General features: G+C 61.4%; 54 protein-coding genes and 1 riboswitch (1 of these 55 only partly in view). Of the genes, 31 read left to right on the forward strand and 23 right to left on the reverse strand.

What is annotated here, in order from left to right; all coding sequences use genetic code 11:
* Positions 1-109: 109 nt before the first annotated feature.
* The 10 genes from AX760_RS05540 to AX760_RS05585 all read left to right on the forward strand — a co-directional run bounded on the left by AX760_RS05540 (position 110) and on the right by AX760_RS05585 (position 8,161).
* Positions 110-1,108, forward strand: a complete 999-nt coding sequence (locus tag AX760_RS05540; RefSeq protein WP_071831990.1) for an ABC transporter ATP-binding protein — start codon at positions 110-112, stop codon at positions 1,106-1,108.
* Entirely contained in the window at positions 1,105-2,070 is a 966-nt protein-coding gene (locus AX760_RS05545; protein WP_071831991.1) for an ABC transporter permease, read from the forward strand. The genes AX760_RS05540 and AX760_RS05545 overlap by 4 nt, the downstream gene beginning before the upstream one ends.
* Positions 2,060-2,674, forward strand: a complete 615-nt coding sequence (locus AX760_RS05550) for a hypothetical protein (protein WP_139276135.1) — start codon at positions 2,060-2,062, stop codon at positions 2,672-2,674. The genes AX760_RS05545 and AX760_RS05550 overlap by 11 nt, the downstream gene beginning before the upstream one ends.
* Entirely contained in the window at positions 2,664-3,479 is an 816-nt protein-coding gene (locus tag AX760_RS05555; RefSeq protein ID WP_071831993.1) for an ABC transporter permease, read from the forward strand. Before AX760_RS05550 ends, AX760_RS05555 begins: the two co-directional genes overlap by 11 nt.
* Before the next feature lie 25 nt (positions 3,480-3,504).
* Complete coding sequence (locus AX760_RS05560; RefSeq protein ID WP_071831994.1) at positions 3,505-4,932, forward strand: gamma-aminobutyraldehyde dehydrogenase; 1,428 nt, start codon at positions 3,505-3,507, stop codon at positions 4,930-4,932.
* A gap of 90 nt (positions 4,933-5,022) precedes the next feature.
* On the forward strand, positions 5,023-5,196 hold the full coding sequence (locus AX760_RS05565) for a DUF1328 domain-containing protein (protein WP_071831995.1): 174 nt from the start codon (positions 5,023-5,025) through the stop codon (positions 5,194-5,196).
* Positions 5,197-5,375: 179 nt separating this feature from the next.
* On the forward strand, positions 5,376-5,894 hold the full coding sequence (locus AX760_RS05570; RefSeq protein WP_071831996.1) for a hypothetical protein: 519 nt from the start codon (positions 5,376-5,378) through the stop codon (positions 5,892-5,894).
* A gap of 84 nt (positions 5,895-5,978) precedes the next feature.
* Positions 5,979-6,353, forward strand: coding sequence for a YciI family protein (locus AX760_RS05575; RefSeq protein ID WP_071831997.1), 375 nt, complete (start codon positions 5,979-5,981; stop codon positions 6,351-6,353).
* The gene (locus AX760_RS05580) at positions 6,350-7,672 is read left to right on the forward strand and encodes an RNA polymerase sigma factor (RefSeq protein ID WP_071831998.1); all 1,323 of its coding nucleotides are present in this window, start codon (positions 6,350-6,352) and stop codon (positions 7,670-7,672) included. The genes AX760_RS05575 and AX760_RS05580 overlap by 4 nt, the downstream gene beginning before the upstream one ends.
* A gap of 12 nt (positions 7,673-7,684) precedes the next feature.
* A complete protein-coding gene (locus AX760_RS05585) occupies positions 7,685-8,161 on the forward strand; it encodes an SRPBCC family protein (protein WP_071831999.1) in 477 nt (158 codons plus the stop codon).
* Between the two features lie 39 nt (positions 8,162-8,200).
* On the opposite strand, the gene AX760_RS05590 is transcribed toward AX760_RS05585, so the two are convergent.
* The 3 genes from AX760_RS05590 to AX760_RS05600 all read right to left on the reverse strand — a co-directional run bounded on the left by AX760_RS05590 (position 8,201) and on the right by AX760_RS05600 (position 14,534).
* Positions 8,201-9,427: an aromatic ring-hydroxylating oxygenase subunit alpha gene (locus AX760_RS05590; RefSeq protein ID WP_071832000.1), complete on the reverse strand. Its 1,227-nt coding sequence runs from the start codon at positions 9,425-9,427 to the stop codon at positions 8,201-8,203.
* Between the two features lie 215 nt (positions 9,428-9,642).
* Positions 9,643-12,090 carry a GcvT family protein gene (locus AX760_RS05595; protein WP_071832001.1) on the reverse strand — a complete coding sequence of 816 codons (2,448 nt, stop codon included), beginning with the start codon at positions 12,088-12,090 and terminating at the stop codon, positions 9,643-9,645.
* Positions 12,087-14,534 carry a GcvT family protein gene (locus tag AX760_RS05600; protein WP_071832002.1) on the reverse strand — a complete coding sequence of 816 codons (2,448 nt, stop codon included), beginning with the start codon at positions 14,532-14,534 and terminating at the stop codon, positions 12,087-12,089. Before AX760_RS05600 ends, AX760_RS05595 begins: the two co-directional genes overlap by 4 nt.
* 135 nt (positions 14,535-14,669) lie before the next feature.
* On the opposite strand from AX760_RS05600, the gene AX760_RS05605 reads away from it, so the two are divergent.
* The 3 genes from AX760_RS05605 (at position 14,670) to AX760_RS05615 (ending at position 17,128) form a co-directional block, all read left to right on the forward strand.
* A complete protein-coding gene (locus AX760_RS05605; protein ID WP_071832003.1) occupies positions 14,670-15,518 on the forward strand; it encodes a LysR family transcriptional regulator in 849 nt (282 codons plus the stop codon).
* 158 nt (positions 15,519-15,676) lie between these two features.
* Positions 15,677-15,958, forward strand: a riboswitch (cobalamin riboswitch).
* 48 nt (positions 15,959-16,006) lie between these two features.
* Positions 16,007-16,183 carry a CbtB domain-containing protein gene (locus tag AX760_RS05610; protein WP_071832090.1) on the forward strand — a complete coding sequence of 59 codons (177 nt, stop codon included), beginning with the start codon at positions 16,007-16,009 and terminating at the stop codon, positions 16,181-16,183.
* A gap of 156 nt (positions 16,184-16,339) precedes the next feature.
* Positions 16,340-17,128 (forward strand): CbtA family protein, encoded by a 789-nt coding sequence (locus AX760_RS05615; protein ID WP_071832004.1) that lies wholly within the window; start codon positions 16,340-16,342, stop codon positions 17,126-17,128.
* Between the two features lie 51 nt (positions 17,129-17,179).
* Here AX760_RS05615 and AX760_RS05620 read toward each other — a convergent pair whose 3' ends face one another.
* Positions 17,180-18,061, reverse strand: a complete 882-nt coding sequence (locus AX760_RS05620) for a ferric iron reductase (RefSeq protein WP_083531080.1) — start codon at positions 18,059-18,061, stop codon at positions 17,180-17,182.
* 38 nt (positions 18,062-18,099) lie between these two features.
* Positions 18,100-19,389 carry a glucoamylase family protein gene (locus tag AX760_RS05625; protein WP_071832005.1) on the reverse strand — a complete coding sequence of 430 codons (1,290 nt, stop codon included), beginning with the start codon at positions 19,387-19,389 and terminating at the stop codon, positions 18,100-18,102.
* Positions 19,390-19,544: 155 nt separating this feature from the next.
* On the opposite strand from AX760_RS05625, the gene AX760_RS05630 reads away from it, so the two are divergent.
* From AX760_RS05630 to AX760_RS05640, 3 genes are all read left to right on the forward strand, one after another.
* Positions 19,545-20,345, forward strand: a complete 801-nt coding sequence (locus tag AX760_RS05630) for a DUF1194 domain-containing protein (protein WP_071832092.1) — start codon at positions 19,545-19,547, stop codon at positions 20,343-20,345.
* A gap of 174 nt (positions 20,346-20,519) precedes the next feature.
* Entirely contained in the window at positions 20,520-21,722 is a 1,203-nt protein-coding gene (locus tag AX760_RS05635) for an aromatic ring-hydroxylating oxygenase subunit alpha (RefSeq protein WP_071832006.1), read from the forward strand.
* Positions 21,723-21,985: 263 nt separating this feature from the next.
* Entirely contained in the window at positions 21,986-22,849 is an 864-nt protein-coding gene (locus tag AX760_RS05640) for an SDR family oxidoreductase (RefSeq protein ID WP_083531081.1), read from the forward strand.
* Between the two features lie 151 nt (positions 22,850-23,000).
* Here AX760_RS05640 and AX760_RS05645 read toward each other — a convergent pair whose 3' ends face one another.
* The 4 genes from AX760_RS05645 to dctP all read right to left on the reverse strand — a co-directional run bounded on the left by AX760_RS05645 (position 23,001) and on the right by dctP (position 26,926).
* Positions 23,001-23,930, reverse strand: coding sequence for a dihydrodipicolinate synthase family protein (locus AX760_RS05645; RefSeq protein ID WP_071832008.1), 930 nt, complete (start codon positions 23,928-23,930; stop codon positions 23,001-23,003).
* Positions 23,931-23,967: 37 nt separating this feature from the next.
* Complete coding sequence (locus AX760_RS05650) at positions 23,968-25,263, reverse strand: TRAP transporter large permease (RefSeq protein WP_071832009.1); 1,296 nt, start codon at positions 25,261-25,263, stop codon at positions 23,968-23,970.
* The gene (locus AX760_RS05655) at positions 25,260-25,823 is read right to left on the reverse strand and encodes a TRAP transporter small permease (RefSeq protein WP_245294937.1); all 564 of its coding nucleotides are present in this window, start codon (positions 25,821-25,823) and stop codon (positions 25,260-25,262) included. Before AX760_RS05655 ends, AX760_RS05650 begins: the two co-directional genes overlap by 4 nt.
* Before the next feature lie 86 nt (positions 25,824-25,909).
* A complete protein-coding gene (dctP, locus tag AX760_RS05660; protein ID WP_071832010.1) occupies positions 25,910-26,926 on the reverse strand; it encodes a TRAP transporter substrate-binding protein DctP in 1,017 nt (338 codons plus the stop codon).
* A 163-nt stretch (positions 26,927-27,089) separates the two neighbouring features.
* Here dctP and AX760_RS05665 point away from each other — a divergent pair, with 163 nt between their 5' ends.
* The gene (locus tag AX760_RS05665; protein ID WP_071832094.1) at positions 27,090-27,812 is read left to right on the forward strand and encodes a GntR family transcriptional regulator; all 723 of its coding nucleotides are present in this window, start codon (positions 27,090-27,092) and stop codon (positions 27,810-27,812) included.
* A 59-nt stretch (positions 27,813-27,871) separates the two neighbouring features.
* Complete coding sequence (locus AX760_RS05670; protein WP_071832011.1) at positions 27,872-28,480, forward strand: J domain-containing protein; 609 nt, start codon at positions 27,872-27,874, stop codon at positions 28,478-28,480.
* Positions 28,481-28,531: 51 nt separating this feature from the next.
* On the opposite strand, the gene AX760_RS05675 is transcribed toward AX760_RS05670, so the two are convergent.
* The 3 genes from AX760_RS05675 to denD are packed head-to-tail and all read right to left on the reverse strand — an operon-like array spanning position 28,532 to position 32,213.
* The gene (locus AX760_RS05675) at positions 28,532-30,316 is read right to left on the reverse strand and encodes an IlvD/Edd family dehydratase (protein WP_071832012.1); all 1,785 of its coding nucleotides are present in this window, start codon (positions 30,314-30,316) and stop codon (positions 28,532-28,534) included.
* Complete coding sequence (locus AX760_RS05680; RefSeq protein WP_071832013.1) at positions 30,313-31,233, reverse strand: NAD(P)-dependent oxidoreductase; 921 nt, start codon at positions 31,231-31,233, stop codon at positions 30,313-30,315. Before AX760_RS05680 ends, AX760_RS05675 begins: the two co-directional genes overlap by 4 nt.
* On the reverse strand, positions 31,230-32,213 hold the full coding sequence (gene denD / locus AX760_RS05685) for a D-erythronate dehydrogenase (protein WP_071832014.1): 984 nt from the start codon (positions 32,211-32,213) through the stop codon (positions 31,230-31,232). Before denD ends, AX760_RS05680 begins: the two co-directional genes overlap by 4 nt.
* A gap of 202 nt (positions 32,214-32,415) precedes the next feature.
* Here denD and AX760_RS05690 point away from each other — a divergent pair, with 202 nt between their 5' ends.
* The 6 genes from AX760_RS05690 (at position 32,416) to AX760_RS05715 (ending at position 38,834) form a co-directional block, all read left to right on the forward strand.
* Positions 32,416-33,861 (forward strand): FAD-binding oxidoreductase, encoded by a 1,446-nt coding sequence (locus AX760_RS05690; protein ID WP_071832015.1) that lies wholly within the window; start codon positions 32,416-32,418, stop codon positions 33,859-33,861.
* A gap of 48 nt (positions 33,862-33,909) precedes the next feature.
* Positions 33,910-34,626 (forward strand): FadR/GntR family transcriptional regulator, encoded by a 717-nt coding sequence (locus AX760_RS05695; protein WP_071832016.1) that lies wholly within the window; start codon positions 33,910-33,912, stop codon positions 34,624-34,626.
* Between the two features lie 172 nt (positions 34,627-34,798).
* Positions 34,799-35,968 (forward strand): fumarylacetoacetate hydrolase family protein, encoded by a 1,170-nt coding sequence (locus AX760_RS05700; protein WP_071832017.1) that lies wholly within the window; start codon positions 34,799-34,801, stop codon positions 35,966-35,968.
* A gap of 3 nt (positions 35,969-35,971) precedes the next feature.
* Positions 35,972-36,508 (forward strand): TRAP transporter small permease, encoded by a 537-nt coding sequence (locus AX760_RS05705; RefSeq protein ID WP_071832018.1) that lies wholly within the window; start codon positions 35,972-35,974, stop codon positions 36,506-36,508.
* Positions 36,505-37,782 carry a TRAP transporter large permease gene (locus AX760_RS05710; RefSeq protein ID WP_071832019.1) on the forward strand — a complete coding sequence of 426 codons (1,278 nt, stop codon included), beginning with the start codon at positions 36,505-36,507 and terminating at the stop codon, positions 37,780-37,782. The genes AX760_RS05705 and AX760_RS05710 overlap by 4 nt, the downstream gene beginning before the upstream one ends.
* Positions 37,783-37,829: 47 nt before the next feature.
* Positions 37,830-38,834: a TRAP transporter substrate-binding protein gene (locus AX760_RS05715; protein WP_071832020.1), complete on the forward strand. Its 1,005-nt coding sequence runs from the start codon at positions 37,830-37,832 to the stop codon at positions 38,832-38,834.
* 95 nt (positions 38,835-38,929) lie between these two features.
* On the opposite strand, the gene AX760_RS05720 is transcribed toward AX760_RS05715, so the two are convergent.
* From AX760_RS05720 to AX760_RS05735, 4 genes are all read right to left on the reverse strand, one after another.
* Positions 38,930-39,850 (reverse strand): DMT family transporter, encoded by a 921-nt coding sequence (locus AX760_RS05720; RefSeq protein WP_071832022.1) that lies wholly within the window; start codon positions 39,848-39,850, stop codon positions 38,930-38,932.
* A gap of 34 nt (positions 39,851-39,884) precedes the next feature.
* Positions 39,885-41,087: a mandelate racemase/muconate lactonizing enzyme family protein gene (locus AX760_RS05725; protein ID WP_071832024.1), complete on the reverse strand. Its 1,203-nt coding sequence runs from the start codon at positions 41,085-41,087 to the stop codon at positions 39,885-39,887.
* Between the two features lie 19 nt (positions 41,088-41,106).
* Positions 41,107-41,820 carry a FadR/GntR family transcriptional regulator gene (locus tag AX760_RS05730; RefSeq protein ID WP_071832026.1) on the reverse strand — a complete coding sequence of 238 codons (714 nt, stop codon included), beginning with the start codon at positions 41,818-41,820 and terminating at the stop codon, positions 41,107-41,109.
* 91 nt (positions 41,821-41,911) lie between these two features.
* The gene (locus tag AX760_RS05735; protein ID WP_071832028.1) at positions 41,912-43,348 is read right to left on the reverse strand and encodes an aminotransferase; all 1,437 of its coding nucleotides are present in this window, start codon (positions 43,346-43,348) and stop codon (positions 41,912-41,914) included.
* Positions 43,349-43,596: 248 nt separating this feature from the next.
* Here AX760_RS05735 and AX760_RS05740 point away from each other — a divergent pair, with 248 nt between their 5' ends.
* The 3 genes from AX760_RS05740 to AX760_RS05750 are packed head-to-tail and all read left to right on the forward strand — an operon-like array spanning position 43,597 to position 46,446.
* Entirely contained in the window at positions 43,597-44,517 is a 921-nt protein-coding gene (locus AX760_RS05740) for an ABC transporter permease (protein ID WP_083531082.1), read from the forward strand.
* A complete protein-coding gene (locus AX760_RS05745) occupies positions 44,514-45,365 on the forward strand; it encodes an ABC transporter permease (protein WP_083531083.1) in 852 nt (283 codons plus the stop codon). The genes AX760_RS05740 and AX760_RS05745 overlap by 4 nt, the downstream gene beginning before the upstream one ends.
* A 7-nt stretch (positions 45,366-45,372) precedes the next feature.
* Positions 45,373-46,446: an ABC transporter ATP-binding protein gene (locus AX760_RS05750; RefSeq protein WP_071832097.1), complete on the forward strand. Its 1,074-nt coding sequence runs from the start codon at positions 45,373-45,375 to the stop codon at positions 46,444-46,446.
* On the opposite strand, the gene AX760_RS05755 is transcribed toward AX760_RS05750, so the two are convergent.
* The 3 genes from AX760_RS05755 to AX760_RS05765 all read right to left on the reverse strand — a co-directional run bounded on the left by AX760_RS05755 (position 46,410) and on the right by AX760_RS05765 (position 48,709).
* The gene (locus tag AX760_RS05755) at positions 46,410-46,829 is read right to left on the reverse strand and encodes an ester cyclase (protein ID WP_071832030.1); all 420 of its coding nucleotides are present in this window, start codon (positions 46,827-46,829) and stop codon (positions 46,410-46,412) included. The two genes, AX760_RS05750 and AX760_RS05755, sit on opposite strands and share 37 nt — an antisense overlap.
* An 85-nt stretch (positions 46,830-46,914) precedes the next feature.
* Entirely contained in the window at positions 46,915-47,976 is a 1,062-nt protein-coding gene (locus tag AX760_RS05760) for an extracellular solute-binding protein (RefSeq protein ID WP_087149176.1), read from the reverse strand.
* Positions 47,977-48,028: 52 nt separating this feature from the next.
* Entirely contained in the window at positions 48,029-48,709 is a 681-nt protein-coding gene (locus AX760_RS05765; protein ID WP_071832098.1) for a TetR family transcriptional regulator C-terminal domain-containing protein, read from the reverse strand.
* Positions 48,710-49,050: 341 nt separating this feature from the next.
* On the opposite strand from AX760_RS05765, the gene AX760_RS05770 reads away from it, so the two are divergent.
* The 4 genes from AX760_RS05770 to AX760_RS05785 are packed head-to-tail and all read left to right on the forward strand — an operon-like array spanning position 49,051 to position 53,672.
* A complete protein-coding gene (locus AX760_RS05770; RefSeq protein ID WP_425348819.1) occupies positions 49,051-50,649 on the forward strand; it encodes a phytoene desaturase family protein in 1,599 nt (532 codons plus the stop codon).
* Entirely contained in the window at positions 50,636-52,207 is a 1,572-nt protein-coding gene (locus tag AX760_RS05775) for a phytoene desaturase family protein (RefSeq protein ID WP_071832036.1), read from the forward strand. The genes AX760_RS05770 and AX760_RS05775 overlap by 14 nt, the downstream gene beginning before the upstream one ends.
* The gene (locus AX760_RS05780) at positions 52,204-53,424 is read left to right on the forward strand and encodes an aminomethyl transferase family protein (RefSeq protein WP_071832038.1); all 1,221 of its coding nucleotides are present in this window, start codon (positions 52,204-52,206) and stop codon (positions 53,422-53,424) included. The genes AX760_RS05775 and AX760_RS05780 overlap by 4 nt, the downstream gene beginning before the upstream one ends.
* Positions 53,421-53,672 carry a hypothetical protein gene (locus AX760_RS05785; protein WP_425348817.1) on the forward strand — a complete coding sequence of 84 codons (252 nt, stop codon included), beginning with the start codon at positions 53,421-53,423 and terminating at the stop codon, positions 53,670-53,672. The genes AX760_RS05780 and AX760_RS05785 overlap by 4 nt, the downstream gene beginning before the upstream one ends.
* Positions 53,673-53,718: 46 nt before the next feature.
* Here the strand turns inward: AX760_RS05785 and AX760_RS05790 are convergent, their stop codons facing one another.
* From AX760_RS05790 to AX760_RS05805, 4 genes are all read right to left on the reverse strand, one after another.
* Entirely contained in the window at positions 53,719-53,937 is a 219-nt protein-coding gene (locus tag AX760_RS05790; protein WP_071832041.1) for a DUF6500 family protein, read from the reverse strand.
* Between the two features lie 318 nt (positions 53,938-54,255).
* Positions 54,256-54,993, reverse strand: a complete 738-nt coding sequence (locus tag AX760_RS05795; protein WP_071832043.1) for an aspartate/glutamate racemase family protein — start codon at positions 54,991-54,993, stop codon at positions 54,256-54,258.
* Between the two features lie 5 nt (positions 54,994-54,998).
* Complete coding sequence (locus AX760_RS05800) at positions 54,999-55,820, reverse strand: ABC transporter permease (protein ID WP_071832045.1); 822 nt, start codon at positions 55,818-55,820, stop codon at positions 54,999-55,001.
* 1 nt (position 55,821) lies between these two features.
* Positions 55,822-56,547: the 3' portion of an ABC transporter permease gene (locus AX760_RS05805; RefSeq protein ID WP_245294940.1), read on the reverse strand. It continues 123 nt past the right edge of the window; only the last 726 of its 849 coding nucleotides appear in the window; its start codon lies off the right edge, out of view; its stop codon occupies positions 55,822-55,824.

Genomic DNA, 56,547 nt, shown 5'->3' on the forward strand with positions numbered 1-56,547 from the left:
CTCCCCAACCCTCCCCACAAGGGGGAGGGTGTTTTCCGAACCAGCCGCCACCGACTTTATGCTCTTCATCTTTGATGAGGAAAGATCGCGTTTACCTTCCGGAGCCCCCATGACCGCCGCCATCCTCTTTCAAAACGTATCCCGCCATTTCGGCGCGGTGAAAGCCGTCGATGCGGTCGATCTTGAGATCGTCGAAGGCGAGTTCTTCGCGATGCTGGGTCCCTCCGGCTCGGGCAAGACCACCTGCCTGCGGCTGATGGCGGGCTTCGAGCAGCCGACCGGCGGTCACATCGAGATCTTTGGCGAAACCGCCGAGGGGGTGCCGCCCTATCGCCGCAACGTCAACACCGTGTTCCAGGACTACGCGCTCTTTCCGCATCTCTCGATCCTCGACAACGTCGCCTATGGCCTGATGGTCAAGGGTGTGGCCAAGGAAGAGCGCCGCAGGGCGGCAGAGGATGCGCTGTCGATGGTCAAGCTTCCCGGCTACGGCCAGCGGCGGCCGGGCCAGCTCTCCGGCGGCCAGCGCCAGCGCGTGGCCCTTGCCCGCGCGCTCGTCAACAAGCCCAAGGTGCTTCTGCTCGACGAGCCGCTCGGCGCTCTTGACCTCAAGCTGCGCGAGCAGATGCAGGAAGAATTGAAAAGCCTGCAGAAATCGCTCGGCATCACCTTCGTCTTCGTCACCCACGATCAGGGCGAAGCCCTGTCCATGGCCGACCGCATCGCCGTGTTCAACGACGGCAGGATCCAGCAGCTCGGCACGCCTGAGGATGTCTACAAGCGACCGCAGACCCGTTTTGTCGCCGATTTCGTCGGCTCGTCCAATGTCCTGTCGAGCGCCACCTGCGCGCGTCTCGGCATTCCCGCAAAGGCGGCCAGCCTGCGGCCGGAGGCGATTGCCATCGGCACGTCCTGGGCCGAACAGCTGACCCTGTCTGGAACCGTCACGGCCCGCAACTTCCTCGGCGCGGTCAACCGCATCAGCGTCGATTGCAGCGGTGAACGCATCGTCGTCGCCAGCCCCGCCGCCCTGCCGGTGCCTGATGTCGGCGCTGCCGTCGAACTCGCCTTCCAGCGCAGCGACGTGCACGCGATGGAGGACGCATGACCGCCGCCGTGACGCAACCCATTGCCGCCCAGTCGATCCTGCCCAGCCGCCCGGGCCTTGGCGGTCGGCTGTCCGATTTCCTCTGGAAAAACCCGCATGTTCTGCTGCTGGTCCTGCTGGGTCCGCCGGTGCTCTGGCTCGGCATCATCTATGTCGGCTCGCTGCTCGCCCTTCTGGTGCAGAGCTTCTTTTCGATCGATGATTTTTCCGGTCTGATCAATTACGAGTTCACCTTCGCCACCTATCGCCAGCTTCTGGCCGACGCCAATCTCGACATCATCGTGCGCACCGTGACGATGGCCGCGGTGGTGACCGTGTTCTCGGCCGTCATCGCCTTCCCGATCGCCTATTATGCGGCGCGTTATGCCAAGGGAAAATGGAAGGCGATCTTCTATCTCGGCATCATGCTGCCGCTCTGGTCGAGCTATCTCGTCAAGATCTATGCCTGGAAGCTGATCCTTGCCAAGGAGGGCATCATCACCTGGGCTTTCGCAAAGCTGCATCTGCTCTGGCTGCTCGATGCCTGGCTGGCGCTGCCGGTCATCGGCGGCAATTCGCTCTCGGTCAGCTACACCGGCACCTTCATCGTCTTCGTCTATGTCTGGATGCCGTTCATGATCCTGCCGATCCAGGCAGCGCTCGAACGCGTCCACGGCAACCTGATCGAGGCCTCGTCCGATCTTGGGGGAACACCGGCCCAGACCTTCCGCCATGTGCTGTTTCCGCTGGCCCTGCCCGGCATCGTCGCCGGCTCGATCTTCACCTTCTCGCTGACTTTGGGCGACTACATCATCCCGCAGATCATCGGCTCGTCGCGCCTGTTCATCGGCCAGGCCGTCTACGCGCAGCAGGGCACCGCCGGCAACATCCCGCTGGCCGCCGCCTTCACCGTCGTGCCGATCGTCATCATGGGGCTCTATCTCTGGGCCGCCAAACGCATGGGAGCCTTCGATGCGCTCTGAGAGACGAAATGCTTTGGTAGCTGAATTTCCAGAATTGGAAGGGGACGAGCTTACGCTGCAAAAAGAAGTCTATGCACACTTTGGACTAGCGTTTTTCAAGTTCGCGCTGATTGAACATTCGCTGATTAACATCATGGTGTTTTCGACCGTCGGGCAATTACTCAGAGAAAGAAAGATCCAAAGCAAAGCCCACTGGAAAAACGCTTTCGACGCAGCTGAAGCAAAGGCGGTCGCGAGTACCTTCGGCAATCTCGTTCGACACACCTCCGGAGTTCAGGAATTCACATCACTTCAAGATCAGCTCAAGCAGGCAAAAAATCTGAGAGATTATTTTGCTCACCATTTTATGCGGGAAGAAGCAGGTTTCTTCTCCAGCGACGACGGTTGCTGGCTACTTTTGGAGAAAATTAGAGATGTGAGAATTAAGGCACTCTCACTAGAGTCTGACCTAAAACTCAAATTCAACGAGATGTGTACTCGATTTAAAATTCCGCTCCCTACGGAAGAAGACACCTCAAAGATGCTTGAAGAATATCGCAAGGAGTACGACCAGACCCTTGCCGACAGTAATCCTAATGTGGGTTGGGAAAAAGATGCGCTCTGACCGTTCAACCTCCGCACCGCTCGGACTGAAGATCGCCGCTGCTGCCGGGCTCGCCTTCCTGCACATCCCGATCCTCTTGATCTTTCTCTACGCCTTCACGACAGAGGAAAAGAGCTACCAGTTTCCGCCGCCCGGCCTGACGCTGCACTGGTTTGCCGTCACCTGGAACCGCCCCGACGTCTGGGAGGCCTTGATGCTCTCGGTCAAGGTCGCAAGCGTCGCGACAGCGGTCGCGCTCGTGCTCGGTACACTTTGCGCTGCCGCCGTCAGCCAGACGCGGTTCTTTGGCCGCGAGACGATCTCGCTGCTGGTCATCCTGCCGATCGCCCTTCCCGGCATCATCACCGGCATTGCGCTGCGCTCCGCCTTCTCGCTAGCCGACATTCCATTTTCCTTCTGGACCATCGTGCTCGGCCACGCGACCTTCTGCATCGTCGTTGTCTACAACAATGCGGTCGCCCGCTTTCGCCGGGTCTCCGGATCGCTGATCGAGGCGTCGATGGACCTCGGTGCCGACGGTTTCCAGACCTTCCGCCACATCATCCTGCCGAACATCGGCACGGCACTTCTGGCCGGCGGCATGCTCGCCTTTGCCTTGTCCTTTGACGAAGTCATTGTCACGACCTTTACCGGCGGCCAGCAGGCGACGCTGCCGATCTGGATGCTGGAAGAACTGATCCGGCCCCGCCAGCGGCCGGTGACCAATGTCGTTGCCATGGTCGTCGTGCTCGTCACCTTCCTGCCGATCCTGGCGGCCTACTACCTCACGCGCGACGGCGACCAGATCGCCGGCGGCGGCAAATAATCCGAAGCAATAAGGGAGAACGCACATGGATACGCAACTTTTGATCGGATCGACATTCGAGGCCGGAACCGAGATCGAGGAACTGATCCTCAATCCGCGCACCGGCGCCAAGATCATCGACCTTGCGGAAGCCTCGCAGTCGCAGATCGAGCGTGCCGTCGATGCGGCCGAAAAGGCCTTTGACAGCTGGTCGATGACGACGCCGGCCGAGCGCTCCGGCTACCTCCTCAAAATCGCCGATGCGATCGAGAAGGACGCGGATGCCTTTGCAGCGCTTGAGGCGCTCAACTGCGGCAAGCCGATCAATGCCGTGCGCAATGACGAGCTGCCGGCGATCATAGATTGCTGGCGCTTCTTTGCCGGTGCGATCCGCTCCATGCATGCGCCCGTTGCCGGCGAATACCTGCCGGGCCATACCTCGATGATCCGCCGCGATCCGGTCGGCATTGTCGGCTCGATCGCGCCCTGGAACTATCCGTTGATGATGATGGCCTGGAAGCTGGCGCCAGCAATCGCCGGCGGCAACACCGTCGTCTTCAAGCCCTCCGAGCAGACGCCGCTGACCGCGCTGAAGATGGCCCGCCTGCTGTCGGGCATCCTGCCGGAAGGCGTCGTCAACGTCGTTCTCGGTCGCGGCGAGACCGTCGGCAACACACTGATCAATCATCCGAAGATCGGCATGGTCTCGATCACAGGCGATATCGCCACCGGCAAGAAAGTGCTCCAGGCCGCCGCCAAGACGGTGAAGCGCACCCATCTCGAACTCGGCGGCAAGGCGCCCGTCATCGTCTATGACGATGCCGATCTCGAGGCCGTCGTCTCGGGCATCCGCACCTTCGGCTTCTACAATGCCGGACAGGATTGCACAGCCGCCTGCCGCATCTACGCGCAGGACGGCATCTACGAAAAACTCGTCGCCGACCTCAGCGCCGCCGTCTCGACCATCAAATACAACCTTGAGGACGACACCGAAAACGAAATCGGCCCACTGATTTCAAGGCGCCAGCGCGACCGTGTCGCCAGTTTCGTCGAACGCGCCACGGAGCAGAAGCATATCGAGATCACCACCGGCGGCGCACTTGGCAGCAAGGACGGCTTCTTTTTCCAACCGACGGTGGTTGCCGGCGCAACCCAGGAAGACGAGATCGTTCGCCGGGAGGTGTTTGGCCCCGTGGTTTCCGTCACCCGCTTCACCGAAAACGACCAGGCCGTCAAATGGGCCAATGACAGCGACTACGGCCTCGCCTCTTCCGTCTGGACCAAGGACATCGGCAAGGCGATGAAAGCTGCGTCCCGCCTGCAATATGGCTGCACCTGGATCAACACGCATTTCATGCTGACCAACGAAATGCCCCATGGTGGCGTCAAGCAATCCGGATACGGCAAGGACATGTCCGTCTATGCGCTGGAAGACTATACCGCCGTGCGCCATGTCATGATCAATCACGGATAGGGAGACGTGCAGCCGCGCAATTCAGCAGCCCCGATGGAACAATAACCGTTCCAGGACGTTTAGGTACGCGATCATCTGCGAGGGTTTTTTATGCTGAAATGGGCCATCATCTTTTTTCTGATCTCACTGGTCACCGGTTTCCTGGGCTTTTCCGGCGTCTCCGCCGCAACCGCCAAGGTATCCAAGATCCTGTTTGCCATTGCGATCATCGTCTTCCTGATCTTCGTGGTCCTCACCTTCATGGCCGGAAGCCTGGTGCTTTAGGACTGCCGAATTCGCCAGACGACGCTGCAAACCCGCTCCCATCGGAGCGGGTTTCTTTCTGACCGAAAACACGACGTTCTCCCCGGGAACGGCAACCAAAGTCGCCCATATTGCGTAAACAGCAGTGACGCGCTTTGAACTTCCACCGGCGCCCGCTATAAGTGCGTCTGGAGGACTGAATGATCTGGATCATACCTGCGTTTGCCGGACTGCTTATCGTCTATCTCGCCGCGCGCTTTTCGCGCTTTCGCCGCTTCGCCGAACCGATCGTCACGCTCGCTGTGGCGGTCGGCCTCATCGCAGCCTTCATCGTCTGGTTGACGGATGATTCGGCAAAGTCCACGGCTGACCAACCTGAGATCGTCGCGACCGAGCCGGTCGTCGCCCCCGGCGCGATCGCGCTGACGGATCTGTCGATTGCCCAGGGCACGCCCGCGACAACCCACAACCTCACCGCGATGATCCGCAATGACAGCACGCTGGGGATCGACTATTTTACCCTTGTTGTCACCATGCAGGATTGCCCCAACGAGGTCTGCACGACGATCGGCGAGGACGAGGCGCTGATCCTTGCACGCCTTGGCCCGGGACAGTCGCAGCAAATCCGCACGACGCTGATCTTTCCCGTCTCGCCGCTGTCCCCGCCGACCGCCATTCGCTGGCAATACCGCTTCGAGAAGATCCGCACAGCACAGTAGGACGAACGCACCGAAAAAAATGGACGTGCGGTGTCGGTATCGGTTTTACTCGTTCGTCCTGTGTCGGATGAACCGGAGCGTCCCATGCTATATGCCATCCTTTGCTATAATGACGAGACAGTCACCACGGCCTGGTCTGACGAGAAAGACCGGGAAACCATGGCGCGGCTTGCTGCCGTCGAGGCCCGCCTTGCGCAGGTCGGACGACTTGGACCGGTCGCCCGCCTCCTGCCCACGACATCTGCGACGACGCTGCGCAAGGGCCGCGACGAACTTGTGATCACCGATGGGCCGTTTGCCGAAACCAAGGAGCAATTGCTCGGGTTTTTCATCATCGATTGCAACGACCTCGAGGAAGCTCTGTCCGCGGCACACGATCTTGCACGCGCCAACCCCGAAGGCGGGGCCTATGAAATCCGGCCGCTGGCCATCTATAAGCCTGGAGAAACGAGGGCATGAGCGACAATCTCGCCTGGATCGGCAGCGCGCTTGACGCCGCGCGTCCCCAGGCAATGGCCGCGTTGTTGCGCTATTTCCGCACTCTCGACACAGCCGAGGAAGCCTTCCAGGAGGCCTGCCTGCGGGCGCTCAAAAGGTGGCCCGAAAAGGGCCCACCGCGTGATCCGGCAGCCTGGCTGATCCTTGTCGGTCGAAACAGCGCCTTGGACACGATCCGCCGAACATCCAAACAGGTGCCGCTGCCGCCGGATGCAGTCCTGTCCAATATCGAGGATACCGAGGCGGACGTGGCCGAGCGGCTGGACGGCGAACATTACCGCGACGATATTCTACGACTGCTGTTCGTCTGCTGCCATCCGCAACTGCCGGCGACCCAGCAGATCGCGCTGGCACTGCGCATCGTCTCCGGCCTGTCCGTCTCACAGATCGCGCGCGCCTTCCTGGTGGGCGAAAGCGCCATGGAGCAGCGCATCACCCGCGCCAAGGCGCGCATCGCCGCAGCCGGCCTGCCCTTCGAAACGCCGGATGCAACGGAGCGGGCCGCGCGTCTTTCTGCCGTCTCCGCGATGATCTATCTCGTCTTTAACGAGGGTTATTCTGCAGACAGCGGCCGCAGCTTGAGCGCCCGCCCCCTCTGCGACGAAGCCATTCGGCTTGCCCGACTGCTTCTGCGCCTTTTTCCGTCGATTCCGGACATCATGGGCCTGGCCGCACTGATGCTGATCCAGCATGCCCGCACACCGGCAAGGTTCGATGTGGACGGCGGGGCCGTCCTGCTGGAGTATCAGGACCGCAGCCTCTGGAACCGACCGATGATTCATGAAGGCCTGTCATTGATCGACAAGGCCATGCGGCATCGCAGGCCCGGACCCTACCAAATCCAAGCGGCCATCGCCGCCCTCCACGCCCGAGCCGAGCGACCAGAGGACACCGACTGGCAGCAGATCGAACGGCTCTATGGCTCGCTCGAGCGGTTGCAGCCCTCCCCTGTGATCAGCCTCAATCGTTCCGTTGCTCTTTCAAAGACAAAGGGACCGGCAGCAGCTCTCGAACTGATCGAGCCGCTTTCCGATCGCTTGTCTGGCTATTTCCATTTTCACGGCGTCCGCGGCAGCTATCTGCTGGCGCTCGGACGATCAGACGAAGCGCGCATTGCCTTTAACCGCGCTATCGCACTTGCCAACACCGTTGCCGAAGCCACCCATATCCGCGCCCATCTTGACCGGATCGCTCACAATGATCCGGCGACGAAAAAAACTGAGGTTGCATTGTCGGGAAAGAGGACGGTCATCCGTCCTTGGGCAAGACAACAGAAGTAAAGGATCTTCACCATGACCGATTCCACAAAGAATGCCGGAAACCGCGAACTCGTTTTGACCCGCCTGCTCGACGCCCCGCGTGAAGCCCTGTTCCGGTGCTGGACCGACGCCGCGCTTCTCAAGCAGTGGTTCGTTCCCGCCCCCTGGACCATCGCCCATGCGGACGTGGATGCGCGCGTGGGTGGCTCGAACTACATCGTCATGGCCGATCCCAACGGCAACGAATTTCCCAATCGCGGCGTCTATCTGGAGATTGTCAAAAACGAGAAGATCGTCTTCACCGACGCCTACACCCACGACTGGCAGCCTTCGGAAAATCCGTTTTTCACCGGCATCATCACCTTTGCCGATGAGGACGGCAAAACCCGCTACACGGCGGTCGCTCGCCACTGGACGGTTGAAAACTGCGAAAACCACGAGAAAATGGGTTTCCACGAGGGCTGGGGCCAATGCGCGACTCAGCTCGAAGCGCTTGCGAAATCGCTCTGAGCCGAACCAACGCCGGATGGACCCTGCCCGCCCGCGCGGTCAGGCCCGGCTGATCTCGTCGAGATACCAGTTGATGTAGCGCAACTCGTTCTGCTCCATCGGGGCGATCGGGCCGGGCACGAAGTAATGGGAACGCACGCCGCGCGACGTGTGCTCGATGATCGACTTGTCCTCGTCCGTTGTCACCGTCCAGAGCCATTTCAGCTTTTCGAGATCATAGTCGACACCCTCCTGCGCTTCGCCGTTGACGAGCCAGATCAGTTCCATCTCGCACGCTTCCGGCCCCTTGGGAACGAAGCGGTAGATCATGCCATGGTCCGGATAGCAGACGAGGAAAGACGTGCCGCCAAGATGGACCGAGGTTACGCCACCGTCGAATTCGGTAAACCTGCCCATCAGGGGGGCCAGAGGCGAACCGTCCTGGCTGCCGGTCTTGACGCCGTCATAGAGCGCATAGCGGAAGGCATGGATGGTTTCCTTGCCCTCGCGCGATGTCTGCCAGTGATCGCCGGCCCCAACCTGAATACCGAGCGCGCAGGTGCGCGCCTCCATCGCCGCATTCAGCGCCTCGATCATGTGCAGCGGCTGTTCCAGCGCATGGGTCTGCGAATATTCCGGATGCGCCGGGCCGCAATGGTAACACTCGACATAGTTTTCCACCGCCAGCTTCCAGTTGGCATCGACCGGATAGCTCTGGCGATAGGCAACCTTGGCCTGCCCCCAGCCATATTGGCCGCAGGTCGCATGCAGGAGGTTCTCGACTTCGGTGAAATCGAGCGGGGTCTCTGCAAAGGAAATGAACACCAGCCCCTCGACGACGCGCACATGCAGTTTTTTCAGCCCATGGTCCTCCCGCTTGAATTCCTTCGGCATCAGCCGGGCGGCCTTCAGCGCCCCGTCATTGCCATAGGTCCAGGCGTGATAGGGACAGACGAAGACGCGGGCATTGCCCTTGTCCTTCGTGCAGACTTCCGCGCCGCGATGGCGGCAGACGTTGAGGATCGCATGAACAGTGCCATCCGCATGCCGCGTCAGGATCACCTGCTCGGATGCCATGCGGAACACCTCGAAATCATTCGGATTGGGGATCACGCTCTCATGCGCGACGCAATGCCAGTGGCGGCGGAAGACACGCTCCAGATCACGCTCGTAAATGTCCGCATCCCGGTAAAAGGGACGCGACAGACCATGGCCCGGTCTATGGGCGGCAACGAGCTGGTCGATGCGGTCGGCGGCAGGCTTGGCAGCAATGTCAGGTGCGAGCATGGTGCCCATCTCCAAAAAGACTAACCGGAAAACCGCGTCCCGGCGCGCGTATTTCAACGCTTGAGAGCAGGCTCCGCTCCCTCTTCTCCCCGGCGGGGAGAAGGTGACCCGAAGGGCCGGATGAGGGGGAGCGGCACAGTTGCCAACAGCCCCCTCATCGCCTCGCTTTGCTCGGCACTTCTCCCCGTTGGGGAGAACAGAGTGACTGGAGCGACCTACCCCCGCACCCGCTCTGCCTTCGGATCATACATTGGCGCCAGCGAGGCTTCCGCCGGCACCCGTATCCCGGCAATCTCGATTTCGTAGGCCGAGCCCAGCACATCCTGAGCACTCTCGCCCTTGCACGGCACATAACCAAGACCGATGGCGCCGCCGAGATGGTGGCCGTAATTGCCCGAGGTGATCGTGCCGACGATCTTGCCGTCGCGCACCACGGCCTCGTTGTGAAACAGGAGCGGCTCGGGGTCGGTCAGCCGGAACTGCACCAGCCGGCGTTCCAGACCCGCATCCTGCTTCTTCAAAACCGCATCCCGGCCGATGAAATCGCCCTTGCCCGGCTTCACCGCGAAACCGAGGCCGGCTTCAAGCACATGATCCTCGTCGGTAATGTCATGGCCGAAATGGCGAAAGGCCTTTTCGATGCGGCAGCTGTCCAGCGTGTGCAATCCGCAGAGCTTCAGGCCGACATCAGAGCCTGCCGCCTCCAGCGCCTCGAACACATGCGCCGTCTGGTCGGTCGAGACGTAAAGCTCCCAGCCGAGTTCGCCGACATAGGTCACACGATGCGCGCGGGCGAGCCCCATGCCGATCTCGATCTCGCGGGCCGTACCGAACGGGTGCGCCACATTGGAAAAATCGTTCGGGCTGACCTTTTGCATCAAGTCACGCGCCTTGGGTCCCATCACGCACAGCACCGATTCCGACGCGGTCACATCGGTGATGACGACGAATTCATCCGTGAGGTGCTTGCGAAGCCAGGCCAGATCGCGCTGCAGCGTGGCGCCGGGCACGACCGCCAGAAAGGCCGTCTCGGACAGCCGCGTCACCGTCAGGTCGCTCTCGATGCCGCCCCGACCATTCAGCATCTGCGTGTAGACGATGCGGCCAGTTTCGACATCCATCTGGTTGGCACAGAGTTTTTGCAGGAAGGCAAGCGCATCGCGACCCTCGATGCGGATCTTGCCGAACGAGGTCATGTCGAACAGGCCGACGCCACCCCGCACCGCCAGATGTTCGTCGCGCTGGTTGTCGAACCAGTTCTGCCGTTTCCAGCTGTAACGGTATTCGCGCGCCTGCCCGTCTCTGGCAAACCAGTTGGCCCGCTCCCAGCCGGCGACTTCGCCGAACACGGCACCCCGCGCCTTCAGATGCTCATGCAGCGGCGAGCGGCGAACACCGCGGGCCGTTGCCATCTGGCGATAGGGAAAATGATCGGCATAGAGCAGCCCGAGCGTCTCGCTGACCCTCTCTTTCAGATAGGTGCGGTTCTTCTGGAACGGCTGCGCCCGGCGGATATCGACTTCCCAGAGATCGAAGGGCGGCTCGCCATCATTCATCCATTGCGCCAGCGCCATGCCGGCACCGCCGGACGAAACGATACCGATCGAGTTGTAGCCGGCAGCCACCCAGTAGCCCTTGAGTTCCGGGGCTTCGCCGAGATAGTAGCGGTCGTCAGGCGTAAAACTTTCCGGGCCGTTGAAGAAGGTATGGATGCCCGCCGTCTCCAGGATCGGCATGCGGCCCACCGCTTTTTCCAGGATCGGCGAGAAATGGTCGAAATCCTCCGGCAGCTGGTCAAAGCAGAAGTCTTCGCGGATACCCTCCATGCCCCAGGGCTTGGCCTTCAACTCGAAGGCCCCGACCAGCATCTTGCCGGCATCCTCCTTGTAATAGGTGCATTCGTCCGGCACGCGCAGCACCGGCAGACGCGGCAGACCGGCGATCGGCTCGGTGACGATGTAGAAATGCTCGCAGGCATGCAGCGGCACGGTGACGCCAGACATGTTGCCGAGTTCGCGGCCCCACATGCCCGCTGCATTGACGACATGCTCGGTCTCGATCGTGAACGTCTCGCCGTTCTGGACGCAGGTCACGCCGGACACCCGGCCATCCTTGCTGGAAACACCGGTAACTTTGACATTCTCCAGAATGGTGGCGCCGTTCTGCCGCGCGCCCTTGGCCAGTGCCATGGCGATGTTGGCAGGATCACACTGGCCATCGAGCGGCAGATGCACGGCGGCGACCACATCCGACACGTTCAGGTGCGGATACATCGCCTTGACTTCATCAGGCGAAATCTCGCGGACATCGACATTGAAGGCGCGCGCCAGCGAGGCCTGCCGGTAGATTTCTTCCTTGCGCTCTTCGGTCAGCGCAACGGTGATCGACCCGCATTGCCGCATGCCGGTGCCGATGCCGGTTTCGGCCTCGAGCTTGGTGTAGAGATCGGCGGAATATTTGGCGAGCCGCGTCATGTTTTGGCTGGCGCGCAGCTGGCCGATCAGGCCCGCCGCATGCCAGGTCGTACCTGACGTCAGTTGCTTGCGCTCAAGCAGCACAACATCCTTCCAGCCGAGCTTGGCCAGATGATAGGCAACCGAACACCCGGAGACCCCGCCGCCGATAATGACGGCGCGTGCTTTGGTGGGAACAGCCTTGCTCATGCGCGCAGTCTTTCATTCTTGGGATCAAACAGCGGCTGGTCTGCCTGGACCACGGCCTTGAAGCGCTCGCCGTAAATCTCGACCTCGATTTCCGTGCCGGGATCGCTGAGGTCGACGCGCAGCATGCCGAGCGCCACAGACTTGCCGATCCGGTAGCCCCAATTGCCCGACGTCGTTTCGCCGACGACGCTGCCCTTGTGCCAGAGCGTCGACATGTACGGCGCATCGCAGTCGCCGGCGTCGACAACCAGCGTCACGAAGCGCTTGGCGACGCCCTGCTGCTTCTCGCGCTCCAGTGCCGCCCTGCCCTTGAAGTCAGGTTTTGTCCAATCGACGAAACGCTCAAGCCCGCCCTGCAAAATCGTGTAGTCGGTTGAAAGATCGCCCTTCCAGGCGCGATAGCCCTTTTCGATGCGAAGACTGTCCAGCGCCTCCATGCCGAAGGGTTTTAGCCCGTGGCTCTGACCGGCCGCCCAGACGGCATCGAAAATGACGGCCGTATCCTCGATCTTGCTATGAATTTCCCAGCCGAGTTCCCCGGCAAAGGACACCCGCACCAGCTGGCACCAGCGCCCGGCGATCTGGCAGCTCTGATGCGTCAGCCAGCCCCTGGACCGATCGGCATCGGAGACTGCGGCCAGAATGTCGCGCGATTTGGGGCCAGACAGGATCTGGCAAGAAAAACCGTCGGTCACGTCATCGACGGTGATCGCGCTGCCCTTCGGCAGATGCTGGGTCAGCCATTCGAAATCGTGCCATTGCGCCGTTGCTGCGGTGATCAGCACGAAGGAATCCTCGTCCAGCGCCATGACAGACATCTCCGTGACGATCCGGCCCTTGTCGTCGGAGAAATAGGCAAGACCGATGCGGCCCGGCTTCGGCACCTTGCCGGTCGTCAGCCCCAGCAGCCAGTCGCGCGCGCCAGCCCCTTGAACCCGGAACCGCGAAAAGCCCGGCAGGTCGAGAACACCGGCCGCCTCGGTGACCGAACGGCATTCTTCCTCGATCCGCTTCTGCCATGGCCCGGCCCGGTTCCAGGTCTGTGTCGAGGCCTCGGACAGGTCGTCGCCCGGCTTTGCATACCAGCTGGCGCGCTCCCAGCCATTGTAGGGCTTGAACTGCGCGCCCAACGCAGCAATCCGGTCATGGATCGGCGAAAGCTTCTTGTCGCGGCCGGCCGGCCAGGCATGTTTCGGAAAGTGCATCGCATATTCATGGCCATAGATTTCCATGCCCTTGGCAATGCAGTAATCCTGATCGGTAAAGCTCGTAAACCGGCGCGGATCGCAGGACCACATGTCCCACTCGGTATGGCCCTCCGTCACCCATTCGGCCAGCACCTTGCCCGCCCCGCCCGCCTGGCAGATGCCGAAGGTGAAGACGCACGCCTCGAAGGCATTCGGCACGCCCGGCATCGGCCCGATCAGCGGGTTACCATCCGGCGCATAGGGGATCGGACCGTTGATCATGCGCGACAGGCCGGCCGTGCCGAGGATCGGCACGCGCTCGACGGCGTCGTTCAGATACCATTCGAGCCGATCGAGATCATCCGGGAACAGCTGGAACGAAAAATCCTCGGGCATCGGATCGTCAGGCGTGATCCAGTGCGCCTTGCAATTCTTCTCGTAGGGACCGAGGTTCATGCCGGTCTTTTCCTGCCGCAGGTAATAGGAGCTGTCCACATCGCGTAAAAGCGGCAGCTTGTGACCGGCCTCCTTCGACCAGGCCGCCAGTTCCGGTATTTCCTCGAACAGAATGTACTGATGGCTCATCACCATCATCGGCACGTCGCGGCCGAACCATTTTCCCACCTCACGAGCATAATAGCCGGCGGCGTTGACGACCTTTTCGCAGCGGATCTCGCCCTGCGGGGTCGAAATCACCCACTCGTCGTTTTCCCGGCGCGCGCCGGTCGCCGGACAGAAGCGGAAGATTTTGGCACCCAGATCGCGCGCGCCCTTGGCCAGCGCCTGGGTCAGCTGCGCCGGATCGATGTCGCCGTCATAGGGATCGTAGAGCGCGCCGGTCAGGTCATGGGTTTCCAGAAACGGATATTTCGACTTGATCTGGTCGGGCGACAGGATGTCGAGATCCATGCCCTGATAGCGCCCCATGCCGACGACGCGCTTGAACTCCTGTAGCCGCTCCTTTGAATGGCCGAGCCGCACCGAGCCGGTGACATGGTAGTTCATGGGGTAATCGACGAGATCGCCGAGTTCGCGGTAGAGCGACGCCGAATAGCGCTGCATGTTCATGATCGACCAGGACGACGAGAATGTCGGCACATTGCCGGCCGCATGCCATGTCGAACCGGCCGTCAGCTCGTTCTTTTCCAGCAGCACGCAATCGCTCCATCCGGCCTTGGCCAGGTGGTAGAGACAGGACGCCCCGATGACACCTCCCCCGATGATCACGACGCGCGCATGAGACGGCAAATTCGACATGTCTGTTCCCTTGTTTGCAACGAGTTTTGGCAATGATGCGGGTCTTCATCAAGCGGTCAGAATTCGCTTTATTGATCGAAGAATTCGATTAGTTTCGAGAAACAACTGCCTCCCCGATCCAGACCGGATACACCCATGCAGATCGACCTCATCGAAACCTTCCTTGACCTCATGGAATCGCGCAGCTTCAACCGCACGGCCGACCGGTTGAACATCACGCAATCCACCGTCTCCCACCGCATCAAGGCGCTGGAAGCACAGTTCAACCGCAAGCTCTTCACCCGCAACAAGGGCGGAACCTCGCCGACGGCGTCGGGTCTACGTTTCCTTGATCATGCCAGGGCACTGCGGCACCAGTGGCACGAGGCGACGCGGGCCGTGGAGAATGCCGGAGCCTATGAGCGTTCGATGCGTCTTGGCATCCAGCATGATCTGGCCGAAGTCTTTGCCGGCCGCTGGCTGTCGGCCGTGCGGGCTGATCTGCCGAAGACCTCGATCTACATGGAGGCCGATTATTCCAGCCAGATGAACCGCGATCTGGCAGCCGGCGATCTCGATCTCGCCATCCTCTACACGCCGCATTATCTCCCGGATCTGCACTATGAGCGGATCGGCGAGATGACCTACAGGCTGGTCAGCACCCGGGTGGCGACGGTCGCCGAACTGCGGCCGGAAACCTATATCCAGGCGGTCTATTCGCCCGCCTTCGATCGGGCGCATCGCCTCGCCTTGCCGCACCTGTCGGCAGCACCGCTCGCCTCCGGCCAGAACATCGCCATAACAGACCTTCTGAAAACGCTGGGCGGGGCCGCCTATGTGACGGCCGCCAGCGCTGAACGGCTCGCCACCGATGGCCTTGCGTTTCCGGTCGCGGATGCCGTGGCGATCCCGCAGGCGGTCTATGCCGTCACCAGCATCCGCACACGCCACGCGCATCAACACCAGCGCATTGTCGGCGCCATGCAGGCCTTGCTGGCCGACTGATCCGTCCCGCCGGACACGCGAGAGACGCTCCATCACCGCAATGTCACCGTCCCTGCGTATGCAGCCGTTTACAGTATGTGCAACAGGCTTATTGGACGAGCACGACATAGGCCTGTCGGCGGGCCGGGACACAATTGACATTGACGAACCGAAACCATAATTATCTTTGATCAATTGGTTCCCCGGTTGCGAGGCGCTTTCGGGGAGTAAATGGGAACGTGACGGGTGGACCCATTCTGGGCACTTTCATCACGGCCGACCCCGCGACTGTAGAGCGGTCAGCGTTTTTCGTTCCGGATGATCGCATCCGGGAAAAGCCACTGAGGCAAGGACACCGCGAGATTGCGGCGATCCGAGACTTGGGAAGGCGAGAGAAACGTCTTGGTGTGCAAGCACCTGACGCCGCGAGCCAGGAAACCTGCCGGTTGATGAGGGGCATTGGTGCCCAATCGGTGGGAGTTCTCCCACGTGCCATCACGGAGGTTGTCATGGCTACGTCTAAAGTTTCGAGTGTTCCGCTTTCTCTCAACGACCGCATCACTGCCGGTATCCTGGCTTTGCTGATCGGTTCTTTCCTTGTGTTTGGTGCAGGCCTGGCCAATTCCGCCGTGCTGCACGACACGGCGCACGACGTGCGCCACTCCCTCGGCTTTCCCTGCCATTGACGATGGATCCGGAGAGGCACCGCCTTTCCGGTCTGCCCGGACGCTGAAGAGCCCGCGCTGCCTTGGCATCGCGGCGTCTTGGCGTGTCCTGTTCATGACATGTCGGTGATCCGGGCTTTTGAGAGCGCATTTTACGCCCACGGAGAGGGACTTCCAATGATTGTCAAAACGCTTCTGGCTGCCGTCGTGGCCGGGTTGATTGCCGGTGTCTTCATGACAGCGGCGCAGCAGGCACGCATCGTGCCGCTGATCCTCCACGCCGAGCAATATGAGGGCAAGGAACCGGCATCTGTCATTCCGGGAACCGATACTCCAGCGGCGGTCCAGAGTGAAAACCACGAGCATTCGTCGCTGGCGCCCCCGTCCTTCCCGACGGATATTCTGGACGCCCTGTCGCCGGTGACGCCGGCCCATGCCCACGAGGGTGAGCACGACGATGGCGGCATCATGTTCGGCATGAGCCGGTTTTCGGGAACGTTGATCGCCAATCTCGTTGCCGGCGCCGGTTTTGGTCTTCTGCTCGCCGGCGTCAGCATGCTGATCGCTCGTCCGGTGACGCTGTCGAATGGTGCACTTTGGGGCGCGTTCGGCTGGCTGGCGATACATCTCCTGCCGGCCATCGGCCTTCCACCGGAACTTCCGGGCTTTCCGGCTGCCGATCTGGGTGACCGGCAAGCCTGGTGGATGGCGACGATCGCTCTGTCGTCTGTCGGGCTCTATCTCCTGGCCCTTCGACCGGAGATTGCCGCCAAGATCATCGGCCTCCTGCTGATCGCCGCGCCGCATGTCTATGGCGCGCCGCAGCCGGCGGACCTGTCCAGCGCCGTCCCTGCTGTCCTCGGCGCGGAATTCGCGGTTGCGGCACTGGCAACGGCGCTGGCCTTCTGGATCGTTCTGGGGATTGTCTCGGGCATCCTGAACGACCGACTGGCCCGGATGGCCTGAACGACGGCCTGCACCGACATTCACCGCGCGTCGAAAGACGCGCGGTGCGCATCATTCCTCTCTGCGCTGCAGGCTGCTGCCGCGCACGAAGTCGCGCAACCGGGACCGCTGACTGTCGGCATCAAGCAGCACGCAATTGTCACAAAACCGGTTCTGGGCCGTTCGATAGAAGAGGCAGCACCCGCCTCTCAGACGGAACGTCTTTTCCACCGGACGACCGTCAACGACCGTCTTGATCGTCTCGAAGCGCAGCGCAGGCGATGCCAGTGGCGACCCCTCCCGCCCGACCAGCGCAAGCGCCATCCCGATCGCCTCGGCTTCGCAGCCCAGCGCTTGTCCGAGATCCAGAAAGGCACCGGCGAGCGAATCCGCCGCCAGCCGCCACTGCGCGGCTGTGGAAAACCCGGTCTTTCGTTTGAGCGCGTCGATGACGGGGCGGAGATGCGCGACAATCTCGTCGTGAAAAACACCAAGGCTATCGTCAGTAGCAGGCAGCACATGGCCGGACGATCGGATATGAAAACGCCAGACATCGAGCGGCAGGGCCATTTCAGAGCGGTCGACCGCTTCGAAACGGATCAGAATCCGTTGCGGGTCCATATCCGGCACCCTGCCCGTCCTCAAGTAAACGCAGACCACAGCAGCGCTGAACTGGTGGCTGTAGAGCGCGATCAGATGGGCGGCCCGGGTTCGCTCGTCCATGCCCTCGGCGAAGCGTGTCTGATAGGCGAGATAGGTGTCGATCTGACCGACATGCACATCAAAGGCTGAGCTTGCCGGCGAAAAGCCGTCTCGCACAGGGCCTTCCTCGCCGAGGGCTTTGTCGACAGGGCCAAGTGAAAAGGCACTCTGCGGAAATGCGTGAGCGAGCCACGCTATGGCTACGGCGAACTCGCCTTGCGCCGGGATGCCTGACTGCCGATCCTTGACCAAGACTGCATCCGCCGTTGTTTCCTCCGGACGCCTCTATCCTAAAGCCAGCCGCCGGAAAAGCCCGCGCGGCTCAGGCCACGGCGAATGAAGCGTGAATCCCGCAGCAAATCCCAGATCAGGCCGCTGCGGTGATTTTCGATCATCATCACCAGCAAGCCCTGGTCGAGGCCGACGCTGCTGCCGCTAACCCAGCCTTCCGGTCCGCTGCCTGCAATGCTCGGATTGAAACTGCCGGTAAAGCGCCCGTCGATCAGAACATCAGGATAAGTTGAGAGAATGGTGCGACATCCGGCCATCGCCGCCTGCGGCTCGAAGGGCAGGCAAGCCAGCGGCGCCCATGGCGCAATCGTGCCGTCATCCGGCCCGAGAGGTGCGCCGCGGGCTGAATAGCCGGTAAATCGCTGCCTCCGGCCATTGACCAGCAGGCGCGACTTTTCCGGACCGTCACACGCTGTCAGCCCCCACATGTCCTGTCCGTAGCCGACGAAGTCTCCCGGATTTCGCGCCGCATAGTCGCGCTGAACGGCGATGGCGCAGCGCGTATTCTCGAAATAATCACTGTCCTTTTCCGCAATCGCCTTGTCGCGAATGCCACGAAAATCGATCCAGGCATGCGAGAACAGATGAATGAACAGCGGTCCGGCATAGAGATACGAACCCTGTGCGCAGGGCATCCAGTCGAATTTTGCTGCAAAGGCGGCATAGCTCTGCTCCGGAATGGGATGGGCCGGAGAGGCCAGAGCCAGGATATAGAGAATGATGGCTTCGCTATAGCCTTCCCAGCGATAGGGCAGAAAACCGCTGCGCGGCTTCCAGCCAAGCGAAAGCGTGTCGGCCCGGTCCAGTGCCCAATGCCAGTTGGCCCGCGCATAGAGCATGTCGGCAATCGACCGGATTTCCGACTCGACGTCATTGTCCCGCGAAAAATAGGCCGCCGCAGTCAAGACACCGGCGAGAAGGAGGGCGCTGTCGATCAGAGACAACTCGCTCTTCCACGTCCGTTGCCCGGTTTTCATATCGAGGAAGTGGTAATAGAGCCCCTTGTAACCGGTCGCATCCTTGTCGCGACTCTGACGGCTCTGCGCAAAAAAACGAAGCGTCGTCAGTGTCCTGTCCGCTGCAGCCGTGCGCTCGATCCACCCGCGCTCGACGCCCACAGGGTAAGCGGAGAGGCCGAATCCGGTCGCCGCTATGCTGGAAGGCGCGCCCGGCAGTGACGTATCGGCGACAAGGCCGGTCGAGGCATCGACATGGTCGAGGAAATAGGAAAATGCGGCCTTCTGCAGGCGATCGACGAGCGCCGCGTCGGTTTCGTATCTCTGAAGCATCACCACCACTACTCCGAACCGCAGGGATCCGCGGCATAAATTCACCGGTTTTCACCGTTTGTTGAACGGCTGAACGCCTGCGCCCGTCGCCAGCGGAAATTCCTGTGTTAATCTTTTTCCTCCCCCACGAGGAAACAGACGGATTGGATGACGCCATGTTCCCAACTCTTGCCCTGCTTCTGGGACTGACCGCTGGAACACCCGTTGAAGCCGCGGCCACAGCCGCGCAGGAGGTGGATGTCGAACTGGTGCTGGCCGTCGACATGTCCGGCTCGATGGATCTCGAGGAAGCGCGCATCCAGCGCTCCGGTTATGTCGAGGCCATCCGGCATCCCGACTTCGCCAATGCCGTCACCGCTGGCCTTCTGGGGCGCGTCGCGATCAGCTATTTCGAATGGGCAGGCAGCGTCAACGAAACATCGCTCGTTGCGTGGCAGGTCATCGAGACTGCCGCCGATGCGGCCGCCTTCGCCGACCGACTGGCCGCACAGCCAGTCGCAACCCGCCGCGGGACATCGATCGCCAACGCCATCTCCTTCGGCGCAACCCTGATCAGGAGCAATGATTTTTCCGGCCTGCGCCGCGTCATCGACGTGTCCGGCGATGGCCCGAACAATATGGGGCCGCCGGTCAGCCCGGCCCGCGACGCCGCGGTGGCACAGGGGCTTGTGGTCAACGGCCTGGCGATCCTCATCAGGCCCTCCGGCTCCACCGGCGGGCTCGACCGCTACTATGCGGACTGCGTCATTGGCGGAGCGGGTTCCTTCGTGCTTCCGGTCCGCACACCTGCAGACTTTGCAACGGCCATCCGCCAGAAACTGGTGATGGAAATCAGCGGCACAGGATCGTCGCCACGCATCGTTCCCGTCCAGATCGCGCCACCCACCGACTGCATGATCGGCGAAAAGCTGCGGCCGTTCTACCTGGACAGGGTCGATCCGCCGTCGGACAAATAGCCTGCGCAGAAAGCGCGCACGCCTTCAGAAAACGAACGTCTCATCGTCCCTGCCTCCGGCAACGCGACCGGATGCCATTTTTGGGAGATCGAAGAAGCGCGCCTTCAACCTATTCCATTTTATCGCAAAATATGCTTTTATTGAATGAACGTTCAGCAAGATATGGGGATAGTCATGAACGAAATGATCCGCGACGTCAGCGTTCCCAACGATTGGGACCGGCGGGGATTGCCGGGATGGTGCTACCACAGTGACGCTTTGCTGGAGCTTGAAAAACAGCATGTTTTCCGAGAACACTGGCAGATCGCCTGCCACATTTCCGATGTGCCTGATGCCGGCGACTACATCACCATGGACGTGGTCGGCGAGCGCGCGCTGATCCTGCGCGATCAGGATGGCGTGGTCCGCGGTTTCCACAATATCTGCCGGCATCGCGGCTCGCGGGTGGTCACCGACGAAAAAGGCACATGCCGCAACGCGCTGGTCTGTCCCTTCCATGGCTGGGTCTACAATCTCGACGGCAGCCTGCGGGGGGCCGCCCGCCCGCGCAGCTTTCCGCCGCTCGACAAGCAGGAATTCGGGCTGAAGCCGCTGGAGCTGGAAATCTGGCTCGGCTTCGTCTTCATCCGCTTTTCCCCCGGCCCGCAACCCCCGGTCGCCGAACTCATGCAGCCCTTTGCGGCAGAACTCTCGCACTATCAAAGCGAGCACATGGTGCCGGCCGCAGGCCTCTGGACACAGAACTCCCCTGTCAACTGGAAATCCGTGCGCGACGTCGACAATGAAGGTTACCACGTCGCCATGGCGCATCCCGCCCTGCAAGATCTCTATGGCTCGACCTATTATGACGAACCCTTTGTCAATGGCCTCTGCCGATCCTTCGCAACCTACAATCCGCATGCCGGTCGACGGTGGAGCGTGCGCAACTATGTCAGCATCGCCCCCGAAGCGACGCATCTGCCGGATCCTCTGCGCAAGGCCTGGATCTACTACGGCATCTTCGCCAATGCCGTCATTGCCGTTACGCCCGAGATCGTCCAGTTCTATCAGGAGTTTCCCCTTACCACCGGAAAGACGATGCTGCGCGGCGGGATCTATCGCCACCGCGAAGAAAGCCGGGCGCAGCGCGCTGCGCGCTATCTTGCCTATCGTATCGACCGCGATACCCAGGCCGAAGACGTGCAGCTGACGGTCTGGTCGAACGAATCCATGACATCGAAAGCCTTCGAAGGCTTTTATCTCTCCGACCTCGAATACGGCGTGCGGACCCATCATGATCACCTGCGCGGGGTCCTACCGGTCATGAGCCTGGACAAGGCCCCGGAAGAGCGGGCGATGGCGGAGGTCAATGAGCAGATGTCACGCCAGCCTCGCTGACGACCCGGCCTACCCTCTGCTCCACGGCCGATATCGTCATCCGGTCAGGACAGACCCGGCATGAGCAAAGGCAGAGCCGCCAGACAATCTCGCAGGCGCACGTCACGAAACTGAACTTGCATGCGGCGGCTTTGCTCACCCGCACGACCGGCGATCGCCTGCTTTTAAGCCTGCAGGCCCGGTCTTTTCGAGCCGCTTGCGTCTGGGAACAATAAGGGGACGCGAAGGTTAATGCTGTTCATTTATCCTCAAGGAGCAGATCCATGACCGAAGGCAATCGTCCGATCCCCCCGCAGCCGAAACAAGAGCAGTCCCCTCCTGGCGAGACCTCACGCATGAAGCCGATCCCCGATCATGGGGAAAAAACCTACAAGGGAAGCGGCAAGCTCAAGGGCAAGGTGGCGCTGATCACGGGCGCCGATTCCGGGATCGGCAGAGCCGTTGCCATCGCCTATGCGCGTGAAGGGGCCGACATCCTGATCTCCTATCTGAACGAAGACGAAGATGCCAAGGACACCGCCCGTCTGGTGGAAGAGGCCGGCCAGAAAGTTGTCGTCGCGCCCGGCGACATCAAGAGCGAGGACCATTGCAACGCCTTGGTGGAACGCGCCGTCACAGAGCTCGGTGGTATCCATATTCTCGTCAACAACGCTGCGTTCCAGCGGACATACGCGACGATTGCCGACATCACTGCCGAGGAATGGGACGAAACATTCCGCACGAACATCTATGCGGCCTTTTATCTGTCGAAAGCCGCCATTCCCCACATGAAGCCGGGCAGCGCGATCATCAACACGACATCGATCCAGTCGCGCCAGCCCTCGTCGCACCTTCTTGCCTACGCATCCACAAAGGGCGCGATCTCCAATTTCACGGCGGGTCTGGCTGAAATGGTCGCCGAGAGCGGGATCCGGGTGAATGCCGTTGCACCTGGCCCGATCTGGACGCCGCTCATTCCATCGACAATGCCAAGCGAAAAATCAGAGACCTTCGGCAAACAAACCCTGCTCGGTCGTGCCGGCCAACCGGCAGAACTCGCCGGCGCCTATGTTCTTCTTGCCTCCGAGGACGGAAGCTACATGACAGGCGCAGTGATCCCCGTGACCGGCGGTGAGATCATGATCTGATCGCCTGACGCGGGATCAAGCCCCCCGGAGACGCATGTGTGTGCACAATCTGGCACGCGTGACGGACTGCGCACATCGTTCGATGTGGCTGCAGAGAGCCAAGCCAAGCGGAGTATCGCCTGCCAGCGACACTCCGCTTTTTCATGCGCGGCTACAGGGCCTGGATGCGCTCCCGAAAGCGCTGTGCGCCATCGATGATATGGTCGAGGACAACCTCGACCGCCCAATGCCGTTCGGCGATGTCATAGGCGACGCTGCGGCTGTGGACGTTCTGGAAGGTGCCGATCCGCCGGTGAAAATGCTTGGCCAGTTTGGGGTAGCCCATGCCTTCAGACATGGCGGACAGGACGAGGAAGGTGTCGAGCTCGGCTGCCAGTTGCGGATGCGAACGGCCATGATCCATCAGCCATCGATAGAGGTCCGGATGGAAATTGTTCATGACGCCGGAAAAGCCGTGCCCGCCGGCCTGAATGGCCGGCCAGGCGATCGCGGCATTGGCATTGTTGATGGCGAGCGGCGTGCCAGCGACCAGAGCCAGCCGTCGCTTCACATGATCGAGATCGCAGGTCACATCCTTGAGAAAGGCAAAGCGCCCGCTGTCGCCGCACCAGCGGACCTCCTCGTCGGTTAGCAGGCGACGATAGGGCGCCGGGCATTCGTAGAGCCCAAGTGCCATGTCGCCCGGCAGCGCGGCCAGCAGGTCATCCATCCGGGCGCGGAAGACACTGCTGTCTTCGTCCGCCGCAGCAAGCCGGTTGGTCACCAGGACGACCGCATCGACGCCGGTTTCCGAAATGGCACGCAGCTCTGCCTTCTGGTCGGACATGGCTGGCGAGATGTGGCCGGATGCCACCACCGGCACGCGACCGGCGACCTGCTTGACGGTGAAGCTTGCGAGATCGCAGCGCTCCTTCAGGGACAGGAACAACATTTCGGACGACTGGCACACGGCAAACAGGCCATGGGAGCCGTTGTCCAGATACCACTCGATCAGTCTGGCATAGCCATCCCAGTCGATCGCATTTTCCGGGGTGAACGGCGTGATGACGACAGGGAAAATGCCCTGCATGGAATGCGACATGGTGTTTGGTCCTTATGAGAAGCCGGTCGAATGAATTTCAGTTGGGGTATCCGAAGGCGCGCGGCAGCATCAGCGTCAGATCGGGGAACAGGATCAGCAGCAGCAGCGCCGCCACCAGCACGCCAAGGAACGGCCAGATCTCCCGGATGATCTCGGCGAGCGGAATGCGCGTCACCGCATTGATGACGAACAGCAGGATGCCGTAGGGCGGCGTGATCAGCCCGATCATGCAGTTGACGATCGCCACCACGCCGAAATGCACGAGATCGATGCCCAGTTCGCGGCAGCTCGGCAGGAAAAGCGGGATGATGACGAGAATGATCGTGGAGGCATCGAGGAAACAACCGAGCAGCAGGAGCAGCAGGTTGACACCGAGCAGAAACACCAGCGGATGCATGTCGAGGCCGACCAGCGCCTTTGCCACCACATCCGGGATATTCTCGGACGCCACGATGTAGTTGAGGATCAGCGCGCCGCCGATCACCAGGCCGACCGATGCCGAAGATCGGGCACTGCCGACCAATATCTCGTAGAAGGTGGAAAATGACAGCGCGCGGTAGAAGACAACGGCCAGGATCAGCGCGTAGAAGGCTGCGAGGGCTGCCGCCTCGGTCGGCGTTGTGACGCCGCCATAGATGCCATAGAGCAGGATGCCCGGCATCAAGAGCGCCGGCCCAGCATTCAGCGTCAGGCGCGGCAGGTCGCGCATCGGCACGGGTTCATCCTTGGCGAAGCCGCGCGCATGCGAAATCCAGGCATTCATGACCATCAGCACGACACCCATCAGCAGGCCCGGAATGATGCCGGCCAGAAACAGGAAGCCGATCGAGGTGTTCGACACCAGCGCATAAAGCACCATAGGGATCGAGGGCGGGATGATCGGCCCGATGGTGGCAGAGGCAGCCGTGATGGCAGCCGCATAACCGCGCGTGTAGTGGCCAGACTTGACCATCATGTCGATGATCAGCTTGCCGATGCCTGCCGCATCCGCCACGGCCGAGCCCGACATGCCGGAAAAAACCAGCGAGGCGAGCACGTTGACATGGCCGAGCCCGCCGCGGAAACGCCCGACGAGCGCAATGCAGAACTGCAGCAGCCGGTCCGACACCGTACCCGCATTCATGATGTTGGCGGCCACGATGAACAGCGGCACGGCCAAAAGGATGAAGCTCTGGTAGAGGCCGTCCATCAGGATCTTGCCGCTGATGCCGATGCTCTGCCCGGCCGCTGCGAGATAGGCGAGCGACGCGATCAGGATCGCATAGGCGATCGGCATGCCCATGGCAGCGAGGCCCATCAACGTCACAAGACACAGGAGAAATTCGAAGCTCATGGCTTTGGCCTGCCTTCCTCGGTCGGTCGCGGTTCCTCGACGCCGTAGCGGAACGCATTCCAGACCAGCCAGAGATAGCGCGCGGCTACCACCAGCAGAAACACGATGTAGATGAGATAGACGTCGCGCATCCGGATCCAGTCGCCAAACAGATCGCCCAGCGTCGCGGTCTTCTTCAGGCGCAGGATCATGAACCGGTCCCAGGTGGGTGCAACCGAAGCCAAGAGCCCGATCGACAAAGCAAGGCCGGTAATGATCGCAAAGGCGCGGCGGACGTGCGGCGGCACCGCCAGATAGAGGATGTCGAAGGTGACGTGGTCTTCGTTCTTGACGACAAAAGCATTGCCCCAGAAGATCAGCCAGACCCAGATCGCCAGGCAGAATTCCAGCGTCCAGCCAAAATTCCCCGACTGCATCCATGGCAGGTTCTCGGTGACCCAGGGGATCCGCGCTGTGTAGCGCACCACGACCTGCAGCACGAAGGTGCCGAACATGGCGGCCATCAGCGCGGCGGAGACGGCATTGGCGAAATTTCGGAAATAGGGCTGGATGGGGGGCAAGAACTGCGCTCCGACAAGCCGCACCCAGGGTGCGTTCACTGCAGTATGTGGCCGGGGGATATCCCCGGCCGGTTCTTCGGTTTCGATCAGTTGCCGAGCGCGTTGATCTTCTCCAGGGCGCCGTCTGGCCATGCCTTGGCGAATTCAGAGCCGATATACTGGGCCTGCACATGGGTGCGGAAGGCGTTCAGGTCCGGCTCATACACCTCGAGCCGCTGCTCCTTCAGGAAGGCAACCAGTTCGCCTTCCTTTTTCAGCTGACCCTTGCGTCCGGCTTCGGCCGCATCGTCGGCAGCCTTCTGCAACGAGGCCTGCTGTTCCGGTGTCAGCTTGTCCCACACGGCCTTGGAGAAGGCGATATAGTTCAGGTCGACAAGGTGGGCGGTCAGGCTGATCTGCTTGGTGACTTCGTAGAATTTCGCATCCACGACCGATGGCAAAGGATTGTCCTGGCCATCAACCGAGCCGGTCTGCAACGCGGTATAAATCTCGGTGAAGGCCATCGGCGTCGGATTGGCACCCAGCGAGCGACCGAGGAATTGCCAGGCGTCGCTACCCGGCATGCGCAGGTTGACACCGGCCAGATCCGCAGGCGTCATGACGTTTTTCTCGGCGCGGGTGAAGCGCAGATTGACGTGGCGCTTGCCCAGATACATCACCGTCAGCAGCTTGACGCCGAGTTCGTCCTCGACCTTCTGCTTGAAGGGATCCATCAGCGGATCGTTGAACACCTTGACCTGGTGCGCGGCGCTCTGATGGACATAGCCGGTCGCAAACAGCGAGAATTCCGGAAAGAAATTGGCCAATTCCTGCGCAGAGGCGATCGACATCTCCAGATCGCCGGCGGAAATCGCTTCCAGTTCCGCGCCCTGTGCGATCAGCGAGGCATTGTAATGTGGCTGATAGGTCGCAAACTCGCTGATTGCCGGTGCGAAAATGCTGGCCAGCGCCACCGAGCGCTGATCGCTTTCGGACGCAGGCGTCGACATCCGGATGGTCGGCTTGTCCTGAGCCATTGCATTCGGCATCGGCAGTCCCGCGGCCAATAGGGCGAAGGCCCCGGTCGTCGCCAGAAGGATCCGGCGCGTCAGTTGATGTGTCATTTGTCTACTCCTCCCAAGGTGATGAATGGCGCAGGTGCAAGGCCGCCCTGCCGCGTGACCCGCTCCTCCAAGCGGTTATTCCAGCCGAACGCTGCAGTTCGGACTTACCAGCGCTGAACTAACATGTTAGCTTAATGTTAGCAATAGAACATTGGGCCTCATCATGTCTGAACCCGTCAATGCGAATCCTGGCCCGCGGGGCCGCTCGGCGACGAACAGCGGCGACACCTCGCTGCGCCAGGTCGCCTATGAACGCATCGAGGACCTTTTGAACTGGGGCGGGATCAAGCCCGGCCAGGTGATCTCGCAGCGCGAACTGGTCGAGATGGCGGGGGTTACCTTGGGTTCCGTTCGCGAGGCAATCCCGCGATTCGAGGCGGAGGGTCTGTTGCAGACCATTCCCCAGCGCGGCCTGATGGTGCCCAGCCTCGACGTTACCTTCGTCCGCGAGGCCTACCAACTGCGGCGTATTCTTGAACTCGGCGCCCTGCCGGACCTGCTCGAGCGGCTGGACCGTGCCGTTGTCAGCCAATGGATCGATTGGCACCTCGCGGCCCGTGCCCGTCTCGACGGTACCGATCAGGGCAGCCTTGAGAGTTTCCTGCGCGAATTCCAGCTGCACGACTGGGACATGCATGCCCGCATGGTTGAAACGATGGGCAACAGCCTGATTTCCAATGTCTATCGCGTCACGGCCATCAAAATCCGCATGTCCGCCCAGGCCAGGGTCCGCGTCACGCGGGAAAACGCAACGCGCGTCATCAGGGAGCATCTCGCCTTCCTGGAGCCGCTGTTGCTGGGCCACGCGGAAGACGCCGCCCGGAGCCTGTCGCACCATATAGACCAGTCCCTGACCCTCGCGCTCGGCGGCGTGCTGAAGGCTTAAGCCATAGATCATGATTTCTCGATCTTGCCGTCTTCACGTTCCGCATTCATACAGATGCTATGACGCATGATTCGAAAATATTCGTGGGCCTTCGATCCCCCCGCAAAAAAACCACGTCCGCCAGCGAGCCCACGGGTCCGAAATGCCAATGGGACGGCTGCGAAAAAACCGGCACGCATCGCGCGCCCGTCGGACCTGGCGGCGAAGGCCTGTATCTTCTGTTCTGTCTCGGGCACGTGACGGAATACAACAAGGGCTACAGCTTTACGACGGCGCCATCCAACGCCGAGGTTGCGCGGTTGCAGACGGAAGCGATTACCGGCAGTCGCCCGACCTTTGGCACGCTGCGCACGGAAGCATCCGAAATACCGATCCCGTCCACCGTGCGTTCCGGCTCTGCAAAGACCTTGAATGCCCGCAAGACCGCTACATTGCGCCAGACGCAGACTGCCGCTCTGCAGAAGCGCAAGCTCAAGGTGCTCGAAGCAAAGGCTTTCGAGACACTCGGCCTGGCACCGGAGGCGACCCCTGAAGACATCAGGAGCCGCTACAAGGAAAAACTCAAACTGCACCACCCCGACGCCAATCAGGGCAACAGAAACTCCGAAGACGAACTTCGTCTGACGATCGAGGCCTACAAGATCCTGAAACTGAACGGATTCTGTTGAGCCCCAGGCGCTGTTGGCGCCTGGTTGCCGTATCGCATCGAGGTCTGCCGGTCAGTGATTATGGCGGGGCAGTTTTTCGGCTAGCTTCTGGAAGTCCGCAGCCCCCTCGATGACAGCGCCATCCGACAGTTGCGTCACGGTGCGGCGGTAGAGCATCTGCCACGGTGTGGCATCGGCTGGCACGGCCGGAATACCGTCCGCCTTGCGCCGCTCGATTTCTTCAGGTTCAACCAGCATGTCGCAGCGGCCGTTGTTGAAATCGATGCGGATGACGTCGCCGCTGCGCACATAGGCCAGACCGCCGCCAGCGGCACTTTCCGGTGACGCATTGAGGATCGACGGGCTATCGGCCGTGCCGGACTGTCGGCCATCGCCAATCGTCGGCAGGCTGAGAATGCCCTGTTTGATCAGGTGATCCGGCGGCTGCATGTTGACCACTTCGGCCGAACCCGGCCAGCCGAGCGGGCCGGCACCGCGGATCACCAGGATCGTGCGTTCGTCGATGTTCAGGTCCGGATCGTTGATGCGCTTGTGGTAATCCTCGGAGCCGTCGAAGACCACCGCCTTGCCGTCGAAAACGCCCTCCTTGCCCGGTTCGCTCAGATAGCGCTCACGAAAACCGGCCGAAATCACGCTCATCTTCATGATCGCGAAATCGAACAGATTGCCCTTCAGCACCAGGAAACCGGCCCGCTCCTTCAGCGGCGCATCGAATGGCAGGATAACCTCCCGGTCGGTGGATTGCCGACCCTCGAGATTTTCGGCCATGGTCTTGCCGGTTACCGAGGGACAATTGCCCTCGAGTTTTCCAGCCTGCAACAGTTCCCACATGATCGCGGGCACGCCGCCGGCCCGGTGGAAGCGCTCGCCGAGATAGGCACCGGCCGGCTGCACATTGGCCAGCAGGGGAATGTCGAAGCCATGGGTCTGCCAGTCGTCGGGATAGAGTTCGACGCCTGCATGTTTGGCCATGGCGGCCAGATGCGGCTGCGCGTTCGTCGACCCGCCAATGGCCGAATTGACGCGGATGGCATTCAAAAACGCTGCGCGTGTCAGAATATCCGACGGCTTGATGTTCTGTTGCACCAGTTCAACGGCCCGTCGTCCGGTGCGATAGGCCATCTGGCCGCGCTCGCGATAGGGCGCCGGAATGGCGGCACAGCCGGTCAGCGAGATGCCGAGCGCTTCGGCCATGGCATTCATCGTCGAGGCCGTGCCCATGGTGTTGCAATGGCCGATCGACGGTGCAGAATCCAGTGCCGACTGGAGGAACTCCTCGCGGCTGATCTCGCCCGCCGCGTATTTCCGGCGCGATCGCCAGATCACCGTGCCGGAGCCGACCAGGTCGCCATCGTGCCAGCCATCCAGCATCGGCCCGCCGGAAAAGACGATGGCCGGAATGTCGACCGTCGAGGCCGCCATCAGCGCCGAGGGCGTGGTCTTGTCGCAGCCGGTGGTCAGGACGACACCATCAAGCGGATAGCCGTAGAGGATCTCGACCAGCCCGAGATAGGCAAGATTGCGGTCGAGCGCCGCGGTCGGCCGCTTGCAGTTTTCAAACAGCGGATGGGTCGGAAATTCGATCGGAATGCCGCCGGCATCGCGAATACCGTCACGGACGCGTTTCGCGAGATCGAGATGATGGCGGTTGCAGGGATTGATATCGCTGCCCGACTGGGCGATGCCGATGATCGGCTTCCCGGAGCGCAGCTCCTCGGGCGTCGTGCCGTAGTTCATGAAGCGTTCGAGATAGAGCGCCGTCATGTCGAGATGATCGGGATTGTCGAACCAGTCCCGCGAGCGCAGACGACGACCGCCCGTGTTGTCCTCAGTCATTCTTTCCCCTCCCCGCCCTTGGCGGCATTCATCGCTTCCAGATGCAGCAGCAAGCCGCTGTGGTCCGTGTCGCCGCCACCGCCGGCCACGAAATCGGAAAACGCGCAGCGCACCTGCTCGGTCAGAGGCAGATCCAATGAAAACAGATCGGCCATGGCCTTTACCGCGTCGAGATCCTTCAGCTGGAACTTCGACGGTCCACCGGGCACAAAATTGCGTGTTACCATGCGCGCACCGTGCAGGTCGAGAATGCGGCTCTCGGCAAAGCCGCCGCGGATCGCCTCGCGGAATTTCTCCCGGCTTGCGCCACCCGCCTCGACGAGCATCATCGCCTCGGCGACAGCGCCGATGGTGATGGCGACGATCTGCTGGTTGGCGAGCTTGCAGATCTGCCCGGCACCGGACGGACCGACATGGGTCACCCGGCCAAGGGCTGCAAATACGTCCAAAAGTCCGTCGACGACATCAGCCTCGCCGCCTGCCATGATCGCCAGCGTGCCGGCCTCGGCGCCGACCACGCCGCCGGAGACCGGCGCATCGAGATGCGCGATGCCGAGCACTTGCAGGCGAGCAGAATGATCACGCGCGACCGGTGGCGAAATCGAGCTGCTGTCGATCACCACGGCGCCCTTCGCCAAAGCCCGGGCCACGCCGCCATCAAACAGCACGGCCTCGACGGCCTTGCCGTCGCTGAGCATGGTGAAGACGAGGTCGCAGTCCTTGACGGCGGAAGCGGCCGTGTCGGCAACCACAGCGCCATCCGAAACCAGAGCTTGCGCCTTGGACATGTCGCGGTTCCAGACAACGACCTGATGACCGGCAGCCAGCAGCCGCCGCGCCATCGGCGCGCCCATCAACCCCGTACCAAGAAAGGCGATGCGGCGTTTCTTGCTTTGGTGCAGGCCCGTCTCGCTCACAGCGTTCCTCCCAGTTCATCGTCGATATGTGCGCGGATGATCTCATCAAAGGAGGTTTCCGCCTTAAAGCCAAGCGCTTTCGCACGTTTGGCCTCAAAGCCCGGAGCCCAGCCGGCGACCATGTTGATGATCATCTCGTCCGGCTCGCGGCGGATCAGCGCAACGGCCTTGTCGCCGGCGACCCGGCGCAGCGCCTCGATCTGTTCGCCGACCGTGGCACTGAGGCCCGGCATGGACAGCGCCCGGCGCGGTCCGACCGTCTCCAGATCGATGGTCGCCCCATGGATCAGGAAGCCGACGGCCGAGCGCGGCGAGGTGTGCCAGTGGCGAACGTCATCCGACACGGGAAGAATGGCTTCCCTGCCGACCAGCGGTTCGCGCAGGATATTGGAAAAGAAACCGGACGCCGCCTTGTTCGGCTTGCCCGGACGAATGCAGATCGTCGGCAAACGGATGGCGATGCCGTCGAAGAAACCGCGCCGGCTGTAGTCGGACAGGAGCAGTTCGCAGATCGCCTTCTGCGTGCCATAGCTGGTCAGCGGCGTCGTGTGGTACTCGTCCGGGATCGGATAGGGCAAGGGTGCGCCAACGACGGCAATCGACGACGTGAAGACAACGCGCGGCCGGTAGCCGTCGACGCCATGGGCCAGACGAATGGCATCGAACAGATAGCGCGTACCATCGAGATTGATCCGGTAGCCCTTCTCGAAATCAAGCTCCGCTTCGCCCGAGACGATCGCCGCCAGATGGAAGATCACGTCGGGTCGGGCTGCGACAAGCGTTTCGGCTTCGCCGGGCGCCGACAGATCGGCCTCCCTGGCGTTGACCTTGCCGGTGAAGCTCGCGGGCGCCTCCGGGGTCACGACATCCACCAGTGTCATTTCTGTAATCGGCTTGCCGTCCAGCTGGCCATCCGCGGTCAGCTTGGCTGCCAGTTTACGGCCAACCATGCCGGCGGCACCGATAATCACGATATGCATCAGGTCTCTCCTCCCTCGAATCCATCGCCTGAAACCGCGTCGATAGACCGCGACGCATGGCGAGAAGTTTTTATTGTAAGGTTGTCTGATAACCCTATATTCTCCGTTTGAAAACACGGGATCTGAACACCCCCTGAAAAATCGCCCGCCCTTCCACGATGGACGGCAGATGTGTTCGCAGCGACGCAGGGAGAGATTACCAATGAGGGCGGACGTCATAACTGCGACCGGGGAGCTCCAGGCATCCCTGCGGGCTGCATTGACCAGCGACATGCTGATCACCGATGCGGATGAAATGCTGCGCTTCTGCCGGGATTGGCATGGCGATGTCTCCAGCAGCGCCGTTGCAGTGCTGCGTCCACGCTCGACGGAAGACGTTGCCGCCGCAGTGTGCACCTGCCGCGATCTGGGGCTCTCCATCGTTCCGCAGGGCGGCAATACCGGGCTGGTGCTCGGCGGCATTCCGGATCAGCCGGGAAGCCAGGTGATTGTCAGCCTCGAGCGCATGAACGCCATCCGCAATATCGATCCGGATGATTTTTCGGCCGTTGTCGAGGCCGGCTGCATCCTGTCGGAGGTCAAGGATGCGGTCGCAAAGATGGACATGTTTTTCCCTCTGGCGCTGGGTGCGCAGGGCTCCTGCCGCATCGGCGGCAACGTCTCGACCAATGCCGGCGGCATCAACGTGCTGCGCTATGGCATGACGCGCGAACTGGTGCTCGGTTTGGAAGTGGTCTTGCCCGACGGCACGATCTTCAATGGCCTGTCGACCCTGCGAAAAGACAATCGCGGCATCGACCTGAAGCAGATTTTCATCGGCGCCGAAGGCACGCTTGGCATCGTGACCGCGGTGTCGATCAAGCTCATGCCGTTCCCGGATCAGGTGGCAACCGCTTTGCTCGGCCTGAATTCGCTCGATGACGCGATCACGCTCTACCGCCGCGCCCGGCGCGATTGCTGCGACCTGATGTCGGCCTTCGAGTTCATGCCGCCCTTGGGCTTCGTTCTCGCGCGGGAAGCGATCCCCGACCTGCCCATGCCGATTGCTGGCGACTATCCTGCCTATGTGCTGATGGAGGTTTCCGGTTCGGGCCTCGTCGATATTCAAGAGCTTATGGAGCGCTTTCTCGGCGGCGTCATGGAAGACGGTCTCGTGGTCGATGGCGTCATTGCCGCATCGCAGACACAGGCTCGCAATCTCTGGCTTATTCGCGAAGGCATGAACGAGGGCCAGGCCCGACGCGGACCGCATATGCGCACCGACATTTCGGTCCCGCTCTCGCGCCTGGCGGACTTCGTGCGCGACGCAGAACAGGCTGTCTCGGAGGCCCTTCCCGATTGCATCAGCGTGTCCTACGGGCATGTCGGCGACGGCAATGTGCATCTCAATGTCCTGCCTCCCGGCGGCACCGCCCCGGAGGAGGCCGCCGCACGCATCTACACGGCCAAATGCGTGGTCAACCGGGTTCTCGATGGCTACAGCGGCAGCATCAGCGCAGAACATGGCATCGGCCGCCTGAAGCGGGCCGATTTCGAACAGCGACTGGAGCCATCGCGGCGCGCCTTGCTGACAGCTCTGAAGCAGGCCATCGACCCATCCCTGATGATGAACCCGGGCTGCCAATTGAATTTCCCCAAACTATCGTAGAATAGTCTGGCGACGCCCGGGGGCGAACAGGGAATGGGGCGGACAGGAATGACGGCGGACTTCAGCGAGATCAGACGGAACGAGCATCTGCCGGCGCGCATTGCCAGCCATATCGGTCGGGAAATTGCCGAAGGCCGGATCTCGCCGGGCGACAGGCTGCCGACCGAGCACCTTCTGGCCAAGACCTTTGGGGTCAGCCGCTCCGTGGTGCGCGAAGCGATCGCCCAGCTGCGCAACGAGGGACTGGTGGAGACGCGCCAGGGTGTCGGCGCCTTCGTCCTGGGACCTCAGGGGCGAGGCTCCATTCGCATCGAGCAGACGGCCCTGCGTGACCCCGAAACCTTCCGCAGCCTATTCCAGCTGCGCATGCCGCTGGAGATAGAGGCGGCCGGCCTTGCCGCCATCCACCACGACGACACCGACCTGAAAAAGCTGGATGATGCGCTTGCCCGCATGACCGGCGCCGAGAAGTGGACGGATCAGGGGATCGTTGCCGATCTCGCCTTTCACCGGGCTCTGGCCACGGCCACGCACAATGAATATTTCCTGCTGTTCATCGGCTTCATAGCCGAGCGTATCAGCCTTGCCATCAATGCGGCGCGCGCTGCCGCCATCCTCGAGGAAATCGTCGAGGCCACGATTGCCGAACATGTCGCCATCCGCGATGCCATGGTGACGCGGGACCCGATGCTCGCCCGCGCCGCCATGCGCAGCCATCTCATCGGCGCCGCCGCCCGACTGGAGCTGACGCTCGACATATTCTGATCGCATGGCCGCCCGATCCGCGACGCGCGAAGGTTTTTGCATCGCTCTCTCTTCCGCTCTGGACAGCTTGGAAAAGTCATACTAAAAAGCATCCGGAGCGTTGTCAGACATCCTGACAATAAGGCAAACACCGCTGGAGGGCGAATTTGCTGGCGATGGTGGAGGACGACATTTGAATTCCGAGCGTAGACTGCGTGCCGAATCCATCCTGCCGGATGATGCGACCGACGCTCTTCTGGTCGGACGTGTCTGGTCGAAGGCAAATGACGGACCCTGCGCAGTGATGATCGCAAACGGTCGCGTTCTGGACCTGACGGGACTGCATGCCACCATGTCGGGCCTTCTGGAAACGGACAATCTTGCCCTTGTCCTGCGCAACGCCTCCGGCCTGCCGGACCTTGGCTCGCTCGACAGCTTCCTGTCCGGAGAAAACGGCACCGTCCTCGCGCCAATCGATCTGCAGGCCGTCAAGGCCGCCGGCGTGACCTTCGCCGACAGCATGCTCGAGCGTGTCATCGAAGAACAGGCCAAGGGCGATCCGCTCCGCGCCCAGGCCATTCGCGGCAAGCTCGCCCCGGTCCTTGGCGACAGCCTTCGCGGGCTCGTGGCCGGTTCGCAACAGGCTGCCAAGGTCAAATCGCTGCTGCAGGATATGGACCTCTGGTCGCAATATCTGGAAGTCGGCATCGGCCCCGACGCGGAAATCTTCACCAAGGCCCAGCCGATGTCCTCGGTCGGCTGTGGCGCCCTCGTCGGCATTCATCCGATCTCGCAATGGAACAATCCGGAACCGGAAGTCGTGCTCGTGCTGCGCTCCGATGGTACGATCGTCGGCGCGAGCCTTGGCAATGATGTCAATCTGCGTGACGTCGAGGGGCGGTCGGCGCTGTTGCTCGGCAAGGCCAAGGACAACAATGCGTCCTGCTCGATCGGTCCGTTCATTCGGCTGTTCGACGACACCTTCACGATGGACGATCTGCGTCGGGTTCGCGTCGCACTTGCGGTTCACGGCGAAGACGGCTTCGAAATGTCTGGCGAAAGCCCGATGGAGGCGATCAGCCGTTCGCCGGAGAACCTGGCCGCGCAGCTTAGAAACCGGAATCACCAGTATCCGGATGGCGCGGTTCTTTTTCTCGGCACCATGTTCGCTCCGGTCAAGGATCGGCGCGGGACGGGACAGGGCTTCACCCATGAAATCGGCGATCGCGTTGAAATCTCGACAAGCAAGCTTGGTCGCCTAGTTAACTGGGTAGAGCGTAGCGATGCCTGTCCGGAATGGACCTTCGGGATCAGCGCACTTATTCGCAATCTGGCCGGTCGCGGTCTTTTGGACAAGGCGTAAGTCATGCAGAGGGCGACAGATCTTTTCTTCCGTTTTCTTGAACTCCTGCTCATCCTGCTTTTGTCGGGCATGGCGATCATGGTGTTCGTCAATGTCGTCCTGCGCTACGGTTTCAATTCAGGCCTCAACATTTCCGACGAGCTGTCCCGCTACTTTTTCGTCTGGGTCACCTTCATCGGCGCCGTTGTTGCGTTTCGCGAGCATGCGCATGTCGGGGTGGAGACACTCGTTGCCCTGTTTGGTCGCAAAGGGCGGATCCTCTGCATGATCCTGTCGAACATCATTATCATCGGCGTTGCCGCGATCTTTTTCTGGGGAACCTGGAAGCAGTATCCGATCAATGCCAGCATGGACGCGCCGGTCACCAAGATTTCGATGATCTGGGTCTACGGGATCGGCTTCTTCACCGGTGCCGGCATTGTCCTCATCGCCCTGGAGCGGCTTATCAGATTGCTGACGGGCAGAGTAACCGAAGATGAAATCGCTGCCTTTGCCGGTGAAAACCTGACGGCCGAAAAGATGGCGGAGCGCAGCCAATGACATTGCTCGTCTTCATCGTCTCGCTGGTCGGCGCCATGGCCATCGGCGTTCCGGTCGCCTTCTCGCTGATGTTCTGCGGCGTCGTGCTCATGTGGTTCATGGGCATGTTCAACACCCAGATCATCGCGCAGAACATGATTGCGGGCGCCGATACCTTCACGCTTCTGGCCATCCCGTTTTTCATTCTCGCTGGTGAATTAATGAACGCCGGCGGCCTGTCGCGGCGCATCATCGAATTCGCCATCGCCTGTGTCGGCCATATCCGCGGTGGCCTCGGCATCGTGGCCATCATGGCCGCCATCATCATGGCCAGCATCTCCGGATCGGCCGCTGCCGACACGGCCGCCCTTGCCGCTATTCTCATCCCGATGATGGCCAAAGCCGGGTACAATGTGCCGCGCTCTGCAGGTCTGATCGCTGCGGGCGGCATTATCGCTCCAGTCATCCCGCCGTCGATGGCCTTCATCGTCTTCGGCGTGGCCGCCAATGTGTCGATCACACAGCTCTTCATGGCGGGCATCGTGCCCGGCCTTTTGATGGGCATAGCCTTGATCGTGACGTGGCTGATCGTCGTGCGAAAGGACAATGTTCAGGCCCTGCCAAAGACGCCGATGAAGGAACGTATGCGGGTTACTGCGCGTGCATTGTGGGCGCTTGGCATGCCCGTCATCATTCTGGGCGGCATCAAGGCCGGTGTCGTCACACCGACGGAAGCCGCCGTGGTCGCTGCCGCCTATGCGCTGTTCGTCGGCGTGGTCATCTATCGCGAACTGAGCCTGCGGGATCTGCCGCGCGTCATCCTCCAGGCTGCCAAAACCACCTCTGTGGTGATGTTCCTGGTCTGCGCAGCACTTGTGTCGGCCTGGCTGATCACGGCAGCCAATATCCCGGCGGAAATCACCGGTTACATCGAGCCGCTGATCGATCGTCCGATCCTGCTGATGTTTGCCATCATGCTGCTCGTTCTTGTCGTCGGCACCGCGCTCGACCTGACGCCGACCATTCTGATCCTGACGCCTGTTCTGATGCCGATCATCAAACAGGCAGGGATCGATCCCGTCTACTTCGGCGTTATGTTCATCATGAACTGCTGCATCGGTCTTTTGACACCCCCGGTCGGGGTTGTCCTCAACGTCGTCAGCGGTGTTGGGCGCGTACCGCTTGGGCAGGTCACCGTCGGCGTGCTGCCATTCCTGGCAGCGCAGGTCTTCGTGCTTTTCATGCTGGTGCTGTTCCCGGACATCGTCATCGTGCCCGCTCAATGGCTGCGTTAACTGCCGGCGAGCCCAACAGTCTCACTCAACCATCCAGGGAGGATATTATGAGAAAACTGCTTCTAGCCACCACCGCGATTGCCTTTGCGCTTTCGTCCGCCGTTCCGGCTTTTGCCGAGTTCAATGATCGCAACATCCGCATTTCCAACGGCATCAATGCAGACCATCCGGTCGGCAATGGCATCAAGGCGATGCAGGCCTGCCTCGACGAAAAGTCTGGCGGCAAGCTGAAGATCACTGCTTTCTGGGGCGGTGCACTCGGTGGCGACCTTCAAGCCACCCAGGCCCTGCGTTCGGGCGTCCAGGAAGGCGTTGTCACCTCGTCTTCGCCGCTGGTCGGCATCATCCCGGCGCTTGGCGTCTTCGACCTGCCCTTCCTGTTCGGCACGCCGCAGGAAGCCTATCAGGTGCTTGACGGCAAGTTCGGCGACATGATGAACGAGAAGCTCGAAGCCGCAGGCCTCGTCAATCTCGCCTATTGGGAAAACGGTTTCCGCAACCTGTCGAACTCCCTTCGTCCGGTTACCAAGTGGGAAGATTTCGAGGGCATGAAGGTTCGCGTCATGCAGAACAACATCTTCCTCGACACCTTCCAGAACCTTGGCGCAAACGCCACACCAATGGCCTTCGGTGAAGTCTTCTCGGCTCTGGAAACCAACGCGATCGACGCCCAGGAAAATCCCTATGTGACGATCGACACCTCGAAGTTCTTCGAGGTCCAGAAATACATCACCGAGACGAACCACGCCTACACACCGTTCCTTTTGCTGTTCTCGAAGGCGATCTTCGATACCTATACGCCGGAAGAACAGGCAGCCCTGCGCGAATGCGCGGTCGTTGGCCGTGACGAGGAGCGCAAGGTCATCCAGGAACTGAACAAGACCTCGCTTGACAAGATCAAGGCTGCCGGCCTGGAAGTGAATGTCCTGTCTGAGGAAGAGCAGGCCCGTATTCGCGAAAAATCGATGGTCGTCTACGAAAAGCACAAGGCAGAAATCGGCGCAGAAGTGGTTGACGCCATCATTGCCGAACTGGCAGCGATCCGTAAGTAAAATGCCACTTTGCCAAGCATAAAAAAGGGGGGCCGGGTGAAAAACCCGGCCCCCCTTTTTCTATAAATGCGACGGTGGTTTGCCAGCGCCTGCCATCATTCGGGAACAGCCGGCAGAACCGTCTCGCGCGTCTTCAACTGGCGCTCGCGGAAGAAGATGAAAAGACCGGAGGCGACGATCAGTGCCGCTCCCGCCATCATGCCAAACCGTGGCACGTCACCGAAGAACATCCAGCCGAATACCACGGCCCACAGCAGAAGCGTGTATTGCAGCGGCGCGACCGTTGCTGCATCGGAGATCTTCAGGGCGCGATTGACAAGCATGTGCGCCGCCATGGCGACGATGCCCAGCAAACCCAGCAGAGCCAGATCGAGACCGGATGAAATCGGCGACCAGTCGAAGGGCGCGAAGGCAAGGCCGGCAAGCCCCGCGCCGGCAACCTGGAAAAAGACCAGCGTCTTGTCCGGCGTGTTGCGCAGGCCGCGGCCCGAGAGCAGCATGAAGGCAAAAGCACCGCTGCCGATGATCGAGATGAGGGCCGGCATGGTGAACATGGCCTTCGAGGGCTCCAGCGTGATGATGACGCCGACAAAGCCGGCGGCGATCGCACACCAGCGCCGCCAACCGACCTTTTCGCCCAGCAGGAACGGAGAGGCGGCCGCGACATAGATCGGTGCCGCCAGCCAATAGGTCATGACATCGGCCAGCGGCAGATACATCACCGCGTAGTAGAAGCAGAAAACCTCCAGTGTGGAGAAAGCTACACGGGCAAACTGCATCCATGGCTGCTCGGCAGACGTGATGGACCTGAGGCCTGCCTGCCAGAGGAACGGCACCAGAATGATCAGCGCCGCCAGACTGCGGATCAGGATCACCTGCCCCAGCCCATAGCTCGCCACCAGCCATTTGCCCATGGCGTCATTGAGCGCAAACATCAGCATGCCGAGCAGCATGATCAGCGGCCCCGCCATCGTCGACGCGCCCCAAGCAGCGCTGCGGGTCTCGATATTTGTCATGGAAAGCCTCCCAATATGTCTTATTCTTCAAGTGCTACAGGCTGGCCGCATCCGAAAGGCGACGGCTGACCGTGAAGGCCCGATCCAGATCCGGGTTGAGGTCCATGCCCAGGCCCGGGCCCGGCGGAACGGTGATCATTCCATTCTTCACCTCCGGCAAAGCGGTCACCAGATCCCGGTACCAGGTGCGATAGAACGCCCGAACGCTTTCCTGCACCAGTGCATTCGGCGCATTCAGCGACAGGTGGGTGGAGGCGCACAGCACCACCGGCCCGGTGCAATCATGGGGCGCGACAGGCAGATGCCAGGCCTCGGCCATCGCAGCGATCTTGCGCGCTTCCGAAAGACCGCCGCACCAGGAAATATCGAGCATCATCACGCCGGCCGCACCGGTTTCCAGAAGATCGCGGAAGGCCCAGCGCGAACCCAGCGTTTCCGATGCCGAAATCGGCGCTGGAGAGGCCGCGGCATAGCGCACAAGGCTAGACAGGCTGTCCATCTTGATCGGATCTTCATGCCAGAATGTCTTGTAGGGCGTCAGCGCCTTGGCGATCTGCATGGCCGGTAAAAGCTGCCACATGGAATGGAATTCGACCATGATGTCCATTTTGTTGCCGACGGCCGCGCGGATTTTTTCGAAGGGCCGCAAGGCCTCGTCGAGGTCCGGCATGGAGATATACTGGCCGCGGGTCTTTTCCGCCGCCGCATCGAACGGCCAGATCTTCATCGCCGTGATGCCCTCTTCCAGCAGCGAATGCGCGAGTTCGTCGGCATGGTTCAGGAAACCGTTGAGGTCGTCATAGTCCCTGCCCGCAGACAGACCGTAATTGGCGGTAGTCTGCCCGGTCGCCTTCTTGATGTATTCCGTCCCGGCGCAGGTGTTGTAGGTCCGGATTTCGCGGCGGGTAAAACCGCCCAGCAGTTGCGCGATCGGCATGCCGGTCGCCTTGCCGAAAATGTCCCAGAGCGCGATGTCGAAGGCCGAATTGCCGCGCACTTCGGCGCCGGACGAGCGAAACCCGAGATAACCGACCAGGTCTGCCGCCAGGAGGTCGATCTGCAGCGGATCGCGGCCAATCACCCGCGGTGCAATATATTCGTGCACATGGGCTTCCACGGTCTGGGCGCCAAAAAAGGTTTCGCCGAGACCGGTAATGCCCTCGTCGGTGTGGACCAGAAGCCAGAGCAGGTTTGCTCTCTCCGCGATGCGCACGGTTTCAAGTCCGGTGATTTTCATGGCTAAAGTCTCCTGCCTGTCAGTTGAGGCCGGCGGCCAGCAATGACTTGATGCTTTGATCAAAATGCCGGCTCATCAAGGCGGCGGCGGCCTGCGGATTGCCGTCAACGATCGCCAGGGCCAGTTCCTCATGCAGGCTGTTCATGGCCGCACGCTCGTCGTCATTGGCTCGACTTTTCCAGCCGATCGGCCATGTCTGGCGGATAACGCCCTGAAATGCGCCGACGAGCAAGGCGAAGACGGGGTTTCGGGAGGCCAGGGCGATCGCCATATGCAGCGCAATATCATGCTCCATGATTTCGCTGGGCGGACCGGAGGACCGCACCATCGCCTGGGCGTGTCCCAGAATGACCTGCGCTTCCGCATCGGTGCGCCTGAGCGCTGCAAGCCCTGCCGTCCGGGCTTCGATCGTGCGTCGCACATCGTATATCTGCAGGATGTCGATCTGGTCGGTCATGACGCCATGCTCGATCATGATGGCAATCGAAGAGTCATCGATTTGCGCAATCGTCGGCCGCTTGCCAATGCCAAGGTCGATGAGGCGGAGCGCCGCAAGAGAGCGCAGCGCCTCCCGTATGACGGTTCGGGACACATGTAGTTGCTCGGAGAGGACGGCCTCCGCCGGCAGATGATCGCCGGGCTTGAGATCATTGTCCCTGATGATCCGCGTGATCGATGCGATCGCAGCGCTGACAAAATCCCCCGGGGCAATCTGCGAACGTGCGAATGTCATAAAGTAATCCTCTACCTTTGTCAAAGGTATAATACAGGTTTCCCTGCACAGGAAGTGCTGATTGGTGGATTGGTGGAAAAAGGCCTATGCCTTAAATGCTGCTTCCGGAGAGCGAATTCCCGTTCCACAGCCCCTCGCGCACCAGTTCGTCCTGCGTGCGCTCGATGCTGGTCCGCAGGATCGAGACCATCTCGTCGATCTGGGAAGGCGTGATGGTCAGCGGCGGCGACATCACGCACATGTTGATCAGCGGGCGCACGAGCAGCCCCAGGTCCTGGCAATGGCCGTCTATGCGTTTTCCGACCGTGAGATCCAGCGTCAGCGGATTGTTGCTGATCCGGTCGGCGACACATTCGATACAGGCCATCAGGCCGAGACCGCGCACCTCGCCGACCAACGGCAGGTCTTCAAGGGTTTTCAGGCTGGCCTGGAAATACCCCGAAATCGCCCGGGCATGATCGAGCAGGCCATCCTCGAGAATGTCGAGGTTTTTCAGCGCCACGGCGCAGCCGATCGGATGACTGGAATAGGTCAGCCCATGGGCGAACATCGCATCCGAATGGTTGGAGCGCCGCAAGTCCTCGAACAGCCGCGACGAGATCATCACGCCGCCAAGCGGAAAATAGCCTGAGGTCACCCCCTTGGCGAAGGTGATCATGTCAGGCGTGATCCCGAACACATCCTGCGATGCGAAGACATGCCCGAGCCGGCCGAAGGCGGTGACCACCTCGTCGGCGATGAACAGGATGTCGTTGTCGGCACACAGCGCCCGCATACGGGGAAGATAGCCCTGCGGCGGAATTATGACCCCGCCCGACGCCATCACCGGCTCGGCAATGAAGGCGCCGATGCGCTCCTTGCCGGTCTTTTCGATCACCGTCCTGAATTCCGCGACGAGAAAATCGCAGAAAACCTGTTCGCTCATGCCCTCCGGACGCCGGAACGGGTTCGGGCAACTGAGCTTGATCACCTGCTCGCTGGCGCTGTCCATCCAGTCATGGTCGCGCGGCCGGCCGTTCAGCGAGGCCGAGAGATAGGTCGAGCCATGATAGCCGCCCTGGCGCGAGATGATCATCTTCTTGTCCGGCCTCCCCTTCACATTGTTGGCAAACTGCATGAAGCGCAGCGCCGTCTCGACCGCCGAGGAACCGCCGGTGGTATAGAAAACATGGTCGAGGTCGCCGGGTGCATAGTCGGCCAGCCGTTGCGACAGTGTCACCGAGGGTTGGTTCATCGTGTACCAGGGCGAATTGTAGGACAGCGCCATCGCCTGCTCGTGGAGCACGTCGGCCAGTTCCTTGCGGCGATGCCCGGCATTGACGCACCACATGCCGGCCGGCCCGTCGATCAGCCTGCGGCCCTCGCTGTCGGTCACATAGATGCCGTCGCCACTCACCATGCCGCCCCTCGCCTCGGCGCCGATGTCGCCAGCCGTCGGCCACGGCTGGACGAGATGCTTTTGTGCCGTGGCGATCATCTCTTTGGCCGTGTCCACAAGGCCGATTGTCTCTTCCCGTTTCGCAGCCATCAGAAAATCTCCCATGTCCCACCATTTACAACAAACAAACAATTGAAACTGATAGTCAATTTTTCAGTTATTGAATGTCCGTTCAATCAGTATTGGCAGAAATAGCGCTTGCGTTCAATGCCGATTTGCGCGCATTCTGCCGTTGGGAACACAAGGGGCAGAAGCCCAGAGACGACAAATGGGACGGAGATCATGACGCGATCCCTGCTTTTTGACTGCTGCAGCCTTGGCCGGCGAGGTCGGGGCTGATGGCCGCGGTCGCGATCCTTCAGGACGGACCGTCGAAATCCGCACACCGCACCGGTCGGCGCTGGCGCGACAGCGACGAAGCGACGGGCCTGGCGCTGATTTCGCCGACCCTGCTCTATGCGCTCGCGCTGCTGTTCCTGCCGGTCCTCATCGTCATCGCCTACAGTTTCTGGACGCAGGACTATCTGACGATCGACCACACCTTCACCCTTGAAAATTACCGCATCGCCCTGACGGAGCCGATCTACCGCGACCTGCTTGCGCGCTCGCTGGTCATTGCGCTCGTCGTCAGCCTCGTGACGGTCGTCTTCTCCTATCCCGTCGCCTGGTTCATTTCCTTCCACGGCGGTGTGCACAAGAACCTCTGGCTGTTCCTGATCACCGTGCCCTGCTGGACGAGCTACCTGCTGCGGGTCATGTCCTGGAAGGTCATTCTCGGCTACCAGGGCGTGCTCAACACCGGACTGATGTCAACCGGCATCATCGAGACACCCATCACCTCCCTGCTCTACAACTCCAATGCCGTGGTCATCACTCTGGTGCACAGCTGGGCGGCCTTCGCCATCCTGCCGATCTTCGTTTCGCTGGAAAAGATCGACCGCTCGCTGATCGAGGCGGCCCATGATCTCGGCGACAACAAGGTCATGAGCTTCCTGCGCGTCACCCTGCCGCTGTCGCTGCCCGGCGTCATTTCCGCCTTCCTGATCGTCATGATTCCGACGGTCGGTGACTATGTCACGCCAAAACTGGTCGGCGGCAAGGACGGCGTGATGATCGCAACCGCCATCCAGGCCCAGTTCGGCAAGGCCGCCAACTGGCCGCTCGGGGCTGCCCTGTCCGTCACCACCATGGTGGTTGTCTCGGCCATGGCCGGCCTCGTCGTCCTGGCGCTGAAACTCTTCGTGCGGTGGATACGATGAGCCCGCCCTTGACCGGTGCAAAATTCACGGGCGGAAGACACGGCATCCGCAAATCGCGCTGGCTGCCGATCTATGTCACGGTCTATCTCGGCTTCCTCTATCTGCCAATCTTGCTCCTGCCGATCTTCTCGTTCAACAACGCCGCCTCCACCACCTTCCCGCTCGCCGGTTTCACGACCAAATGGTACGCAGCGCTCTGGGGCAATGGGGCGATGCTCGATGCCGCGCGCAACAGCCTGTTCGTCGGCCTTTGCGTAGCGATCCTGTCGACCGGCCATGCCATCTGTGCCGCCCGCGCCATCACCCGCTATCGATTCCGCGGACAACGGGCGGCAACCGGCCTGATCATGGCGCCGCTCTTCCTCCCCGAAATCATCGTTGCCGTTTCGCTGCTGATGATCGTCCTGCAGATCGGCATCGAGCTCTCGCTGGCAACCGTCATTCTCGGCCAGACGGTGTTCTGCCTGCCCTATGCCATGTCGGTGCTGATTTCGGGTTTCGAGGGTTTCGACCGGAGCCTTGAAGAAGCCTCGATGGATCTGGGTGAAACCGCGCTCGGAACCTTCCGCCGCGTGACGCTGCCGGTCGTGGCACCGGCAATCGTCTCGAGCCTGCTCGTCTCCTTCACCATTTCGCTCGACGAGTTCATCCTGGCCTTCTTCCTGTCGGGGACCGAGCCGACACTGCCCGTCTATATCTGGGGCCAGCTCCGCTTTGCCGCCAAGCTGCCAAGCGTGCTGGCGCTCGGCAGCCTGATGCTCGTCCTGTCCATCCTTCTCATCACCATTGCCGAATTTTTGCGCCGTCGCTCGCAACGCCGCATCCAGGGGAGGCTCGCCAATGGCTGAGATGCCGATGATCGAGATCAAGGCCGTCAGCCGCTTCTATGGCATCTACAAGGCACTCGACAGCGTGACGCTCGACATTGCCGCCGGTGAGTTCTTCTCGCTGCTGGGGCCCTCCGGCTGCGGCAAGACCACGCTTTTGCGCTCGATTGCCGGCTTCGACACGCCGACCTCCGGCGACATCCGCATCGACGGACAATCGGCCATCGGCGTTCCCCCGAACAGGCGCCCGACCAACATGGTCTTCCAGAACTACGCGATCTTCCCGCATCTGAATGTCGCGGAAAATGTCGCCTACGGTCTGAAGCGGCTGAAACTCGATGCGCAGGACGAACGCCGCCGCGTCGGCGATGCGCTCGATCAGGTGCGGCTCTCGACGCTCGGCAAGCGCGGCGCCCACGAACTGTCCGGCGGCCAGCGCCAGCGGGTGGCACTCGCCCGCGCGCTGGTCATGCGGCCCAAGGTCCTGCTGCTCGATGAACCCTTGTCTGCGCTCGACAAGAAGCTGCGCGAGGAGATGCAGGTGGAGCTGCGCTCCCTGCAAAAGGCCGTCGGCATCACCTTCGTGCTTGTCACCCACGACCAGTACGAGGCCCTCGCAATGTCCGATCGCATCGCCGTCATGTTCGGCGGCAGGATCGCCCAGGTCGCGACGCCGAAGGAAATCTACCAGCGGCCGCTCACCCGCGCGGTCGCAGACTTTCTGGGCGGCATGAATTTCATGAAGGCCAGGATCACCGGCGAGACCGCAACCGATCTTTCCGTCGAGACACAACGCTTTGGCGCCGTCACCTTGACCAAACCGCCGGGCTTTACCTGCGGCACCAGCGAGGCGACCATCGGCATACGGCCGGAACGGTTGCGCGTCCTATGGGACGATGACACGGCACCGCATGCGATCGAGGGTCACGTTGTCGATCGGCATTATTTTGGCGAGATCACCCATCTGATCGTCAATGTTCCGGGGCTGGACGCACCCTTGTCGGTCTCCGAGACCAACAATTTCGGCGCCGACGACATTCCCGTCGGCGCGCCGATCCGGCTGGCCTATGATCCGGACGCCCTGGTGGCGCTGGCCGACTGAAGCTGCGCCTCAATGGCGGCCTTGTCGATCACGGACCACACCTCGAAAATCTTGTCCTCGCGAAAAGCGTAGAAGACATTTTCAGCAAAAGAAATCTTTCTCTCGTTGATATCAAGACCGAAAAATCGGCCTTTCGGGCTGCAGTTGAAGGAGAGCCGACTGGCGATGAGCGGCGGATTGGAAACCAGCATCTGCACATCGAAATACAGGTCGGGAATTTCGGAAAAGTCGTTTTCCAGCATTTTGCGATAACCGGAAAGACCGATCGATTGACCGTTGTGGATGGCATCGTCGGCGACGAATTCACCAAGCGCATCCCAGTTCTGCCTGTTAAGGCAGGCAATATAGGCGCGATAAATATCGGCAAGATCGTCTCTGGTCATGGCGGCAACTCCTGTGTTCCACATCGATATAACAGTTGAACACAGGATAAATGTAGAACTCAGCGATAGCCCACACGCATTCTACCTAATAGCCCGCCTTGATCTTCTCGAACTCTGCAATCATCTTTTGGCGCATCTGCGTCGGCATCGGTGCCTGGAACAGCGTGTTGTCGACGAAGGCGTCGACATCGGCATAACCCTTTTCGGCCAGAAGCTTGGCATCGACGGCGGCCATGCCCTTGCCGTTGGCATGTCCGTAGCCCCAGGCATCGACCAGATAGGTGGAGATGGCAGGATCGGTGACGGCGTTGAGGAAATCGTAGTCCTGCGCTTCCGTGCCTTCGCCACCCTTCAGCCGGACATAGCCGCAGACCCAGGTCGACAGCCCCTCCTTCGTATCCTTCTTGATCGCGGCCGGAACGCCATCCTTCTGCAGCGTTGTCACCGTCTCGTTCCAGGCCCAGGCGAGGTCAATCTCGCCACTCGCCATCGCCTGACTGACGTCCGTATTGTCGGTCCAGTAGAGACGGACATTCTTGTGCACGTCGCGCAGGAAGGCCGACGCTTCGGCAAACTGCGCCTCCGTCATGGTCGTCCAGTCCTTCAGGCCAATCGCAAGACTTGCCAGCGCATAGGCATCATCGACATTGTCGCCGATCGAGACGCGATCCTTGAATTTTGGATCGGCAAAGGCCCGGAGCGAAGCGACGTCTTCGGGCTTGACCGTATCGGTGCGGTAGGTGAGCACCGTGTTGCCCCATTCGAACGGCAGGAACCAGGCCTTGCCCTCCGCCGTCATCAGATCCTTCATGCCGGCAATGCCGGGCAGGATATCGTTCCAGGCGGTCAGCTTGGCTGTGTCGAGCGGCTCGAGCAGCCCGGCCTCGCGCCATTTCGCGATACTCTGCGAGCACGGATGGGCGAGATCGGCCTTGAAGCCCGAGCGCAGTTTCTGGAAGGCCTCCTCCTCGTCGCCGAAGAAACTGAACTCAGGCTCCGTGCCGTGTTTGGCGACATAGGCGGGATGGAAGGCGGGATCCTCATAACCGGCCCAGTCGAAGACGGTGATCGTATCGGCGGCCGCAACGGGCAAGGCGGCGCAGGACAGGAGGCCGGCTAAGGCCAGACGTTCACCCAGGCGCTTCATTCGTCTCAGTCTCGTCATGCCAGTCTCCTCTCCGGTTGCTCCGGTCTTCCGGTTACGCCGGCTTTGCTGTTCCCTCTTTCGGCCCGTCATGGGTCATATGCCCAGGAAAGACCGCCACAAGATATTCGACCGCTGCGGCATGCGCCTTTTCGCGCGTAAACCCGTCGCCGGTCATTAGCCGCCACCACAGTCCCTCCATCAGCGCAGACAGGGCCAGGGCCGTAATTTCGGCGTCATAGGCATAGTGGCCCTCCTGCTTGATCTCGGCGCAGAGCGTCACGAACAGATCCTGATAGGTCAGGTCGCGCGCACCGCAGAGCGCCTGATAGGTGGGCCGCGATTTTGCCTCGCCCCAGAAGGCGCACCAGGCCGCAAGCTTGCGCTTGGTGCATATCTTCCGGTCGAAATCGGCAGCCACCAGCGACCAGAGCTTCGCGGCGGCGGATGGTCCCGCCTTGTCGAGCGCCATCTGCCAATGGGCGGCATATTCGTCCGCCATCGCCTGCAGCGTCGCGACCAAGAGCTTTTCCTTGCTCTCGAAGTGAAAGTTGACGATGCCGCGCGACAGGCCGGCACCATCGGCAACATCGGCGAGCGTTGTTTCCGAATAGCCGCGCTTGGCCAACGAATCGATCGTCGCCTCGATCAACTGCAGGCGTCGCGTTTCCTTGGACGCCTTGCGCCCCTTCCTGTCCGCCTCGCCCGCATCCGCCGTCACCGAAACCGCTTTCATTCTCACTGCCACTTTCTTGCCCCTGAGGCTGAGAATGACGCTCATGACATTCCTCCACCCGGTTTTTCACCGCGGTGATGAGCGGGACAATGCGCGGCACTGTCAAGAACCTTCTGCATGGCGGCCTCGTCCTTGTCCGGCGCCTGCGCCGATGTTTCGATCATCCCGACCTTCCGTCTGTTTGCCGATGCAACACGTGCTGATCAAAATCCTAACGCATAATCAGGAGATTGCAAGATACTTGCTGAATGCTCATTCAATACAACTGGACAACATTCTGCTTTTCATGCCACTTTTTAACAATCGATGGAGAGCTGAGCGTGAAAAAATACGACGTTGTAATGATCGGAGGCGGACATAACGGTCTGGTCGCCGCCTGCTACCTGCAGCGCGCCGGGCTGGATGTGCTCGTGCTGGAAAAGAACGACTGGGTCGGCGGCGCCGCCACCAGCCGCGAGATGACACCGGGCTTCCTCTATTCCAACTGTTCCTATGTCTGCTCGCTGTTCCGGCCGGAAATCATGCGCGACCTGGAATTGCCGAAACACGGCCTGCAGGTGATCGCCTATGAAGGCGGCGCGGTCTTCACCCGCGACGGCGACTACCTCGCCTCCTACCGCGACCATGACAGCCATCGCCGCGAATTTGCGCGCTATTCGAAGCGCGATGCCGAGGCCTATGAGCGCTATGCCCGCGACGTCACCCGCCAGTGCCGCTTCATCCAGCCGCTTCTGATGCGCACGGCGCCCGATCCGTTCTCGTTCAAGCCGCGCGACCTTGCCGAGTTGCTCTATCTCGGCCGGAAATTCGGCGACTTCTCCGCCCATGACATGGCGCAGACCCTGCGCTTCTGGACCATGTCGATCTCCGATTTTCTCGATGAATATTTCGAGACCGACGTGATCAAGGCCTATCTCGCGCTGTCCGGCATCATCGGCACAGCACTCGGGCCCATGTCGCCCGGCACAGCCTATGTTCTGCTGCATCATTACATGGGCGAAGTCGACGGTTCGGTCGGCGCCTGGGGCTATGCGCGCGGCGGCATGGGTGCCGTGACGCAAGCGCTTGCCTCATCCTTCCGCGCCTCCGGTGGCACGATCCGCACCGGTGCCGATGTCGAGAAGGTGATGACCCGAAGCGGCCGGGCGACCGGCGTCAGGCTGGCGGATGGCGAGGAAGTGCACGGCGGTCTCGTGGTATCGAATGCCGACGTCAAGCGCACCTTCCTCAAGCTCGTCGACGAGGATGCGCTGCCGGAAACCTTCGTGCACCGCGTCAAGCACTTCAAGATGCGCGGCTCGTCGGGCAAGCTCAACATTGCGCTCGACAGCCTGCCGGAGTTTCCAGCGCTTCCGACGGGCTCCTCCTGCATCCGCGGCGACATGCACTTCACCGATTCGATGGAGCGCATGGAGCGCGCCTATGACGACTGGAAGGCCGGGCATTTTTCCGCCGACCCCTTTGTCGACATGGTCATCCCGACAACGCTCGATCCGACCATGGCGCCGCCGGGCAAGCATTTCATGAGCTGCTTCGTGCAATATTGTCCGCCCAAGATCGACGGCGAGGACTGGACGGATGCCGACCGCGACGCCTTCGCCGAAACCGTCATCAGCCAGATCGCCGACTATTCCCCCGGTTTCCGCGACCGCATCCTGCATATGGAGGTGCGCACGCCGCGCGAAATCGAGGCAGAGGTCGGCCTCACCGAAGGCAATATCTTCCAGGGCGAACTGACCTTCGACCAGCTTCTCTTCAACCGGCCGGTGCCGGGTTATGCCCAGTACCGCAGCCCCGTGCCCGGCCTCTATCTCTGCGGCTCCTCCACCCATCCGGGCGGCGGCGTCATGGGCGCGCCGGGGCGCAACGCCGCGGCCGAAATCCTGCGCGACCTGAAGCGCAAGCCAAACCAGATGAGCCCCGCCCATGACGTCATCTAGCCCGACCGTGAACAGATATGATGCCATCGTCATCGGCGGTGGCCACAACGGTCTGACGGCCGCCACGCTGCTCGCCCAGAGCGGCCGTCAGGTGATCGTGCTCGAGGCCGCTGATAGCCTCGGCGGCGCCCTGCGCGGCCATGCGTTCCATCCGGGCTTTCGCGCGCCCGGGCTCGTCCATATCCTCAACCGGCTTGATCCGGAGGTGATCAGGCTCCTGAAGCTCGACACGACGGCGCTGTCCGGCCACCCGGCACCGACCGTCGCCCTGTCCGAACTCGGCAATCCCGCCATCCTGCGCGGCGCCTATGGCGAAACACTGGACGGGGTGAGCGCACAGGAGGCTGTGGCCTTTGCCGAGATGCGCCGCAAGCTGGTGTTTCAGGCAGGAATCCTCAGACGCTTCCTCAGGCGCCGTCCGCCGGAGATCGGTCGGATCACGCTGAACGACATGACCAGCTTTGCCGGCGCTGGCCTCAGCCTTCTGCGAAAGGGCCGCGAGGAAGGCCGCGATTTCCTGCGCATGCTGCTGATGAACGTCGCCGATGTCGCCGACGAGTATCTCGATGACGACCGGCTGAAGGGCCTTCTCGCCTTCGATGCGACGCTCGGCATTCATCTCGGTCCGCGTTCGCCCACCTCCCTGCTCGGCCTCTATTATCGGCTGACCGGAGAGATCAATGGCGCGATCGGAAACCAGATCGTCGCCAGAGGCGGACTGGCGCAAGCGTTTGAGAGGGCCGCACGGGCCGCCGGTGTAACGATCCGCACCGGGGCCGCCGTTGCCCGGATTATCGCAGATCGCGGCACAGCAAGCGGCGTCGTGCTGGAGACCGGCGAAACGCTCTCCGCGCCGGTCATCGTCTCGGCCATCCATCCGCAGGCGACATTCCTGAAGCTCACCGATACAGCCGAACTCGGCACCGGCTTCGTGCGCGCGATCGGCAACATCCGGTCCAGGGGCAATGTCGCGAAACTCGATCTCGCGCTCGACCGGCTGCCCGATTTCACCGGCGTGTCCAGAGCTGACCTTTCGGGCCGCCTTGTCCTCGCCCGCTCGATCGATCACGTCGAAACAGCATTCAACCCGGCCAAATACGGCGCATTTTCCTGCGATCCGGTGATGGAGATCACGCTTCCGAGCCTCAGCGATCCGTCCCTGGCGCCCCCAGGCGCAGCAACCCTGTCGGCGCTTGTCCAGTTTGCGCCCTATGCGCTGAAAACCGGTTGGGACAGCGGCCGCGCCGAATTCCTGGCGATCATTCTCGAAAAACTGGAACACTACGCCCCCGGCCTTGGGAACAGCGTGGTCGCCGCCAGCCTGATGACGCCGGTCGATATCGAGGCGCGCTATCACATGCCGGGCGGGCACTGGCACCATGGCGAGTTGCAGGCCGACCAGTTGCTGGTCAATCGCCCCGTCAACCAGGCGGCCGGTTATGCGACGCCGCTGAAGGGGCTTTATCTCGCCAGTGCCGGCGCCCATCCCGGCGGCGGCATTTCCGGCCTGCCCGGCCTGCTGGCCGCACGCCACATCCTTTCGGGAGAAAAGCCATGATACCCGACGTCACCCTGCGCCGGTCCCGGCAGGCCCATATCGCAACGCCCCGGCTGGAAACGCCTTTCCATGCCCGCATTGCAGCCCTGGACGAGACCAACGACTGGTACAGCTGGGCCGGCTACAAGGCAGCCCATTCCGTCTTCGACGAGGAACTCGAATATTTCGCGATCCGCTCGACGGCCGCCCTGTTCGACATCTCGCCGATGGTCAAATACCGCATCAGCGGCCCGGACGCCGAGCGCTACCTCAACCGCCTGACCCTGCGCGATGTCGCAAAGCTCAAAGCCCACCGCGTACAATACACAGCCTGGTGCGACGATCATGGCCATGTGCTGGACGACGGCACGCTGTTCCGGCTTGCGCCCGACACCTTCCGCCTCTGCTGCCAGGAACGCCACCTGCCCTGGCTGCTCGACAGCGCGATCGGCTTCGACGTCGAGATCGCGGAGGAAACGACCGAAATCGCCGGTCTCGCCCTGCAGGGACCGACCTCTTTTGCCGTGCTGGCCAACGCCGGCTTTGACGGCATCGAACAGCTCAAGCCTTTTCAGATCGCCGAATTCAGCCATGACGACACGCGCGTCACGATCTCCCGCACCGGCTTCACCGGCGATCTCGGCTACGAACTCTTTGTGCCCGCCGGAGCTGCCCTCAGCCTCTGGGACCGTCTCTGGATGGCCGGACGGAACCTTGGCATCCGCGCCATCGGTTACGCGGCGCTCAACCGCACCCGCATCGAAGCGGGCTTCATCGTCGCCAATGCCGACTTCATGACGGCGGAGGCAGCGCTGCGTGCCGACCGCGCCCGCTTGCCGGACGAGATCGGGCTCGACTGGCTGGTCGATGCTGAAAAACCGTTTTTCAACGGACGTCATGCAATACTTGAAGCACGGCGGAATCAGTCTCTGAAGTACATCCTCGTTGGCCTTGAAATAGAAGGGAATATTCCCGCCGAAGGCGCCATCGTCTATCACCGGAAAAAGCACGAAGCCGGCCTCGTCAGCGCCGCCATCTGGTCGCCGCTCGCCAAGCGCAACATCGCAATCGCCACACTGGAGCGCCCCTATGGTTCGCGCATCGTGGACGACCTGTGGGTCGAAATCTACGCCTCGCGCGAGTTGCAATACCAGAAGATGATGAAGCGCGCGACGATCGTACCCCGCCCCTTCATCAAGCTCGACCGCCGGACGGCGACACCGCCGGGACTGTTTTGACAGACAAAAAGATGGACGAGGAAAACGCTCGCAACTGGGAACTGATCAATACGCCTCCCGGCGTCGTATGGTCCGGACGCACGCGCTATGCGTCCGCGACATTCTTTTACCATGGAGGCCAGATGAGCGCCGAGGTGCTGGAGGTCTACCGCATCTGTTCGCGGCTGGATGCGGAGGATCCGCTGGATGTCTTGCGGCGGTGGGAGATCGGGAGCGAGTGGGTGGAGCGGATGGTTGGTGGCGCATGACCTCTGGCGCAGGCGGGTTCCGCTTTCGACCCCAAGCGGTAATTGCCTATTGCCCGGATTTGATCATCTCACGAATTTTGACCGCTTTCTCGAAATGGTCTAGCGCTTTGGTTTTGATCCACCACTCGGCAGCTTCCATAAGGAGGTCGGGGTCCTCGTTCTTGTTCGCAAAGAACGCATAGAATGACAGACCCACACCTTCGCCCTTTTTCGCGATTTTGTCCTCGCAGACTGAAATTGCTTTCGCCCGTAAGCTCGGTCTCATGGTGCCCTCTTTTTGTGCGTGACAGGCGAGCTACTATGCCTTGCTCGCTACAGGAATGCTGACAGCCTGGACCCAAACGGGTTGTTTCGAAAGTCAAAATTAAAGCAACACTTGTTTTCCTGACTTTTGCGACAGCCGCAATGTCTGGGGGACCTTGATCGGCCAGGCTGCGTGAGCCTTTATCCCAGTGGGTTGAAGGTGCTGGTGACAAGAGGGCAATGAACGATGACCGCTGTTGGCGCAAAGCGGTCGCCCGCCCTCGATGAAAAGGATACGCCCTCTCCGGCACTTCGTGAAATCGACTTCAACGAGAAACGACTATTTGTCTCTCGGCGCGAACCCCGCCATCGCCCCCAAATAGACTTTCGCCAGCGGCGTTGCATAAGACCCGCGTTTGCTCGTCGTCAGCCGTTGCGCAATCAACGCCTCCGCCTGCTTGACCGCAGCCGAGACGCCGTCGATGACCGGCACGCCGTAGTCTTCCTGCAGCGCGAAGGCGAGATCGGCCATGCCGGCGCAGCCGAGCACGATTGCCTCCGCGCCGTCCTCCTGCAGCGCCAGTTCGATCTGCCGACGCAGCTTGCCGATCGCGCCGGAATGCTCGTCTTCGAGTTCGAGCACCGGAATATCGGCCGCCCGCACCTTCGCCCGGCCGCCGAACCCATAGTGCCGCGTCAGATTTTCGAGAAGCACGCGGGAACGCTCAAGCGTGGTCACGACCGTAAAACGCTGGGCCAGAAAGCCGGCCGTCACCAGCGCGGATTCGCACAGGCCGAGAACCGGGATGCCGGCAAGCGCGCGGGCTGCATCAAGCCCGGTATCGTCGAAACAGGCGATGACGGCGGCCTGGGCACCGGCTTTTTCGCCGGCCCGGATTTCGGCCAAGAGCCCCGGCAGGGCAAGTGCCCCGTCATAATGCCCCTCGATCGAGGCAGGTCCCATCTGCGAGGTCGCAGCCATGATCTGCGTGCCCGCGCCGGCGACAGCGCGAGCCGCTTCCGCCGCCTTGTCCGTCATGGATCGGGTGGTGTTGGGATTGACGACGAGAATGCGCATGGGGATCAGAGCACCTTGGCCTGCCTGCGGCGCATGATCCAGATACCGGCCAGCGCGAGCAGAATGATCGAAAAGGAAAACAACGTCGTGACCGTGCCGAGCGCATAGAGCACCGGCGTCGTCACATTGGTGGTCATGCCGTAGATTTCGAGCGGAAGCGTGTTGTAGGTGCCCGATGTCATCAGCGTGCGCGCAAACTCGTCATAGGAAAGCGTGAAGCCGAACAGGCCGACGCCAACGAGGCTGGGTGCGATCATCGGCAAAAGCACATGCCGGAAGGTTTGCCAGGAGGACGCGCCAAGGTCGCGCGCCGCTTCCTCGTAGGACGGCGAGAAACGGTTGAACACGGCAAACATGATCAGCACGCCAAACGGCAGCGTCCAGGTCAAATGCGCGCCAAAGGCCGAGGAGTACCAGGCCGGGCGAAGTCCGAACTGCTGGAAGACGACGCCAATGCCGAGCGAAATGATGATCGAGGGCACGACGAGGCTGGCGACCGTCAGGTAAAACAGCGTCGTCGATCCCCGGAACTTGTGGCGGAAGGCAAGCCCGGCGAGCAGCGACACCACGACGTTGACGATCATCACCATCACGCCGAGCGAGAAGGAGCGCTTGAACGAAGCCCCGAAATCGCCAACCGCCTGCTGTTCGAACAGGTTGAAGAACCAGTGCACGGAAAAACCGTTGAGCGGGAAGGTCAGGCCGCCGTTCGGTCCCTGGAACGACAGGATGAAGACGGCGGACAGCGGCCCATAGAGAAACAGTACGAAGAGCGTGAAGAAGGCCGCCAGAACGTAGAATTCGAGGGTGCGTTTTTCGTGGCTCATCTCACAGTTCCTTGCGGATATCGACGACGCGCAGGATGGCCGCGACCATCAGCAGCACGATGATCAAAAGCACCACGGCATTGGCGGCAGCGGCCGGATATTGCAGCAGCGACATCTGGTTCTTCATCATCAGCGCGACCGATGCGCTCTGCCCGCCGGACATGACCTGCACCGTCGAGAAATCCGCCATGACCAGCGTCACGACAAAGATCGAACCGATCGCCATGCCGGGCTTGGCCAGCGGAATGATGACGTTCCAGAGGATCTGCCAGCTCGTGGCACCGGCATCGCGGGCCGCCTCGATCAGCGATTTGTCGATGCGCATCAGCGTGTTGAAGATCGGTGTGACCATGAACAGCGTGTTGAGATGGACCATGGCAAGGACAACGGCAAAATCGGAATAGAGCAGCCATTCGATCGGCACCGGGATGATGCCCATGTCGACCAGCGTCGAATTGACGAGGCCGTTGCGGCCGAGAACCGGTATCCAGGAGATCATTCGGATGATGTTCGACGTCAGGAAGGGCACGGTGCAGACCAGAAACAGCACCATCTGCATGGTCGTCGTGCGGACGTGGAAAGCAAGGAAATAGGCGACCCAGAAACCGATTGCGAGCGTCAGGCCCCAGACCATTGCGGTGTATTTCAGCGTGTTGAGATAGGTCTTCCACGTGACCCAGGAGCCGAGCGTCTCGACATAGTTCAGCGTCATGAAATCCGGATAGAG

The sequence above is a fragment of the Pararhizobium antarcticum genome (assembly GCF_001885585.1).
GTDB lineage: Bacteria > Pseudomonadota > Alphaproteobacteria > Rhizobiales > Rhizobiaceae > Pararhizobium > Pararhizobium antarcticum.

Coding starts and splice junctions, on each gene's coding strand:
- AX760_RS05540 (WP_071831990.1), top strand. CDS start 110: ATGACCGCCGCCATCCTCTTTCAAAACGTATCCCGCCATTTCGGCGCG.
- AX760_RS05545 (WP_071831991.1), top strand. CDS start 1,105: ATGACCGCCGCCGTGACGCAACCCATTGCCGCCCAGTCGATCCTGCCC.
- AX760_RS05550 (WP_139276135.1), top strand. CDS start 2,060: ATGCGCTCTGAGAGACGAAATGCTTTGGTAGCTGAATTTCCAGAATTG.
- AX760_RS05555 (WP_071831993.1), top strand. CDS start 2,664: ATGCGCTCTGACCGTTCAACCTCCGCACCGCTCGGACTGAAGATCGCC.
- AX760_RS05560 (WP_071831994.1), top strand. CDS start 3,505: ATGGATACGCAACTTTTGATCGGATCGACATTCGAGGCCGGAACCGAG.
- AX760_RS05565 (WP_071831995.1), top strand. CDS start 5,023: ATGCTGAAATGGGCCATCATCTTTTTTCTGATCTCACTGGTCACCGGT.
- AX760_RS05570 (WP_071831996.1), top strand. CDS start 5,376: ATGATCTGGATCATACCTGCGTTTGCCGGACTGCTTATCGTCTATCTC.
- AX760_RS05575 (WP_071831997.1), top strand. CDS start 5,979: ATGCTATATGCCATCCTTTGCTATAATGACGAGACAGTCACCACGGCC.
- AX760_RS05580 (WP_071831998.1), top strand. CDS start 6,350: ATGAGCGACAATCTCGCCTGGATCGGCAGCGCGCTTGACGCCGCGCGT.
- AX760_RS05585 (WP_071831999.1), top strand. CDS start 7,685: ATGACCGATTCCACAAAGAATGCCGGAAACCGCGAACTCGTTTTGACC.
- AX760_RS05590 (WP_071832000.1), bottom strand. CDS start 9,427: ATGCTCGCACCTGACATTGCTGCCAAGCCTGCCGCCGACCGCATCGAC.
- AX760_RS05595 (WP_071832001.1), bottom strand. CDS start 12,090: ATGAGCAAGGCTGTTCCCACCAAAGCACGCGCCGTCATTATCGGCGGC.
- AX760_RS05600 (WP_071832002.1), bottom strand. CDS start 14,534: ATGTCGAATTTGCCGTCTCATGCGCGCGTCGTGATCATCGGGGGAGGT.
- AX760_RS05605 (WP_071832003.1), top strand. CDS start 14,670: ATGCAGATCGACCTCATCGAAACCTTCCTTGACCTCATGGAATCGCGC.
- AX760_RS05610 (WP_071832090.1), top strand. CDS start 16,007: ATGGCTACGTCTAAAGTTTCGAGTGTTCCGCTTTCTCTCAACGACCGC.
- AX760_RS05615 (WP_071832004.1), top strand. CDS start 16,340: ATGATTGTCAAAACGCTTCTGGCTGCCGTCGTGGCCGGGTTGATTGCC.
- AX760_RS05625 (WP_071832005.1), bottom strand. CDS start 19,389: ATGCTTCAGAGATACGAAACCGACGCGGCGCTCGTCGATCGCCTGCAG.
- AX760_RS05630 (WP_071832092.1), top strand. CDS start 19,545: ATGTTCCCAACTCTTGCCCTGCTTCTGGGACTGACCGCTGGAACACCC.
- AX760_RS05635 (WP_071832006.1), top strand. CDS start 20,520: ATGAACGAAATGATCCGCGACGTCAGCGTTCCCAACGATTGGGACCGG.
- AX760_RS05640 (WP_083531081.1), top strand. CDS start 21,986: ATGACCGAAGGCAATCGTCCGATCCCCCCGCAGCCGAAACAAGAGCAG.
- AX760_RS05645 (WP_071832008.1), bottom strand. CDS start 23,930: ATGTCGCATTCCATGCAGGGCATTTTCCCTGTCGTCATCACGCCGTTC.
- AX760_RS05650 (WP_071832009.1), bottom strand. CDS start 25,263: ATGAGCTTCGAATTTCTCCTGTGTCTTGTGACGTTGATGGGCCTCGCT.
- dctP (WP_071832010.1), bottom strand. CDS start 26,926: ATGACACATCAACTGACGCGCCGGATCCTTCTGGCGACGACCGGGGCC.
- AX760_RS05665 (WP_071832094.1), top strand. CDS start 27,090: ATGTCTGAACCCGTCAATGCGAATCCTGGCCCGCGGGGCCGCTCGGCG.
- AX760_RS05670 (WP_071832011.1), top strand. CDS start 27,872: ATGACGCATGATTCGAAAATATTCGTGGGCCTTCGATCCCCCCGCAAA.
- AX760_RS05675 (WP_071832012.1), bottom strand. CDS start 30,316: ATGACTGAGGACAACACGGGCGGTCGTCGTCTGCGCTCGCGGGACTGG.
- denD (WP_071832014.1), bottom strand. CDS start 32,213: ATGCATATCGTGATTATCGGTGCCGCCGGCATGGTTGGCCGTAAACTG.
- AX760_RS05690 (WP_071832015.1), top strand. CDS start 32,416: ATGAGGGCGGACGTCATAACTGCGACCGGGGAGCTCCAGGCATCCCTG.
- AX760_RS05695 (WP_071832016.1), top strand. CDS start 33,910: ATGACGGCGGACTTCAGCGAGATCAGACGGAACGAGCATCTGCCGGCG.
- AX760_RS05705 (WP_071832018.1), top strand. CDS start 35,972: ATGCAGAGGGCGACAGATCTTTTCTTCCGTTTTCTTGAACTCCTGCTC.
- AX760_RS05710 (WP_071832019.1), top strand. CDS start 36,505: ATGACATTGCTCGTCTTCATCGTCTCGCTGGTCGGCGCCATGGCCATC.
- AX760_RS05715 (WP_071832020.1), top strand. CDS start 37,830: ATGAGAAAACTGCTTCTAGCCACCACCGCGATTGCCTTTGCGCTTTCG.
- AX760_RS05720 (WP_071832022.1), bottom strand. CDS start 39,850: ATGACAAATATCGAGACCCGCAGCGCTGCTTGGGGCGCGTCGACGATG.
- AX760_RS05725 (WP_071832024.1), bottom strand. CDS start 41,087: ATGAAAATCACCGGACTTGAAACCGTGCGCATCGCGGAGAGAGCAAAC.
- AX760_RS05730 (WP_071832026.1), bottom strand. CDS start 41,820: ATGACATTCGCACGTTCGCAGATTGCCCCGGGGGATTTTGTCAGCGCT.
- AX760_RS05735 (WP_071832028.1), bottom strand. CDS start 43,348: ATGGCTGCGAAACGGGAAGAGACAATCGGCCTTGTGGACACGGCCAAA.
- AX760_RS05740 (WP_083531082.1), top strand. CDS start 43,597: ATGGCCGCGGTCGCGATCCTTCAGGACGGACCGTCGAAATCCGCACAC.
- AX760_RS05745 (WP_083531083.1), top strand. CDS start 44,514: ATGAGCCCGCCCTTGACCGGTGCAAAATTCACGGGCGGAAGACACGGC.
- AX760_RS05750 (WP_071832097.1), top strand. CDS start 45,373: ATGATCGAGATCAAGGCCGTCAGCCGCTTCTATGGCATCTACAAGGCA.
- AX760_RS05755 (WP_071832030.1), bottom strand. CDS start 46,829: ATGACCAGAGACGATCTTGCCGATATTTATCGCGCCTATATTGCCTGC.
- AX760_RS05760 (WP_087149176.1), bottom strand. CDS start 47,976: ATGAAGCGCCTGGGTGAACGTCTGGCCTTAGCCGGCCTCCTGTCCTGC.
- AX760_RS05765 (WP_071832098.1), bottom strand. CDS start 48,709: ATGAAAGCGGTTTCGGTGACGGCGGATGCGGGCGAGGCGGACAGGAAG.
- AX760_RS05770 (WP_425348819.1), top strand. CDS start 49,051: ATGATCGGAGGCGGACATAACGGTCTGGTCGCCGCCTGCTACCTGCAG.
- AX760_RS05775 (WP_071832036.1), top strand. CDS start 50,636: ATGACGTCATCTAGCCCGACCGTGAACAGATATGATGCCATCGTCATC.
- AX760_RS05780 (WP_071832038.1), top strand. CDS start 52,204: ATGATACCCGACGTCACCCTGCGCCGGTCCCGGCAGGCCCATATCGCA.
- AX760_RS05790 (WP_071832041.1), bottom strand. CDS start 53,937: ATGAGACCGAGCTTACGGGCGAAAGCAATTTCAGTCTGCGAGGACAAA.
- AX760_RS05795 (WP_071832043.1), bottom strand. CDS start 54,993: ATGCGCATTCTCGTCGTCAATCCCAACACCACCCGATCCATGACGGAC.
- AX760_RS05800 (WP_071832045.1), bottom strand. CDS start 55,820: ATGAGCCACGAAAAACGCACCCTCGAATTCTACGTTCTGGCGGCCTTC.